The following is a 57671-nucleotide window of genomic DNA, read 5'->3' on the forward strand; positions in this document are numbered from 1 at the left end:
AGGTAACAGAGGAGTCGTCTCTGAGCCCAAAATCAAGCAAAAGCGCCCTTCAAGGTAACAGAGGAGTCGTCTCTGAGCCCAAAATCAAGCAAAAGCGCCCTTCGAGGTAACAGAGGAGTCGTCTCTGAGCCCGAAATCAAGCAAAAGCCGTCTTCGAGGTAACAGAGGAATCGTCTCTGAGCCCAAAATCAAGCAAAAGCGCCCTTCAAGGTAACAGAGGAGTCGTCTCTGAGCCCGAAATCAAGCAAAAGCCGCCTTCGAGGTAACAGAGGAGTCGTCTCAGAGCCCAAAATCAAGCAAAAGCGCCCTTCAAGGTAACAGAGGAGTCGTCTCTAAGCCCAACAACATAAAAAATCCAACCTCTAGGTAACAGAGACACTTCCCCCATTTAAACTTAAGCCAATTCAATCCCACCGGTAATACCATATATTTGAGCAGTAACATAGCTAGATTCATCAGATGCCAGAAATACATAAGTACTTGATAATTCAACTGGCTGTCCAGCACGTTTCAAAGGTGCTTGCTGGCCGAATGAAGGAATAGCTTCACTTGGCTGTCCACCTGTAATTTGTAAGGCTGTCCAAATAGGGCCTGGTGCAACAGAATTTACTCGGATTCCTTTAGAAGCCAATTGTTTGGCAAGGCCTCGAGTAAAGCCGTTAATGGCGAATTTGGATGGGGCATAATCTAATAAGTTTGGACTTGGATTATAGCCTTGAACAGAGGAGGTTGTGATAATAGAAGCTCCCTTTGGCAAGTATGGAAGTGCCGCTTTCACTACCCAATATAAAGAAAATACGTTTACTTCAAAGGTTTTTCGGAGCTGCTCTGTTGATAAATCTAGAATATCATCAACAGCCTGTTGTTTTCCGGCTACTAAAGCTAATACGTCTAGTCCACCTAATTCCTGATAAGCTTTATCCACTAATTCTTTACAGAAGCTCTCATCACTTAAGTCTCCAGGTATCAGCACTGCCTTTTGTCCCTCTGCTTCGATTAATTTCTTTACTTCATCAGCATCTTCTTGTTCAGCTGGTAAGTAATTAATGGCTACATCAGCACCTTCACGGGCATAAGCAATGGCAGCTGCACGACCAATGCCAGAATCGCCACCAGTTACTAATGATTTTCGTCCTTTTAATCTTCCAGAGCCCTTATAGCTTGTTTCCCCACAATCAGGCTGGGGATCCATTTTAGCTTGTACACCAGGAGGCTCCTGATATTGTTTTGGAAATTCATCATTATAATATAGATCCAATGGATTTTTTGGATTTGCCATTTTATCAACTCCTTCGTTCATTTTATGTTATTGCATTTACCACCTTAAGGCATTCCTAAACATAAACAAGATAAAGGCCATCCGATATATTGGATAGCCCATAGCAATGTTTTATTTTTTCATATCGTCTGGAGAAAATATTTTCTCTGGACTAAACTGTTCCATCATTTCTGCAACTCCATGAGAGGAAGAAGAATCTTTTGCCTCGGAATCGTGGGAAGATGGTGATGGACTGTGAGAGCTTTGATTTTGCGTGTGTTTGTGCTGGAATTTAGGCATCATTTCATCCTTTTTTCCATAAAGCGCAACTAATGGACAATAACGGACGATACCTTCTGCGATTTTCATCCCAGCTAGCAATGCAATTAGAAAATATGATTGTCGATAAGGCTTCTTCGTCATTTTTGCCGTGCTCCATGCAAGGAATGCACAACCACAAGTAATACGAATAAGCGCATTAATTAAACTTATATTTTGTTTTGGATTCATAAGTTTCGTTCCTCCTACATAAATTTAACAAAACAGTAATATGAATTAATATTTTATATGGTAAAATAATGTTAATCTTAGGAAATTACATAGCAATTCCTAATATATTCAAAGAGAAATCGTTCCATTTTTTATATACATGAGACAGACCATGAAAAGGGAGGAAGCGTAGTGTTAGCTCAGCGATATCGATGGAAAAACAAAGTTTTGCGTGACCATGTATCCATTTTGAATGGTGAAAAATCCCCCACAATCATTCTAAAAAATGCAACTTATTTAAATCAGATATTACGCAAGTGGCTTATAGCAAATATCTGGATATATCAAGATAGAATCATTTATGTGGGCAATGACATGCCCATCCGAATAGATCAAGCAGAAATTGTTGATTGCACAGAACTTTTTTTAGTTCCAGGATATATAGAACCACATGCTCATCCTTTTCAAATATATAATCCCCTAACCTTAGCCCAATATACATCACAATTTGGTACAACTACATATGTGAATGATAACCTTGTTTTGGCTATGCAGTTAGAAAAAAAGAAAGCGTTTACTTTTTTGAACTTTATGAAGGACATTCCATCTACGATATTATGGTGGAGTAGATATGATGCACAAACAGAGCTACAAGATGAAGAGCAAGTTTTTTCCCATGGAAATGTAAAAAGTTGGATAGAGAATGATGCAGTAATTCAAGGTGGAGAATTAACAGGCTGGCCGAAACTTTTAGACGGTGATGATATGATGCTTCACTGGATGCAGGAGACAAAGCGTCTGAGAAAGCGAATCGAGGGACATTTTCCGGGAGCATCTGAGAAAACGCTCGCAAAATTAATGCTTCTGGGAGTAGATAGTGATCATGAAGCAATGACAGGGAAAGAGGTGCTGAATCGTTTGCTTCAAGGGTATAAAGTAAGTCTTAGGTACTCTTCTATCCGACCAGATTTGCCTAAATTGCTAAAGGAAATGAAAGAATTGGGAATTGATCAGTATGATCGTTTAATGTTAACTACAGACGGATCTCCGTCCTCTTTTTACGAAAATGGGCATATTGATCAGCTCATTCGAATAGCAATGGATCATGGTGTACCATTAATAGATGCTTATAATATGGCAACCATTAATATCGCTAACTTTCATGGGATTGAACATTTACATGGCAACATTGCAACAGGGAGAGTTGCGAATATCAACTTACTGAAGGCGAAAGATAATCCAACGCCTGTCTCTGTGTTAGCCAAAGGAATTTGGGTGAAGAAAGATCGTAAAGAAATAAAGGAAGCCTATCCATCGGTTGAGTGGGAGCAATTTAATTTAACCCCCCTTGATATAAAATGGAATGTAAATAGCCTTGACATGCAATTTTCGATGCCCTTTGGAATAAGATTAGAGAATGCAGTAATTACCAAACCATATTCCATCTCGATTAACGTTTCTGATGCAATTCTCACAGAGGAACACGATGAATGTTATTTTATGCTCTTAGATCGAGAGGGAGAATGGCGAATCAACACTTTATTGAAGGGATTTACAAAGGAAATTGGCGGAATGGCTAGCTCTTATACAGGAGATGGAGATATAGTTTTATTAGGAAAAAGCCATGCTGATATGATAACCGCATTTAATCGCTTAAAGGAGATAGGTGGAGGCATTGTTCTGGTGAAAAACGGAAAGGTAGACATTGAAATTCCATTGCCATTAAGAGGAATGATGGCTGCTATGCCAATGGAGGAGCTTATTAAAAAAGAGAAGGAATTACTGCAGTATATTAAAGATAGAGGTTACCAGTATGAGGATCCTATCTATACCATTGTGTTTTTCACCTCCACCCATTTGCCATATATTCGGATTACGCAAAAAGGTTTATTTGATGTTATGAATAAAAGTGTACTCTTTCCAGCGATAATGCGTTAAAATATAAAAGAGTTCTATTGTTTAATTAGAATATTCTGATATATTAAATAAGTAAGGATTTACTCCCATAAAGGGAGTAGATGTTATAAACGACACAGACCATTTAACATCATGTTGATGGATTACTAGGAGGGGACTATGAAGAAAAGATGGTTTGTTTTTCTATTTCTGCTTCTTACCTTAACGGCCTGCAACAGCGAACCGAAGGATGTAGGAAAACATAATGGTAATCAAACCGGCAATGGTGCTAAGGAAGAAGAGGGATTAACAGACCTTGCTACTTTATATCCATTAACTGGTTTGCCTAGCAATACAGAAAGTACAGACCGTGCAGTTACTGTTATGGTTAATAATCATCCTGATGCAAGACCACAAACAGGACTGACAGATGCAGATATTGTGTATGAAGTATTAGCAGAAGGTGAAGTTACTCGGTTTCTAGCGGTTTTTCAAAGTACAAAGCCTACAGTAGTTGGGCCTGTCCGTAGTTCACGAGACTATTATATCGAGCTTGCAAAGGGTTATAATAGTTTGTATATTGCACATGGCTATAGTCCAGAAGCAAAAAAACTGCTTACAAACGGTTATATTGATAATTTAAACGGCATGGAGTATGATGGAACCCTCTTTAAAAGGTCCTCTGATCGAGTTGCTCCGCATAATTCTTACATAAGCTTTGCCAACATTGAGAAGGGTGCAAAGGAGAATAATTATTCGTTATCAGGAGCACCAGAACCATTACAATTTTTAAAAACAAAAGAACTAGAGGAAATAGAGGGCGAAGAGGCAACCTCTGTCACTATTAATTATGGTACGAATCCAAGCTTTAATTCACAGTTTTTATATGAAGATGATATCCAGAAATATATTCGATTCTCTAATGGGGAACAAACAGTTGATTATGAAACAAATGCATCCGTGGCAGTAGATAATGTGTTTATAATTGAAACTAGTCATAAGGTTATTGATAATAAAGGAAGAAAAGAAATTGATTTAACATCTGGCGGCAACGCCTATTTGTTGCAGCAAGGAAAATGGCAGGAAGTTCATTGGGAAAATGTTGAAGGAAGACTTCTCCCATTTAAAGGAGATAAACAGGTAGGTTTTGTACCTGGGAAAACGTGGATTAATATAATCCCTTCGACTCCTGGACTAAAGAGCGCCGTAACGTTGAAATAATGATTGACTATTGGTAAGGCTGATTATTAAAAATGTTGCCTTTGATAAAAATAATGGATAAAAAATGGAGGTTTCCTATGCAAATTGATAAATTAAGAGGAAGAGAGTTGGATCAATTATTTGAATCCATTCTCTCCCTTGAATCATTGGAAGAATGCTATCAGTTTTTTGATGACTTATGTACAGTCAATGAAATTCAATCCCTTTCCCAACGGTTAGAAGTAGCAAGAATGCTAAGGGAAGGAAATACGTATCATACAATTGAAAAAGAAACAGGTGCAAGCACTGCAACTATATCCCGCGTTAAACGCTGCCTGAATTATGGAAATGATGCATATGAATTAGCGTTAGCACGAATTAAGAAAGAAGATCCAACTAAAATAGAAGAATAAGATTGCGAAAGGGATTGTCCCAAAAAAGACTAAATCTGAACGATTTTCTTTTTCGGGACAACCCTTTTATTTTTGAATTCTAGACAGTTTTTGATGAAAACAATGATTAATTTACTATGTGAGAAATGAAACAATTGCTTCCTCCTTTTCGTCCAATAGAAAAGAGAGGGGTTTCCTCCATTCCTTTTAAGAGTTAAGAAAGCATAAGTTTATGAAGTTGATTTGGTGTCCAGCTCCGGGCACCTAGGATTGATGGGCTTCACAACCTTTCCTTACGATAAGTTAACATCGGTTCACTAGAGTTGACCATGTTTTTTCCTATATCTCAGGAAAGGTTGGTCCACCTCACACGCTCCTAAATGGGTGTCCTCCGCTTTTCTAATCACCAAGAAATATTTACAAGCAGTTAATCGGAAGGATTTCTTTTTTGATGGAATATCTAATGCTATAATGAAATGATGTAAAGGTTAGAATGGAGGAAGTTTGCATGTATGATGTGCGCGAATGGCGTCATGTATTTAAATTAGACCCGAATAAGGAAATTTCAGATGAAGCGCTAGATCGTTTATGTGAATCTGGTACAGATGCAATCATCATTGGAGGAACGGATGGCATAACATTAGATAATGTCCTAAATCTAATGGCGCGTGTTCGTCGCTATACTGTTCCTTGTATATTAGAAGTGTCAACAATAGATTCGGTTTCACCCGGATTTGATTTATATTTTATTCCAACTGTTTTAAATAGCAGGGATACAAAATGGATAACTGGTCTTCACCATGAAGCAGTGAAGGAATATGGCGAGCTTATGGATTGGGATGAATTTTTGATTCAAGGCTACTGTGTGTTAAATAAAGACTGTAAAGTAGCGGAATTAACAAATGCCCAGACAGAATTATCCGAAGAAGATATCGCAGCATATGCCTTAATGGCAGAAAAGATGTTTCATTTGCCCATTTTTTATTTGGAATATAGCGGAGCATATGGAGAACCTTCGATTGTAAAAGCTGCAAAGAGTCAATTAAGTAAAACCATTCTGTTCTATGGTGGAGGTATTGAAACAGTCGAACAGGCTGAGGAAATGGCAAATTATGCAGATGTAATTGTTGTCGGAAATATAATTTACACAGACATATCTGCCGCATTGCGAACGGTCGAAATAAAAAAGAGTTATCGTTGAATAACCAATGAAGCTAGGTTAAAATAGAATATATGTTCTTATGGTGGTGAAAAGATGCAATTTTTAACAGATAAAATACTAAATGGATTAAATCCAGAACAGAAGGAAGCTGTTAAAGCGACAGAGGGTCCTTTATTAATTATGGCAGGTGCAGGAAGTGGGAAAACCCGAGTTTTAACACAGAGAATTGCCTATCTTATGGTGGAAAAGGGGGTTAATCCATACAATATCTTAGCAATTACGTTTACAAATAAAGCGGCGAAGGAAATGCGTCAGAGAATAGCAGCTGTTTTAGGCGGAGCAAGTGAGGATATATGGATATCAACCTTTCACTCGATGTGTGTGCGGATATTAAGAAAAGATATTGATCGAATTGGCTATAACCGAAACTTTACGATATTGGATACAACAGATCAGCAGTCTGTTATTAAAGGCATCCTGAAAGACCGAAACATTGATCCGAAGAAATATGATCCCCGTGCTATTCTAGCAAGTATTAGTTCTTCAAAGAATGAGCTTGTTACTCCAGAAGAATTTGCGAAGACTGCAGGCGATTACTTTTCACAAATTGTTAGTGATGTATATACAGAGTATCAAAGACGCTTGCGCAAAAACCAAGCCTTGGATTTCGATGATTTAATCATGCAGACAATCCATCTATTTCAAAGAGTACCAGAAGTTTTAGAATACTATCAACGTAAGTTTCAATATATTCATGTAGATGAGTATCAGGATAGTGCGACACGTTTCTAACTGAAAAGGTTAGACACTAGCGTAATGCTAGGAGAACTAAGAATCTGAAGAGTCGAATGATGGGGTAACGCCCTGAAAGGCTCGCCTAATCCTCCGAATAGCGTTCAGGTGGTGCAAAACACTTGAGGGTTATAAGCTCGGTGAAGTCGGTTGAAGGTCATCCTAACGAGAAAGACGAGGAAAGCTCTCTGGAGGCAGGGGGTATGGCTGATAGACCGGGGTTCTACAAGACAATCTATGGTGAGAAATTAGATGTCACAGCCATCTATTGACGAAATTCCGAATGTACGGCTCTAGAGATATAGCTATTCGAAACGGATAGTCCCGCATGTCGGGGTTAGTGAGGTAGAGTAAAATTTGTCTTTATGAAATACCTTATGATGTTACAGGCATCATCCAGCTAACAGGGCTAGAGGAATCACCTACGGATTGTGAATGAACAGATAGGATTCTTGGAACGTGGTAAGCCGATAACGTGGAGAGTTTGCATTCTATGAAGCGGTAGCAGGGAAAGCATATATGTCGAAAGTGTATATGTATAACCTCTTTTATGTCGGTGAAGGTAATGGCACAGTACCAAAGAAACTGTTATAACAAACAGTGGAGGGATAGCCATTAGTCAACTGTTAGAAGACGACATTATTAAAACAGAAATTTCAGGTTCGAGTATGACTAAGAGAAATGAAAGCTGAAATTACAAACCCAATTTGGGAATGTAAAGAGGTGAGTAATTGACTGAAACCCATGCGAAGCCGAAGAAGTTAAAAAGTCAAAAGCTGAGAAACAATGAGTATTACAACACACAAGACATGTTTGACCAGTTATATCAGCTAAGTTCGGAAGGAAAAACTTTTAATAAGTTATATGAATTAGTTCTACACCCTGCAAATGTTAAACTTGCTTTTCGTAACATCAAGAAAAACAAGGGAAGTAAGACAGCGGGAGTGAATCAAAACACTATATTCGAAATCGGACTTAGAAGCCCTGATATGCTTGTACAATATGTTAAAAAACGCCTAGATGATTATAAACCTCATAAAGTGAAACGTAAGGAAATCCAAAAGCCAAATGGCGGCATTCGTCCTTTAGGAATTCCTACTATTGAAGATAGACTTATTCAACAATGCTTATTACAAGTTCTTGAACCTATATGCGAGGCTCGCTTTCATAAACATAGCTATGGATTCAGACCTCATCGGAGTCAAATCCACGCATATTCAAGGGCTGTAACATTAGCAAACAAAAACAAACTACATTATGTAGTAGATGTTGATATTAAAGGTTTCTTCGATAACGTTGATCATGGGAAGTTGCTTAAACAACTATGGACGATTGGAATTAGGGATAAACGTATTCTTTCGATTATAAGTAAGATGCTCAAAGCTGAGGTTAAAGGAATTGGGAAACCTACTAAGGGAACTCCACAGGGAGGAATTCTTTCTCCGTTACTTTCAAATGTAGTATTGAATGAATTCGACTGGTGGATAAGTAATCAGTGGGAAACAATTAAGACGAGAAAGGATTACACAAAGATACGTGTAATTGGTGGAAAACAGCGGTTTGACCAAACGGTGAAATACGCCACCCTTAAAAGGTATACCAAGTTAAAGGAAATGTTTATTGTAAGATATGCAGATGACTTTAAAATCTTTTGTCGAGACCACAAAACCGCATTTATTATATTTGAATCTTCTAAGCAGTGGTTAAAGGAAAGATTAGGCCTTGAAATCAGCAATGAGAAATCGAGAGTAGTCAATTTACGTAAGAACTATTCGGAGTTTCTAGGGTTTAAGTTCAAAGTAGTTCCAAAAGGCAAAAAGCGTGTTGTTAAATCGCATATGACAGATAAATCACGACGCAAGGTAATTGAGAAAATAAAAACAAAAGCTGAATTTATTCGAAGAAAACCGAATAAGGCTGAAGTAACTAAATTTAACTCAACTATCTTGGGAATTCACAATTATTATCGGTATGCGACACATACGACAAAGGATTTCAGTGAAATTTCTTACTCAGTCAAACGAATCCTGTATAACAAGCTTAAAAAAGCAAAGAGTTCAAAGGGAGTTATCACACCATTCTTTCAAAAAGCATATAAAGATTATCTTAATAAAAAGAAATTCTTTGCGTGTGGCATGATGTTATTCCCGATAGATGGGGTGAAACACAAAAGCCCTTTGAACTTTACTCAGGAGAAAAACTCTTATACCGAAAGTGGACGAATCTTGGTTCACAATAGCCAAGAGGCTGTATCGCCATTCATGGTACATTATTTGATGGAAAACCCAATAAAATCGGAGAGTATGGAATACAATGACAATCGACTCTCAAAATATATTGCTCAATTAGGTAAATGTGCAATAACACGTAAAGATTTAATCATTGGGGAAATGGAACTCCATCATAAAAAGCCTAGAAATAAAGGTGGAACGGACGCTTATCAAAACCTTATATTTATATGTAAGGAAGTCCATAAGTTAATCCATGCGGTAAAGGAAAACACCATTAATAAGTACCTTAATGTACTGAATCTTAATGAAGAACAACTGAGTAAAGTTAACGCTCTTCGTAAAAAAGTGGGCAACTGTGTAATTGATAATGTAACGAGCTAGTAGTTGATGGGGCGCCGTATGAGGTGAAAGTCTCACGTACGGTGCTAAGCGGGGGAAAAGATGGAGATTACTTCAAAGTCTTACCTATCGCAACCGAATAGATCACAATATATGCTAGTAAAACTTTTAGCAAGCCGATTCCGCAATCTCTGTGTAGTTGGGGACTCTGATCAGTCTATTTATGCATGGCGTGGTGCAGATATATCCAACATCCTTTCTTTTGAAAAGGATTATCCAAATGCAAAAGTAGTAATGCTGGAACAAAACTATCGTTCCACAAAACGAATTCTGCAAGCCGCGAATCAGGTCATTGCCAATAATTCTGGTCGTAAAGATAAAAATTTATGGACAGAAAATGAAGATGGCAACAAGATATACTATTACCGAGCTGATAGTGAGCAAGGGGAAGCGCAATTTGTTATTGGGAAAATTCAAGAATTAAGAAGAGAAACATCTCTTAACTTATCGGATATAGCTATCCTTTATCGAACAAACGCACAATCACGTGTAATGGAGGAAATGCTTCTTAAGTCAAATATTGAATATTCGATTGTTGGAGGTATAAAGTTCTACGATCGAAAGGAAATTAAAGATACACTTGCTTATCTTCGTCTGATTGCAAATCCGGATGACGATATTAGCTTCCAACGGGTCATTAACGTTCCAAAGCGTGGAATTGGCTCTAGTTCAGTTGATAAAATCGCTAATTTCGCAGCAATGCATGATATGTCCATGTATCAAGCATTAGAGGCCGTTGAATTAATTGGCTTAAGTCCAAAGATTACGAAGGCTGCAAGTGAATTCCGTGATTTAATTCAAAATTATACAAGAATGCAGGAATATTTATCTGTGACAGAACTTGTCGAAGAAGTTATTGATAAATCCGGCTATGTAGACATGTTAAAAGCGGAAAAGTCCATTGAAGCTCAAAGTAGATTAGAAAACATAGAAGAATTTATGTCTGTGTCGAAAAACTTTGAAGATGCTAATGACGATAAATCATTAATTGCTTTCCTAACAGATTTAGCATTGGTTGCCGACATTGATAAATTGGATGATGATGGAAAACAAGCAGATTCTGTTGTTTTAATGACATTGCACTCTGCAAAAGGTTTAGAATTCCCAATTGTTTTCTTAATTGGTTTGGAAGAAGGAGTTTTCCCACATTCTCGTTCATTAATGGAAGAAGGAGAGATGGAAGAGGAACGCCGTCTTGCATACGTAGGAATTACACGGGCAGAGAAGCAATTGTATTTAACAAATGCCCAGATGAGAACTTTATTTGGACGTACCAATATGAATCCACCTTCTCGGTTTGTAAAAGAAATTCCGGAAGATTTGCTTGAAGGTGTGAATCCTGTTTCGAATAGACAAAGAATGTCACCAGCACAAAGCGGCTCTCGAACTTCTTATTCCCAACAGCAGCCAACGAGAAAGGCAGTTATCCGTCCTGCTACAGTCGCAACAGGTGGAGAAGGAATCGGATGGAGTGTAGGCGATAAAGCAGTCCATGGTAAATGGGGTACTGGGACGGTTGTTAGTGTTAAAGGGGAAGGCGATTCAAAAGAGCTAGACATTGCTTTTCCAAGCCCAGTAGGCATTAAACGACTATTAGCTAAATTTGCACCGATTCAAAAAGGATAAGGAAAGGAAAAGGATATATGGAACAAACTCTTGCAGAGAAGCGAGTTAAAGAACTGCATAATTTATTAAATCAGTATGGGTATGAATATTATGTTCTGGACAATCCTTCTGTTCCTGATGCGGAATATGACGCATTATTAAATGAATTAATCCGTTTGGAAGAACAATTTCCGAGCTTAAGAACAAATGATTCTCCATCACAGCGAATTGGCGGAGAAATACTGGATATGTTCTCAAAGGTTCAGCATCAAAAACCGATGCTGAGCTTAGGGAATGCATTTAATGAGGCGGATTTACGCGATTTTGATCGAAAGGTTCGTGCGGCTATTGGGGAAGACTTTTCATACGTCTGTGAATTAAAGATAGATGGGCTTGCTGTTTCCCTTCGATATGAGAATGGCTTATTTGAACAAGGAGCAACGCGAGGAGATGGAACAACTGGAGAGGATATTACGGCGAATCTGAAAACGATTCGTTCTATTCCCCTACGTTTAAATCAACCGATCAGTTTAGAGGTTCGTGGCGAAGCATTTATGCCGAAAAAATCCTTCGAGGCACTTAATAAAATAAAGGATGAAAATGGGGAAGAGCCATTTGCCAATCCTAGAAATGCTGCAGCTGGTTCTTTACGTCAATTAGATCCGCGCATTGCGGCATCTCGAAACTTGGATATCTTCCTTTATGCCATTGGGGATGTTGGTCAGACTGGTGTTCAATCCCATAGTGAAGGACTGGATTTACTCGATACACTTGGATTCAAAACAAACAAAGAAAGAAAAAAATGTCAAACAATTGAGGATGTTTTACAGTATATTGAAGGCTGGCAGGAAAAACGTCCACACTTGCCCTATGAAATAGATGGTATTGTAATAAAAGTAGACGGTTTAGCTCAGCAAGAGCAGCTTGGAACAACTGCAAAAAGTCCGAGATGGGCGATAGCATACAAATTTCCCGCAGAGGAAGTAATGACAAAGCTTCTTGCCATTGAACTGAATGTGGGGAGAACAGGTGTTGTGACGCCAACTGCTGTATTAGAACCCGTAAAGGTTGCTGGAACAACGGTGAAAAGAGCATCACTACATAATGAGGACTTAATACGGGAAAAAGATATTAGACTCGGCGATATGGTTGTTGTCAAAAAAGCTGGTGATATTATTCCAGAAGTAGTGAATGTTTTAGTGGAAAAAAGAACCGGTGAAGAAGAAGAATTTCTAATGCCTACTCATTGTCCTGAATGTAATAGTGAACTTGTTCGATTAGAGGAAGAAGTAGCATTGCGCTGTATTAATCCAAAATGTCCTGCGCAAATTAGGGAAGGCTTAATTCACTTTGTTTCTAGAAATGCTATGAATATTGACGGGCTTGGTGAGCGAGTAGTGAGCCAATTATTTTCTGAAAAACTAATTGAAGATGTTGCGGACTTATACACATTAGATTATGAGCAACTCATTCAATTAGAAAGAATGGGCGAAAAGTCTGTGAATAATTTATTGCAAGCAATAGAAGCTTCAAAGCAAAATTCCCTTGAGAGGCTGTTGTTTGGCTTAGGAATTAGACATGTGGGAGCAAAAGCAGCGAAAACAATTGCAATGGAATTCAAACATATGGACCAGCTTGTTAAAGCATCAAAAGAAGAGTTAACGGCTATTAATGAAATTGGCGAAAAAATGGCTGACTCCATTGTCACTTTTTTTGAACAGGAAGAAGTGCTGGAATTAATCAATGAACTTAAAACCTATGGTGTTAACATGGAATATACGGGTCCATTACCAGTAACGACAGAAGATGCTGATTCCGTATTTGCTGGAAAAACCATTGTTTTAACAGGAAAGTTAGAACAACTTTCTCGTAATGAAGCTAAAGAACAAATTGAATTATTAGGTGGTAAAATAACAGGAAGTGTCAGTAAGAAAACAGATTTAGTCATTGCAGGAAATGATGCAGGAAGTAAATTAACAAAAGCGGAACAGTTAGGTCTTGAAGTATGGGATGAGGAAAAACTTATGGAAGAATTGAAGAACAAAGGTGTGTTTGGTGAATGAAAAAACACGTAATGATGGTGCTTGGACTAATATTAGTCCTATCAGCTTGTGCACCTAACTTTAATAAAGAAGAAGAAGTAAAGACAGAAGACGTAGATAGTAATACAACAGAAACAGCGATTATACCAAATTATAAAATCTCTGACGATTATTATAAGGTAGTTGTTCCATTCAAAGCTTCTGAAGCAAGGGGATTGGTTGTAAATAATTTAAATACCCGCTATGACATTGCTGAATTTGAAACAGGATTAATGCGAATTGCACAAAATGCATATGATCCAGAACAATACTTTTTCCAAGAAGGCCAGTATTTAGATAGCAGTTTAATCACCAATTGGCTTGGGAGAAAGTCTAGCAAGAATGCAAAGGGGTTAAATCCAGCTGGCGAGGAAAATGGCAAAGAGCCCATTTATTTAGCTCATATCCTCGAACATGATTATTTAGTGAAAACCGATGATAATAGTTTAAAGCTTGGTGGAATTTCAATTGGTTTGGCTATGAATTCAGTCTATTCCTATGTAGAAAAGGGAGCGGCAAAAGAACTGAAAATAGATCGAACAAAGCTTGAAAAAGAAGGGAAAAAAATTGCAATAGAGGTAGTAAAAAGAATTAGAGAAGTGGAAGGACTTGAAAAGGTTCCAATCATTATTTCTCTTTTTGAGCAGAAGGAAAGCTCCTCTGTTGTTCCTGGAAACTTTATTTCATATGCTAAGGTTGCAGGTGATAGCAAAAGTATAGGGGATTGGGAAGAGATTAATGAAAAATATATTTTATTCCCAAGCTCAGATACGCAATATAAGTCAGAAGCGGATGCATTTTCTTATTTTAAGCAGGACATTGAAAATTATTTTCCTAACTTTAATGGAGTTGTCGGAAGAGCTTTCTATGTGAATGATGAAATGCAGAATTTAAGTATTGAGATTCCGATTCAGTTTTATGGAGAAGCAGAAGCACTCGGCTTCACTCAATTTGTTGCAGGGAAGGTTATGGAACATTTTCCGCCAAATAATACCTCTTCTGTGCAGGTTAGCATTACCTCCGTATATGGCCCTGAAGCATTAATTGTTCGTGATGTTGATGCAGAAGAACCATTTATTCATATTTATCAATAAAGGGATACTTCCATAAATGGGAACTCTTGATCTCTCGTTTATGGTTAGTTGAACACCTTCTTCCTCGAATTTTATAAGCTAACGGTGTACTTACTGAAGGTTAAGAGGATAATGTCAGAGAGTTAATCATCATGCTTCCCTTGAAAAGTGGAATAACTGATGCCTAACTCTCTCTTTTTGTATCATGACAAAAAAATTTCAAAAAGGTACAAGGTTTTTTATCAGCAGAGTAGAGTATAGTATGAGAAAAGGAATCTATTTGAAGGAGTTGTGAACATGTCATCAAACCCTAACTTAGATGATTATATGCAAAAGGGAATGTATGGGGCAAAGGAAACAAAGCCAGAGGAACGAAGAAAATTTCTTGGTACTCTAAGAGAAAGAGTTGTGATTGCACTAAATCAATCCCAAGTAATTGAACCATCGCCCTACAAAGAAATACTTGATGCGATGAAAAAGAATACAGGTGCGAAGTTATATTTAAATGGTCATTTAGACTATTCATACTTATCGAAATATATTAAGGAAGCTAATCAAGCCAAAATGGAATACACGATTGTAACCAATAAAGAGGCAGATAGTGAAATTGGCTTATTAATTGCTTATGATCATGCGATTAATAAAGAAGATATTTATATCGGGGAACAAACAAACGATACAGTAGAAGAGGAATCTTCGCAAGATAGTCAGAAAAAGGGATTATTTACGACTATTGGAAAATGGTTTAGTAAGTAAGAAAAGGGCTCAAAAGGAGAAATCTTTTTGGGCCTTTTTGTTTAAAATAATTGTTGTAGGCATGTTTACTTTTTTTGAAAAGGGTAAATATGAAAAGAAAGTGCAAAATATTTGTTTTGTGAAATTATATTGTGTACAATGTATATGCGGAAAATAATAAATTATTGGAGGAATAATCATGAGCGATACAATTCTTACAACATCTGTTACAGCAACTGGTGGAAGAGAAGGTCGAGTAGAGTCAGAAGACTATGTTATTCAATTTGATACAGCGATGCCAGGAACTCAAAGAGCAAAGGAATTGGAGGATGCGACAAACCCTGAGCAATTATTTGCAGCTGGATATTCGGCATGTTTTGATGGTGCATTACAATTAATGGCGCAGAGAGAAAAAGTAAACTTTGACTCTGAAACAACAGCTAGTGTTAGCTTACTAAAGGATGAAACAGATCAAGGCTTTAAATTAGCTGTAAAATTATCTGTAAAAGGAACTGGAATTGAAAAGGATGTTTTAGAGGAGCTTGTACACAAAGCGCATAACTTCTGCCCCTACTCTAAAGCAACTAGAGGAAATATTGATGTTCAATTAGAAGTGGTTACAGCTTAATAGAAGCATAAAAAGAGAGCAGATGAAAGTACCTAAACTTTTATCTGCTCTCTTTATGTCTATCCTATTTTAAATCATGGTGCATTACGTGAGGTTTTGCAAAAGCTTTAATAGTGATTGCTTTAATTCAGTGATTTCTTCGTCTGATTTTCCAAAAAGCTTGAAAACTTCGGTTGGAATACATGCTGCTTTTTGCTGTAGAGAAGCTCCTTTGTCCGTTAAGGTAATGAGTACGGAACGCTCATCCTCAAGGGATCGCTTACGTTGGAGTAATTGTTGCTGTTCCATTCTCTTAAGCATTGGCGTTAGTGTACCAGAATCGAGGTATAAGTAATTTCCCATTTCCTTCACACTAAGACTTTTATGCTCCCATAGAAGTAAAAGAACTAGGTATTGTGGATAGGTTACATCTAGCTCCTCTAACAAGGGCTTATATTTTTTCGTTAATTCCCGTGAACTTGCATATAAAAGAAAACAAAGTTGGTTTTCTAATTTTAAAGAGTCTAATTCATTCATTGTTCGTCACCTAGCTTTTTAGTCTTCTAAATATTAACTATTGTATCGGATTTTGCGTGAATTTCCTATCTATTTGCCAAGAATGAGAAAAATAAAGCAATTTCTGTCTCGGGTATAAGGGATTTTTACTGCTTAACAACCCTCTTAGAAAAAAGAAGGATTTACGAAATAGTTAGCGAAATAAAGGAGAAAAGGGAAAAAATGGAGAGCGTATTTATGAATATTACAGCGTTAAGACCCAAAAAAAGGTCAGCCCTACGTCTTTATTTCGGGAAAAAATATTATACCACAAAGAGATATATGCAATGGATGAAAGCGAGAAAACACTATGCAAAGAAAAAGCAAAAGGCATTACTACCCCATTCTTATTTTACCCATAAAACAATGCTACTAAGAGAATTAAAGGATGTTGATATGAGGCTGCAGTATAACAAAATTATTAATTTAAAAGTGGCGGTTTCAAAAATAAATTTGATAGTCATAGAACCAGGAGAAACCTTTTCTTATTGGAGAACAATAGGCAAGCCCACTTATAAAAAGGGTTTTGTAGACGGGATGGTTCTGTATTCTGGGAGCTATCGTACTGGAGTTGGAGGAGGGCTGTGCCAGCTTTCTAATCTGATTTATTGGATGACATTACATACTCCGTTAACAGTGGTGGAAAGGCATCGCCATAGTTATGATGTTTTCCCTGATTCCAACCGAACACAGCCATTCGGTAGTGGCGCGACTTGTTCCTACAATTATTTAGACCTACAAATCAAAAATGAAACAGATACTACTTTTCAATTATGCTTAGAAGTAACAAATACCCATTTAAGTGGGGAATGGCTAGGGGCAGCACCTAGTTTATCTCATTATGAAGTGTTTGAAAAAGAGCATCAAATCACACCAGCCTATTTCGGCGGCTATATTCGCCATAATCAAATTTATCGAAAAAAATTTAATAGAAGAGGTGTATTATTGGAGGAAGAGTATATTACAGAAAATCATGCGTTAATGATGTATGAGCCACTCCTTTCCTCGCTGGAAAATAACCGATAAAAAGAGGGAGGTCCCTCTATTTTTACTTTAAAATAGAAATGAACGGAGCGACCAACTAAATCAAAATGGTATAATTGTAAAGACTATGTACATTTAATATGGATAAACATTTTTCAAGGAAAACAATCATTTATAAAGAAACGGCTTTCTTACAAGATATAATCTTACTTTCGGTTGCTTTCCTAATGATTTGTTTGCTATTATCAGATTATTGTATTGTACGTATAATGATGGAGGTGACATATATATGTCAAGAATTACAAAGGAAGAAGTAAAGCATGTTGCGAATCTAGCTAGACTTGCGATATCGGATGAGGAAGCAGAGCATTTTCAAAAGCAATTGGATGCTATTATTTCTTTTGCAGAAGAACTAAATGAATTAGACACAGAGGGAATTGAACCAACTTCCCATGTATTAGATATGAAAAATGTATTACGTGAAGATGTACCAACAAAGGGCTTACCTGTTGAGGAAGTTTTACGCAATGCGCCAGACCATCAGGATGGACAAATTAAAGTGCCATCTATCATTGAGTAAGGAGGGGAAATCATATGAGTCTTTTTGATCAAAAGATGACGGATTTACAGGAACTATTACATAAGAAAGAGATATCTGTTACAGATTTAGTAAAAGAATCGTATAATCGCATAAAAGACGTAGATGGGAAAGTACAAGCATTTTTAACATTAGATGAAGAAAATGCTTTATCACAAGCTAGCGTACTAGATAGCAAGCTTGTAAATGGGGAACATTCCGGGAGCCTATTCGGAATGCCGATTGGGATAAAGGATAATATTGTTACGAAGGATTTAAGAACAACTTGTTCGAGTAAAATCTTAGAGAATTTCCAACCGATTTATAATGCAACAGTTATGGACAAGCTGCAAGCAGCTGGAGCTATAACAATCGGAAAGCTAAACATGGATGAGTTTGCTATGGGATCTTCCACGGAAAATTCCTATTACCAAAAAACGAAAAATCCATGGAATCTTGAAACAGTTCCTGGTGGATCATCAGGTGGATCTGCTGCATCGGTTGCAGCGGGTGAAGTACTATTTTCCCTTGGATCAGATACTGGTGGCTCCATTCGTCAACCAGCAGCTTTCTGTGGGGTTGTCGGCTTAAAACCTACATATGGAAGAATTTCTCGCTTTGGTCTCGTTGCGTTCGCATCCTCACTTGATCAAATTGGACCAATTACACGTACGGTAGAAGACAATGCTTTCTTGCTTAATGCTATTTCTGGTTTAGATCCAATGGATTCTACTTCGGCAAATGTAGAGGTTCCTGATTTTACGAAAGGCCTAACGGGAGATATTAAGGGCATGAAAATAGCTGTGCCGAAAGAGTATCTAGCAGAAGGAGTAAACGAAACAGTTCGCCAATCTGTTTTAGATGCATTAAAGGTATTAGAAAAATTAGGCGCAACATGGGAAGAAGTTTCCTTGCCACATAGTAAATATGCCCTTGCTACATATTATTTATTATCTTCTTCAGAAGCATCTGCAAACCTTTCTCGTTTTGATGGGGTACGATATGGTTATCGTGCGGATAATGTGGAAACATTAATCGATCTGTATAAGCGTTCACGTGCAGAAGGATTTGGCGATGAAGTGAAGCGCAGAATTATGCTTGGAACCTTTGCTTTAAGCTCTGGCTATTATGATGCTTATTATAAAAAAGCACAAAAAGTACGTACATTAATTAAAAAAGATTTCGAAGATGTATTTGAAAAGTATGATGTTATTATTGGACCAACTACTCCAACACCAGCCTTTAAGTTAGGAGAAAATGTGGATGATCCATTAACGATGTATGCAAACGATATATTAACGATTCCAGTGAACTTAGCTGGCGTACCAGGTATATCGGTTCCTTGCGGCTTCTCTAACGGTTTGCCACTTGGTTTACAAATTATCGGTAAACACTTTGATGAAGCATCTGTATATAAAGTGGCTTATGCGTTTGAACAAGCTACAGATTATCATAAACAAAAACCAACGCTGTAAGGGGTGAAAAAGATGGAATTTGAAACAGTCATTGGGCTAGAGGTCCATGTAGAGTTAAAAACACAATCAAAAATATTCTCAGCAAGTCCCAATCACTTCGGTGCTGAGCCGAATACAAATACGACAGTAGTCGATTTAGGCTATCCTGGCGTACTACCTGTTTTAAATAAAAAAGCTGTAGAATATGGCATGAAAGCGTCTATGGCATTAAACTGTGAAATAGCGACGGAGACGAAATTTGACCGTAAAAACTATTTTTATCCAGATAATCCAAAAGCTTATCAAATCTCACAATTCGATAAACCGATTGGAGAGCATGGCTGGATTGAAATTGAAGTAGATGGCTATAAGAAAAAAATTGGGATTACCCGTGTGCATTTAGAAGAGGATGCAGGAAAACTGAATCATGAGAAAGGATATTCATTAGTGGACTTCAACCGTCAAGGAACGCCATTAATTGAAATCGTTTCTGAGCCAGATATTCGTACACCAAATGAAGCATATGCTTACTTGGAAAAATTGAAATCCATCATTCAATATACAGGCGTATCTGATTGTAAAATGGAAGAAGGTTCTTTGCGCTGTGATGCCAACATTTCGATTCGTCCTGTAGGACAAGAGGAATTTGGAACAAAAACGGAGCTGAAAAACTTAAACTCCTTTAACTTTGTTCGCAAAGGATTAGAGTATGAAGAACAACGACAAAGAGAGGTTGTTTCTTCAGGTGGTGTCATTAATCAAGAAACACGCCGCTTTGATGAAGCAACAAGTACAACATTGCTAATGCGTGTTAAAGAAGGTTCAGATGATTATCGTTATTTCCCCGAACCAGATTTAACAGATTTGTATATCGACGAAGATTGGAAAGCAAGAATTCGTGCGGAAATTCCAGAATTACCAGATGCAAGACAAAAGCGTTATATGGAAGAATGGGGCTTACCAGAGTACGATGCGAAAGTATTAACCGTTACGAAGGAAATGGCTGATTTCTTTGAAGGCACTGTTGCAAATGGAGCGGAGCCAAAGCTTGCTTCTAACTGGGTAATGGGCGATGTTTCTGCCTATTTAAACGCAGAGCAAAAGGAGCTAGCAGAAGTAAAGCTAACTCCAGAAAATCTTGCTGGTATGATAAAGCTCATTGGAAATGGAACAATCTCCAGTAAGATTGCAAAACAAGTTTTTAAAGAGTTGATTGAAAATGGCGGAGATGCGGAAGCGATTGTTAAAGAGAAAGGGCTAGTGCAAATCTCTGATGAAGGTGCATTGCTGAAAATCATCGGCGAAGTATTGGATAACAATCCTCAATCCATTGAAGACTTTAAAAATGGAAAACAAAAAGCAATTGGGTTTCTTGTTGGTCAATTGATGAAAGCGACAAAGGGACAAGCAAATCCACAAATGGTTAATAAATTATTAGTCGAAGAAATGAATAAAAGATAAGAAGGGAATCTATCTCCCCTTTAGCTGTCAGCAAATGTTGAAAACGACTTTGCTGGCAGCTTTTTTAATGGGAAAAGAGGGGGAGGATGGCAAAACTAGCTTGGATAGTGGTATATATTCTAGTCGAACGTGGAAATCAGCCAACCCAACGATAAATCAGCCAAAGTAGGAGGGAAATCAGCCAAACCAGCGATAAATCAGCCAAAGTAGGAAGGGAATCAGCCGAACTAGCGATAAATCAGCCAAACCACCATCCCCATCCCAGCACTTCCCTCCACAACCTCCAAAATCAAAATAAAGGAGCAACTCTTAAAAGAGCAACTTCTTTATTTTGATTTCCATTCATTCGACAGTATTTCCCAGGAAAAGTCCGTAATCAACAATTTCCTGAAAAGCTTGTCCAATTAAGGGGAATCAGCCTATTTTCTTCGGGTTAATTCGATCCTTTTTTATGTTTTTATCATTAATTTTAGGTTCTTGATGATGAATAAAATTAAGAATATTAGAGCGATGTAAAAAGATTAATAGTATTAAAAACAAGAAAAAGAGCCAGTCATGTTGGATGGTAGGAGATAATAGCGCATATAAAAAAATGATTATTCCTACTGAAATACTACCCAAGAATACATATTTTGTTATAAAAATAACAGCGAAGAATGCAAAATAGGTAATGAAAAACAAAGCTGGATTGGCAACGAGAAGGGTCCCTGCTGTAGTTGCAATTGCTTTTCCACCACGGAATCTAGCGAAAATTGGAAAGCAATGACCAATGACAGCGACTAATCCAGTGTATAACGGATTTATATCTACCATTAGCAAGTATGGTAAGCATGTGGCTAGCGCTCCTTTTCCGACATCAAGTAGTAAAACGGCAATCCCAGCTTTTTTGCCTAACACGCGAATAGAATTAGTAGCTCCTGGGTTAAAACTGCCATGTTTACGAATGTCTATACCATAAAAAACCTTGCCGATAATTAAGGCAGTTGGAAAAGAACCGATTAAGTAAGAAGCTAGGATAATAATAATCAAGTGCATTTCTCCTTTGACATAATCTTAAGTTTACTAGAATTAAACAATATTTTTTTTCTTCTTTTATTCTATGCAGCAAAAGGGAGAAGATTGTTTCCTTCTCCCTATATTATAAATAAAAGATGCTGTTTTTTATTTAATTTTTAAAAGTCTATTTTATAAATAAATGTTATGGATTTAAATCTTGTTCTTTTACTACCAATTTTTCAACCGTAACAATCACTTCTTCTGTATCCACATAATCTATAGTTAACTGCATCCCTTTTTCTAGGAAAATACTATAAGGAAAATCATTTGATGAAACTTGGAAAATGGTTTTATTTCCATCTAACATGAATTTTACAATCGTGCTATTTTCTACTTCAGATTTATATACATAGCTGACCGTTCCCGTTACTGTCTTTTGTTCGGCAATATTATTAGGGACAGTTTTATCATTTTTTAAAAGGGTGACAAGAGCATATTTATAATCATTAAAAAGCTTTGTTTTTTCAGTATGATAACTATACACCTTTTCATCCTTTGCATTAATCAACATAATTTCTCTTAATACATGATTGCTGTCCATAAGCGGGACAACCCATGTGAATTGCCCATAAATTGTATAAAGCAGCGGAGTGCCAGCTTCGTATTTTTGGGCGCGGAAGGTTTTTTCCGCTACATTGATAGCAGATTTACCATTTAAAGAGCCGTTTGCTTCGGTGTAAAAAGTAAGAGCACCAGTGCGAGCATTAATCATAGAATAACCAACCATACTACCACTGTCTGATTTCGGACGAGTGAAGTCAGTAAACCAATGCAATTGTAAGTCTTCATTAAATACACCATTTACTTCGTCTACATTTTCCCAAGCAGTTGGCAATTTCATGTCTTCTTTTGCAAAAAGAGTGTTCCAGAAACCATGAATATATTTTCCATACCACTCATTCCAGTCCTCAGCAACACTTGTAGGAATGACATGGTCAATGAAATCAGGAATATTGTTCATAGCATAGTCCTCTATTTTTCCAGTAGCTGGATCAATGATATAAATCCCTTTAATATCAATAATTTCTCGGAATTTATTATATTGACCATACGGAATAACATAATAAGGTTTATCGTTATCATCGGGTTCAAAGCTTGCCTCAAGCAGAATCATATCTTTATGCTTATTTCTGACTAGCCTTTTTAAATCCTCGTTAAAGTATGCAGACGGAACATACTTCATGGATGATTGAACTAAGATGGCATCCTCATTTTCATCCTCTGCACTCATTTTAATAAAGCCAGGAACATCACTTCCTTTTACCCATTTGAAAAATCCTGTGTATTCAATCGGCGTTACCCAATAGAGATGATCATCGATCTTTTGTAGAGTGGAATTTCCTAAATCATAATAAGAAGGATGGGCAAGCTCCCCAAGTTTTTTCTCACTTCGATAACGTGCATAGCTTTCCGGTACAACGACGATATGCTTCTCATTTGTAGATACAGCTTCTTTGTCGATAACAGTTGCTTTTTCTTGTACAAATCGATATTTATCGCCGGTAATAGTTAATGGATAGATAAATTGGACGTAAAGACTAAATAAGACAAAGTATAAAAATAGAATTCCGGTTATTTTATATCCCTTTACTTTTCCAAAAAGTAAATCTAAAAATAAGAAGAAAGCAATATAAATAGCACCATATTTAAATAGAGCCTGTAAGGAATGATCGATTAGCTGAAAATAATCAAGACAAAAAATAATTAAAAGCCCAGCAAGCAATCGTATAACTTGAAAAATGAGAAATCTTTGTTTTTTTAGATGGCTTTTCCATAGGAATGGATTTAGTGTTAAAGCCAGTAACGCAAATAAATAATGCATACACATTCTCCTTTAATAATTTGCTATAGAGTAAATACGAAAGAAGTGGTAAAAAGTTTCAAGTAATAATGGTACTATTACAAAGGAGAGCAATCCAAATAAAAGGAAGAAGCAAGCAAAAATAATAAAAAGAGTGTAGGGGGATGACAATCCGTTTACGTCTATTATTATAGAATGGCTAAGAAAGGGGGGAGAGGCCATTAGTGATCAAGTATTAATTGATAAAGTAAAGGCAGGAAATGATCACGCATTTCGACTGTTAGTAGAAAAGCATCGAGACTATTTGTTTCGTTCCATATACAGTGTTTTGAAGGATCAGAAAGAAGCGGAAGATGCGGCGCAGGAAGTGTTTATTAAAATCTATACCTCTCTCCCCAAATATGAGAATCAAGGTTTTAAAACATGGATTACAAGAATTGCTGTCAATCATGCCATTGATATGAGAAGAAAGAAGCAAAGAAGAAAAGAAGAGATGGCAGAAGAATTGGAATCTCACATAGGAGGCTCACTTGCTGATGATGTAGAATTAGAAGTGATAAAGCGGGAAAGACAAAAGCTTGTCCAACAAAGGCTTAAGGAAGTACCTGCTAATTATAGGGATGTCATTTACGGTTTTTATATTCAAGAAAAAAGCTATCAAGAAATGGCTTCTGAACAAAATGTGCAAGTGAAAACGATTGAAACGAAGCTATATCGCGCAAGGCTTTGGATCAAAACGCATTGGAAGGAGGAAGACTTTTTATGACAACACATTATTCTAAAGACTATTGGATGAAGTATGTAAGGGATGAATTAAAGGAGACAGAAAGAATTCTACTTGAAGATCATTTGTATACATGCGATCAATGCTTAGAATTATATATAGATGCAGTAGACATGAAAGAGGAGAAACTTCCTTCAATTTCAGATGAAGTAGCCTTTATGAATGATATTATGGAGCAAATAACCAATGAAAATATGGATAGGAAAAAAGACGCGAAAAAGAAACGTCCTTTTTATCAATCATCCATATTCCATTATGCCATTGCCGCGAGTCTCACATTGATACTGATGTCGGCAGGATTCTTTCAATCGATTATAAAACATACAGAAACAATCCAAAAAGCGGAAGTATCTTTGAAAGAAGAGCCAAAATCCGGCGGTTTAGTGGATAAGACATTTGCTTGGATGGATTCATTCGATGGTAGTAAAAAGGAGGATTTTAAGAAATGAAAAACCCGATTGTTGCAACAATCTTAGCATTTTTTCCAGGCGGAGGTCTTTTCTACATTGGGAAAAAGCTACGAGGCTTTTTATATGGGCTTGCTGTATTTGGACTAGCATTTATGTCCATCATCATTCAAAGTTCATGGTATTACGGCCAGTGGACATTTATTGTAATTGTTATTGGCTTTATTATCTATTGTATTAGTTTTCTCGATACATTAATAACGACCAGTAGCTATTTAAAAGAGCGGGTGAATTTTTCTAATCATACGGAAGCTGGAGAGGCAGCACCTGTATTAGTAAAAACAACCGAGTCCGAGCGTTTTTATACGATTGTTTTATCGTTTATTCCTGGTTTAGGGCATATTCAATTAGGATTAGTATACCGTGGAATAACTTTATTGACGGCGTTTCTAGGTCTAGGAATTATGATTTTATTTATCACATTTCTAACCTATACGAATGAATTTCTATTATTCTTGGCAATTTTACCGGTTATTTGGATTTACGGATTTTATGATGTTTCCCAGCAGTTTAATAAGAAACTGAAAGGGGAAAAGCTTGAGGACATTACTATTTTTCAAGATTTTGAAAAGAATCAGGAAGAAGGGAAGAAAAGTAAATTTATCGCCACCTTCTTATCTGTATTTCCAGGTGCGGGTCATTTATATTTAGGTCTGCAGCAAAGAGGGATTCAGCTAATGGCAGCTTTCTTGTTCTCTATCTTTATTCTCAATGAACTACGATTAGGTCTCTTCTTATTCGTTATCCCGATTATTTGGTTCTATAGTTTCTTTGATGGATTGCAAAAAGCGTCAAAGATAGGAGAAGAAGAGCTAGAGGATGTACCTGTCATTGCCTATCTAATTAACTACCAGAAATGGTTTGGAATTGGACTACTCGTTATTGGTCTCTATTATTTATTGATTAATATTATCTTACCAATATTTTCGCCTATCATTAGAGAAACAATAAATATTGATATACGTTTCTTTTTTTACCAATATTTTCAGACAGGAATTGTTTGTCTTGTTCTTATATTAGGTGGAATTCATTTATTAAAGGGTACAAAAAAGAAAAAAATGTAAAAATCTCGTGAAAATAAAAAGATAGATTATGCTATTGGCATTTGATTATTCCAATCAAATGGCCAATGGCTACATAAGGAGAGAATAGAATGAGACAATGGCGGGTCGGCACTTTTTCAATGGGCCTATCTTTAGTATTTCTAGGAGTTTTTCTATTACTTACACAGTTTTTTGATTGGCAGATTATCACTGTATTAAAAGTTTGGTGGCCAATTATTTTAGTTATTCTTGGAATGGAAATTTTATTATACTTGTTTTCCTCCAAGCAAGAAAAACCTTATTTAAGCTTTGATCTATTCAGTATTATTATCGTTGGTATCATTGGTACTGCAGGAATATCGATGGTCTTCCTGCAATCTACAGGTATTTTGGATATTGTAGAACAAGGGTTAAAAAGAGAAGAAGTAACAAAAGATTTGCCAGAATTTAATTATGCAATGAAGGATAACATCAAAAGAATTGTTATAGAATCAGAAAGTCAACAAAATCCGATTACAATAGAAGGAACAAATGAAAATGTTCTATCATTATTCGGAACTTTTCGTACCGTAGAATCGAAGGAAATGGAAGTTTCGAAGCCAGAGGATTATCTAAATGTGTCTCAAAAGGGAGATACTCTATTTGTACGTATAAAACAACTGCCTTATCGAATGTCTGAATTTTATACAGACTATTCTTCTATACATACCACGATACTTGTGCCAACAAATAAGAAGTTAGATATTATTGATTTGAATAATGATATTACCTTAAATCCCCGTGAATTAAAAAGCAATTGGACAGTCAACAATGTTTCGCAAATTGATTTAATATTAGATGAAACAGCAAATGTTAAAGTTTCTGTCAATGATACAATCATTAACAATCGAGATCGAGAGAAATGGGAATATACAAGTACAGAGGATGAAAAGGCGGAAAGTGAGACAACTGCGATTTTACAAAAGGGAAAAGGAAGTCCTGCTATCCATGTTTTTAACAGTGGATCATTAGATTTAACAAATCATTAACAAGGTAAAACATCTATCCATGTTTGCTTTTACCATTAAAGAAGATAAAAGGGATAGATTTGCCTCAAAGAATAAAGCATTTCTGAGGAAAATCATCCTTTTATGGAACCTTAGTTAAACTTATCGAACCATGTCCCATTTTGTTGCAGATTTTCCCAATAGTCATAAAATATTGACTCATGCTGTCGGAAAAAAGTTAATCAAACGTTTGATTAATAGAAAAAATCAAGCAATAGTGGAAAGGAAAGTATGGTGAACGAATAGATTGGGTTATAATGTGGGAAGAAATGCTAATCTTGGACACTTACTCTAAGTTGTCACATAACATGGTAGTAGCTAGAGTTAAAAATTGCCTAAGCAAGTGCTATCGTATATGATGTTAGTGGCTATGGAAAAAATGAATTTTGATTATAGGATGATGAAAAATGAAAAGGGCAAGGATAATATATAATCCTACTTCAGGTCGAGAAGCTTTTAAAAGACATTTGCCAGAGGTGCTAAAAAGATTAGAAGAGGCAGGATATGAAACTTCCTGTCATGCCACAACTGGTCCGGAAGATGCGACCTATGCAGCAAGAGTCGCGGTAGAAAGACGATATGATCTTGTTATTGCTGCTGGTGGGGATGGAACCATCAATGAAGTGGTAAATGGGATGGCTGAGCAGGAATATCGCCCCAAGCTTGGGATTATTCCAGTAGGAACGACAAATGATTTCGCAAGAGCGCTGCATATTCCAAGAGATATTATGGGAGCGGTGGAAGTCATCGCAAAGGGCGATACAATTCCAATTGATATTGGAAGAATGAATGATAAATATTTCATCAACATAAGTGGTGGTGGACATTTAACGGAAATCTCTTATGAGGTTCCGAGTAAACTGAAGACGATGTTAGGACAACTTGCATACTATTTAAAAGGTGTGGAAATGCTGCCTTTCATTAAAGCAACGCATGTCAAAATCGAATATGATGGGAAGCTATTTGAAGGGGAAGCTATGTTATTTCTAGTTGGCCTTACCAATTCAGTTGGTGGATTTGAAAAGTTAGCTCCTGGAGCTTCGATTAATGATGGTCTTTTCTCCTTGCTAATATTAAAAAAGGCAAACCTTGCAGATTTCATTCGAATCGCTACACTTGCTCTTCGCGGGGAACATATAAATGACCCGAACGTCATTTATACGAATGCGAATCATATTAAAGTTAGCTCTGACGATAAGGTACAATTAAATCTTGATGGAGAATTTGGCGGCTTATTACCAGCAGAATTTATAAATTTATATCGCCATTTTGAGTTGTTTGTGCCAATTGAAGAAATTCGAGAGGAAGACCGACCTGAACTGAAGGATTATAAAGAAGCATCACAAACAGACAATATCGAGGAGTGAGAGGAAGAAGAAATCCCCTCACTTTTTGTTTTTTAGTTCCTTTAATTTTTCCATAGTGAAGAAGCTTGCGCTTTCCTGATAATATGGTACAATTACCACGCTTATTTTTTTCGGAAATATCGATGTAAAGGAAGACGATAATGAGTAAAACATTACCCGTTCAAAAGAACGATATAATAGATATAGTTTTTGAAGATTTAACACACGATGGTTCAGGTGTAGCAAAAGTAGATGGTTATCCACTATTTATCCCCAATGGATTGCCAGGTGAAAAAGCAAAAGTAAAAGTAATTAAGACAAATAAGAATTATGGTTTCGGCCGTTTAATGGAGATAACAGAAAGAAGTCCCTATCGTGTAGAAGCTCCATGCCTTATTTACAAGGAATGTGGGGGCTGTCAACTACAGCATTTAAGCTATGAAGGGCAATTGAAAACGAAGCATAAGCATGTGAAAGATGTTCTTGAGCGGATTGGCAAAATTGATACGACTGTTCATCCAACCCTAGGCATGGAAAATCCTTGGCGTTACCGTAACAAGTCACAGGTTCCAATCGGTGAGCAGGAGGGTGGCCTTATTGGCGGATTCTATCAACAGCGCTCCCACCAAATCATTAATATGGAACAGTGCATGATTCAGCAAGAGGAAAATGATTATGTCGTCAATACAGTAAAAGCTATTTGCTCGAAATATGGAGTTCGCGCCTATGACGAAGCACGCCATAAAGGAGAGTTACGTCATATTATGGCGAGAAGAGGGCTCGTTACGAAGGAAGTAATGGTTGTATTAATCACTCGTACACAGGATATCCCCAATCGCAAAGCAATTGTTGATGAAATTGTGCAAAAAGTGCCAAATATCAAATCAATTATCCACAATGTGAATAACAAAAAAACGAATGTAATAATGGGAGATATAACGCGTACGATTTGGGGAGAAGAAACCATTACCGATTATATTGGCGATGTGAAATTCGCTATTTCTGCCCGCTCTTTTTACCAAGTAAATCCAGAACAAACAAAAGTGCTTTATGAGAAGGCATTGGAGTATGCAAATTTGAATGGGGAAGAGAAAGTAATAGACGCTTACTGTGGAATTGGAACCATTTCATTATTTTTAGCAAAAAAAGCTAGCCAAGTATTCGGTGTTGAAATTGTTCCACAAGCGATTGAAGATGCTAGAAACAATGCACGCCTAAATGATATCCACAATGTGGAATTCGCAGTAGGAGAGGCAGAAGTAGTTATCCCCAACTGGTATAAAGAAGGAAATGAAGCAGACGTTTTAGTAGTAGATCCACCACGAAAAGGCTGTGATGAAGCATTACTACAGACTATTCTTGATATGAAGCCGAAAAAAGTTGTCTATGTGTCCTGTAATCCAGCAACTTTAGCTCGCGATTTGCGGATATTAGAAGACGGGGGCTACAAAACAGAAGAAGTGCAGCCTGTGGATATGTTTCCGCAGACAATGCATGTTGAGTGCTGTGTGTTGCTCGTAAAAAAATAGAAGATATATAAGGGTCCGAGAATCGGTAATGGATTCTCGGACTCCCATCTTCTTTTATTTCAATTCTTTCTATTAGTTTGTGAAGTATTTCTTCGTCAAGAACAGGGTTTTGAACAAACTGTTCAATTTGTTGGATTAGTTTTGTAAAATCAATTGTTTGTTTTTGTTGAAGTAATCCCTTTTCTAATTTTAACTTTTCCTCATTTAGTTTAGCGAGTTGGATACCATTATCCTCAATGAGCAATCTGTATTCCTCATCTTGGATTTCACCACGTATTTTCATGCGAAGTGCAGTTGTTTTATCTTTCTTTATGTTTTCTATCTCCTTGAGAATGTTAGTGAGTTGTTTTTGATCCCGCTGAATGAAGTTTGCAACCTTTTTCTCAATGTCTTTTTGAATAGATTTTGTAGAGAGTGCTGAAAACATTTGCTTTATATCATTTGAAATTGCTTCAATCAGTTCATTCTCTCTTACATGGTGTTCTGAACATTTTGTATGACCATACTTATTGTATGCCCCACAAATATATCCCTTACGATTGGCTTTATAGTGCATACTCTTACCACAATCAGCACAAAAGGAAATATTTGTGAAGAGGTGTTTTTTAGCATATGGTCGTTTACGTTTTCTTTCAGAGATTAACTGTTGAGCAACATGAAAATCATCTTTGGAGATAATAGGCTCATGTGTGTTTTCGATGACAACATAATTTGCAGGATCAATTTTTTTGCGTTTTTCCGTTGTTACACTAATGGAAGTTTCCTTTTGTTGAACTAGATTACCGATGTAATGTTGATTTTCTAGTATTTTTCTAACTGTAGACCCATGCCATAGTGAACTTGAATTTCTCTTCCCTGCAATTTCAGAAGGAGTTGCTATACCTTCCTCTAATAGCTCCCTCGCAATTCTGTCAAATCCTTTACCTGAAAGATAAGAGTTGAATATTCGACGCACGACATCAGGAGTAGAATCAACTCTGATTTTTAAAACTCCATTTTCAACATAGTATCCATAGGGCGGTATGGAACCCTTAAATTTACCAATCTTTGCTCTGATTTGTAGAGCAGTCTTCACACGTTCACTTGTTCTTTGGGATTCTTGTTCATACATCCAAGCGTATAGTCCAAACATCTGAGTATTTCCCGATAGTGTGTCAATAGCACCATCCATGGTGAGGATGTGTATACCTTGAATTTCTGCTAGATTTTTAATTTCATAAGATAATTGTCCATTTCTGGCTAATCTGGATAATTCCTTTGCCAAAATAATGTCGAACTTCTTCATTCTTGCATCTTCAATCATCCGTTTTAGGGCAGGGCGTTTCTTTGATTTCGTTCCAGACTCAATGTCTAAATATATATCAAATAAGTCCCATCCTTTCTCAGATAATAGATTCATAAACAGTTCTTTTTGGTTTTCAAGGGACTGTTTTTGTTCTTCTTTGTTTGTTGAGACACGAATGTAAATTGCTGATCTCATGCCACATCCTCTCCTTTCTCATTAGAAGAGTCAGTGGAATTCACCTTAGTATTATCATAGAATTCCTTAATGAGTGCGTCAATTCTTTCATTCAAAATGGATTGGAAAATGTCTTCGAGGGTAATGGGAGATTGATTATTGAAGAATCTTTCGAGGGTCATGATGTTTTCCTCCTGTTGTATTTTTTTGTAATTCTCATTTTAAAACAATCGAGTGAGAGAATTCAAAGTCATATGGTTTGAGGGTGTTCGAGTGGAATGATAATTGGTGATTTACTTTTCGAGATAAATTCACTTCCAATCATTGTGAAAATCTTATTATGTTTATATCATAATTGGGATCATGATATAAATCAAAATTATTAAGTTCGAGGTTGTATCAATAGTACATAGAATAACAACCCCTACCCAAAAGGCTGTATATGGAATGAGATAGCCAATAAACGAAACCGTAAGCATACAGCTTTTACGGTTTTTTCTTGTAAACATATACTTGTAATCTACTAGACAAAAGGAAAATACTGAACCTTTACTATTATGTACATGCTGTAATGTTGTTGAATGAGTTTGTGAGGACATTGATGAATATTTTCTTTACAACTTCAGTAGGATGCTTTACTTAACAATCACATTGGTACTTATCAATGTGTTGGGAAGTCATATAAATTAGTTAGGGACGGGAAAAACAAAACTAAGTGAACCCTTGATAACAAAGGCTTTCTTTGCTCCCATGAACTAAAAAAAAGGAGATGGTTTTACAATGATACACACATTTGAAATGATGTTGCTCGTAGAATATTCCGATATTCAACACCTATTTTCCATGTACGGGGTTAACCTCAACAAGTATGATTACTTTGGGGCTGCGGTTACAAAACTAAAGGGTGAAGTAAATAAGAAATTCCCTGCCTATTCAGTTACCTGGATTAGTTGTCGTGCGGATGGAAACTGGAATCTACACTTGAAAGTAGATGTTGTTAAAATGTTGGACAAAGGAGAGATTTTAGAGGAAGATTACGATTTGGTAGAATCAGATCTTCGAAAATTTCTTATCCGCCACTTTGGGCATTCCATGTACTTTGACTCCCATACACTCAAGAGAATAGACTACAAAATGGATGTTGTAGTGCCGAATCCAAAGGACAGGGAGCTGTTATTTCATCTACTTGAAAAATACACAGCTAAATATGCTTACAAGAGAAAAATTAAATGGGGTAAGGATGAAAATGGCAACCCTATTAAATACGAAACTTCGCAATACCACAAATGTAATAGTGTTGAGTTGAACATTTATGACAAAGAAGTAGAACGGATTGCAAATGGTGAAGAAATTCAATCATACGAAGAAAATGTGGTAAGATACGAACTGAGACTGAAGAATAGCCACCTAAATAGCATGAAAAGAAAAGACAAAGGTAAAGGCAGACCAAAGGAATTAAGGAGCTACTTTTCGTACCAATTATGGAAAGCCTACATGGAAAAGCATGTTTTGCCAATTGTTCACCGAGGTGATTATTATAAGATCACCGAGGGGGAAAAAATCATTGATAACAGTCATTTCTCTAAAAATAAAAAAGATGACCTTCGTGCATTCCTCGTTCAAATCTCCAAGGGCAGTATTGATACGCCAAAGAAACACATGTCTAAACCCACCTATCGAAAATATCTTCGTGATATTGAAAGTATCGGAATTAACCCCATTCTCATTCCGAAAAATCGCACCGATTTCCCCAATTGCTTGAAAAATCCATTCAAAGTCTAAAAATAACATTGAAGGTGTCTAAAATGTGTTGTACCCAACGCAATAGACACATTTTTTATGAAAAAATACCACAAAAAGACGAGAGCATTTTATTACTCTCGTCCGTTTTCTGCTTTATACCTAGTCATTGCATCAATTAGTGCTTGTGCGATGACGTCTTGAGTTTTTAGGTGAGGATAATATTCTTCACAAAATCCGCTAAAAGCCTCGTAAATTGCATTATTCATTCGGACACTCTTATTGACGAACTCTGCATCTTTACTGTAGATGCGTTTATCAAGAAGTAAAAGCCCATGTTCTTCAAACTGCTGAATCACCTTTTTCAAGGTATCTACATGATTTTTGATGAAGGCTATTTCATCACTTTCTCCATTTTGTGGGTTCTTCACCCTTTCCTCCTCGGAACGAACAAATGGATAGTATTGTTTGTCTGCTTGATGATACAGGTAATCGCCCTCTCTCATGAGTTTACTAAATGCTCCAGATGGGATTTCGAGGAGTTCATATAGTTCCGCTAGAGTATGACGTTTTAACATCTTATTGACTTCCTGAACTCTTTTTGCTGGTGTCATTGTAATGATTGTGTCTTTATCCATATACACAACCCCTTTCTTTTAATCAAGTTAATATATTATAGATAAAAATTCTTTCGATATAACTGTACCTAAGTGCTTTGACGGTTCGGGAAGGTTAGTTTCATCAATATTTATTCCTTGTTTTAGCTATGAGTTTAATGAAGAGTTAGGATATATACATAATGATTTTTTGTAGATATTAAATCTCAATTAAAATAAAAGAATTTTTTGGGGAGGGTAGAGCATAAGAATTTTGATTTGGATAATTATAAGTTGTAAGATTACTATACAGAAAGAAACAAACCACTTCTTTTCATACTATAAAACCTTCATTCTTCTTCAAGATGCAACCCTTTCTGAGTATGTTTATGAATAACTTACCTCTTAAACAAAGTCATACCACAAAAATCATTTTCATTAAAGGCGATTGCATAAAATGGAGTTGAATTCGGGAGGAATAGGACGAGTTGCTTTCTATATTCCACATTTAAAGGAGAAAGAAAAATGAAAAAACAGTATGGTAGACAACTAGAAGAAACAATTGATTTGGCAATGAGATTATATCAACTACCTTCAATCGTTAAGGAGGGTCATGAAAGATTTGAGCACGTTAATGAATGTGATTACTTTAAAAAAGCAGCCGGAACATATTTAAGAGGCTATCTGGTCTTTTCAACAACGTATCTCATTGAAAAGGGAGCAGAAAGTGAGTTAACTTTCAGTAAAGCAATATACTTAACTGAAAATGGGACTTTACAAAAGTATTATTCCTATGCCGAATGGCCATATTGTGAAAACTGTAAGAAATCCCATCCCTACATTCATCGAGAAGAAGCAAAGGATCAGACCTTAACTGAAAATGAACTTGAAAAAATCGAGGAATTTATCACTAATTCATTTTCCCTCATCAAATAATCCACATGAAAATCCTTCCTTATGAATAACCACATAGTCTTCAAAAATTTCCAAGAGTTAACTTGTTTTGCAATTATAAGAAGAATCTCAGTGTATGCTAAGCCGTTCTCTTTTGGAGTACCCACATAGGAAAAAGCATATATAGAAACAAGTAAAAGCAGTGAATTTCACACCCGAAATCGCACTGCTTTTAGTATTATCAAGACGGTTTGTATGGTAAAATTAGTAAAGAGACTAATTGCACTAACGGTGCAGGATTGTTGAGGAAACTCAGATGTTTGTTAGTATGTTTTTAAATATGATGTAAACATGAATAAAGGGAGAAGGAAATGTTTGCACAATTATTTTTAGGGATTTATTTTGTAGTAAAAGGCATTGTAGAACACTACGCAAGAAAACCCAATTTGTTTCTTTCGGAAGGCACTATACAGAGTATTTCTAAAGAGAACTTGCCAAGCAATTTGAAAAGAGTTGGAAAAACGCATATCTTTCTTGGTATTTTCATTGCAATAATGGGACAAATAGAGCACTGGTATAACCCAGATCTATGGATTTTTATTATGACATACATTATTTTGGGATTTGCTTGTATAGGGATATTAGCTTACTTAAATAAAAAATACTCAGGTGACTATATATTACGATGATAAAAAAATACCATTTATGGCTTTTAAGCTAAAGGGTGCGTTAAGTAAAATATGAAAGTCGCTATTTCACTAACGAATCAGTTTAACGTGAAAGTGAGAAATAAGCGTATCCGTAAGTAGATACGCTTATTTCATTTTGTACTTATTAACATAAACCTACAAGATAAAAAATTTTAGAAATACAAACTTATTAAGAAGTGCATCGTCTATTTATTTAAAGGGAGGTTTATTTGTGGAAGAATTGACAGCTGAAGTAATTGAAATCGAAGATAAAACAGAACTTATTGATAATATTATGACTATGTATGGACAAGAGATATTACAACTGGTTTATTCCTATGTAAATAACAAAGAGATTGCGGAGGAATTAACTCAAGATATTTTTGTGAAATGTTATAACTCATTACATACATTTAAAGGAAAATCGACAATTAGAACTTGGTTGTGGAGAATTGCAATTAACCATAGTAAGGACTATTTGAAGAGCTGGTATAACAAAAATGTAATAAATGTTAAAAATGAAAATGTATTTGATTTGAAAAAAAGAGAAAGTGTAGAAGTGATGGTAATTCGTAAAGATGATGAAGATCGATTAGTGTCTTCAGTAATGAATTTACCGATTATTTATCGTGAAGTTATCTATTTGTTTTATTTTGAAGAGTTAACTATTAAGGAAATTTCAAATATCATTCAAGTAAAGCAAAATACTGTTAAAACACGTCTTAGAAGAGCGAAAGAACTTCTAAAGCAAGAATTGGAGGATAGTGTACATGGAGGATAGACTAAAAGAGTTACGTCAGAAAATGAATAATACAACTTTTGAACAAATAAATTTTTCTAACCGACTTCGAAATCAAGTTCACGAAAAGATAAAAAAACAAAACGAAAGAGAAGATATCACCCTTATTGCAGTCTTACAACTTCTCTTAAATAAAAGAACAGGATATGATTTAACTCAATTATTACGAGCAAGAGGAATTGAATCGTATGAAGATAAAGAAGGCTGCTTATACACTTTTTTACATAATTTAGAAAAGAACGGCTTCTTAACGTCCAAATGGGATGGAACAGATGTGAAATATTATCAAACAAGTAAAAAGGGAAGAAAAGTGTTACAACATGCAGAGAAAAACGGGACTCAAAAAGGATTTATATTAAAACATTTATTTGAGGGGTGATAATGTGAAAAGAGATGCCTTTTTAAATGAGGTTATGAAGCAAATAAAATCAAAAAAAGCTAAAAGAGATGTTAGAACTGAATTGGAATATCATTTGAATAATAGCAAAAGTAAGTGGATGGAAAAAGGTATTAGTGAGGTGGAGGCAGAGGAAAAAGCTGTTGAACAAATGGGGAATCCAATAATCCTTGGTACCGAACTTAATAAACTTCATACACCAAATTATATTTATTTTATAAAATTAAATGTTATTAGTTTACTTTATGCATTGTTAATAACTTTTCCTATTGAGATCATGTTTAATGTATATCGAATCAGTAGGCTAACAGGTCTAAATCTCGGTACAGTAAACACATTTGTCATAATTACAACTGTTGGTGTATTACTGTTAGGTACAGTATTGCTATACACTTTAACAAAGCGATGGTTGAAGTACCGAAAGTCAAACTTTTGGACAATTATTCTTTGGTTTCCGTATTTTATTCTTTTGTTTTGTTTAGTAGCAGCGTTTTTCCCAATATCTAATGAGATGGATAATCCAGGCTACGGTGCTGGTATATTAGCAATTGGTGGAATTTTATATTTCCCTATTTATATACTAATCCTCAATATCGTAGGTTACTCAATAAATAACAAATTAAATATAAATAAATAGAAGCTCTTTTCTTAATGAATTAACTGGCTTTTTTTGAATAGGCTGTTTTCTCAAAGATTGTTGTTTTTTGAGTTAAATTTGCCATAAAGGAATAAGTATATAACTTAATAGTCAGATTTCTAAATCAATACAGAGGGAGGTAATAAAATGAAATTAAAATTGTTTATTTTGCTTTTATGTTCATATCTAATTGCTTTTTCAACAAATTTAGTCCCGTCATTGAAACATCCAGATTCAACTATGAGTATTTTTAATTTACTTGCTACGGCTTTGTTTCTAATCGCTTTGCTAATATTCATTAAAAAAGCGTCTAATAGTGGTAAATCTAATAAAGGGTTAAAAGCATTCTTAATATTTGGCTTCAATCTGGCTTAGTTGTATATGTCATTAAAATGTTTGAAGGAACTATGATGGAATACGCTATTTTGGATATGATAGCATCAATTCAGTATCCGTTTTATTTGATGTTCACAACACCGTTATTTGGAGTGAATTCCCTATTTGACATAAATTATGAGACTTTCTCATTGTTAATGTCAGCAGTGTATATCCTTGCATTCATTTTAGTAATGAGTTTTAAAAAAGTAGATACACAAAATGTTTAAGCAGACCTCTTTGTAGAGGTCTTTCTTTATGCACTACGTAACATCTCAACCGTTGTGTAATTGGATTTTTGACACGCTGAAATGAGTATTTGCTCCACTCGTTTATCAAATGCTAAATCCTTGCCTAATTCGAGCCAACGGAACCACAGGAAAAGGGGTATTTCTAACCTGGAAAATAAAAGACTTGCAATCTTATATGCTGAATATAGGTGGATTCCACTGCTCTGAAGTATTGATTATGATGATTTGTCTACACCTAGCACTCTACGCACGTGGAGGCAGTGGCACTGCTGGAGTCGATCTGATTTCTGATATTTGTATATCTATGAAAGCTGTGGATTTTCTCAAGATGTCAGAGAAAATAAGTAATCGTATCGAAGTAGCTATGAACAAAAAAGAACATGAACTTTACATGGGTGTCGACCATAGTGTTCGCCATCTAGGTTACTAAGAATTGTTTTGGGATGAAACCAATTGGCAACCGTTATGTAAGTCGTGCCAAGATAGAAAGACAATGACTGAGGACAGATTCCAAGAGTTCAAATACTGAAAACACTTCCCCATCACGAAAAAAGATATTATGAAGAGTCAAACCTTGTTTCAAGGTAGATTATGAATGCTTTATGAGGAAATAAATAGAAACCCTTTCAAGTTAGCGTTGAAAGGGTTTTTTATATTCACTTTATTCCATATCCATTTGTGAAAGCTGACGAATCAGATCACGTTTTCCGTAAACAACAGCGGTTACCTGAACAATTAAATGATCCTCGTCTAGCCAGAAATAGACTAGAAAATTTTTAACAGGCATTTTACGAATTCCGTAGTTGTGCCATGGTTCTTCTTCAGTGAGGGCAATTCGCTGTGGAAATTCGGAGAGAGAGGAAATCGCATCCTCTAACGTATCCAATAGATGCAGTGCTGTATCTGGGGCTTTTAGTTCAGAAGCAATGTAGTGTGTAATTTGATGTAGCTGTTCTTGTGCCTGTGTTGTGATTTTTACAACGTAGGTTTCAGCCATCGATTATAATTCCCGTCTTAAGTCATTAAATACATCGGCTACAGGACGAGAACGGTTCGCTTTTGCATCTTCAAACCCAGCATGCATCATGGCATTGAATTCTTTTGCATCCATTTCATCGAGAGCAATAGGTGCAGTGGGAATGGAGAGAGAGAATGGGATGCTCTTTGTCATGATGATTTGTTTGTAAAGCATATTGATGACAACAGAAGCAGGCACTCCTAATTGTGACATGATTGCTTCAGCTTTTTCTTTTATTTCTGGTTCAACACGAGCGAGGACATTTGCAGTTTTAGCTGCCATAAATCATTCCACCTTTCTTTTTTCTTTATTGTATGCTTTTGTATAACGGTTAGCAATACAAAACCAAAACTTCCACAAGAAAGAGTAGGGGCGGTCTGAATCTCTACAAGCCAAAACCCCAAAGACCGGCGCCCCATTTCGTGCGGAAAATTGCAGAAATAAAAGGGGCATACCCAAAAAACAAAAATTAGAATGAAAAAAGTAACGAAAGTAGTATTGGATTGGGAAGTTTACCTTTCACTTCTAACAGTACTTTTGCCGAATGATTGCAGAAAAGACTGTAAAAACCTTGCTCAAATACAGGAGTTTGCAGTCTTTTTTCTTGGCTGTTTTCGTAAAGTTTGTTGCTATGACCCGCAGCCAGAATACACTTCGCTGTCTAATTAGACTAATCGTTTTTTGGTAGACTTTGCATTCAAGGAATGTCTACAAAATCTAGTTTCAAACAACCATACTATTAAAGAATTAATCAAATGCTGAATCAAAAGAATGGAAGGCAATGATTAAATATAAATAGCAAGAAAGGATGAAAAAAATGATTAAATCGTTTTTAATGATAGGACAGTCGGATTTGCAGAAGTTTTTCTAAAACAAAAAGGGGATATACCAGATTCTGTTTTTAATGTATTAAAAGGTTGTTTTTCTGAGAAGGAAATAAGCGAGTTAGTTGCGTTTATTTGTTTTACGACCTCACAACAGTATTATGGTGCGATGATGAAGTTAGAAGTAGAGGGATAATAACATTTATTTTATTTTTTCTTCAGCTAACTGGTGCGTTAATTCTAGAAGGTTTAACGCTATTTTTTATGTAGAAGTTATTGAACTAAATGGGCAGGTTAGTACAAGGTTAAAAATAAACATTGGTAAGTACATTATAATCTTGCAAGAAAATCTAGCAAGATTAGTAAAGAAATCACCTCAAATAAAAAGTACACTCAGGGAAGAGGTGATTTAATGTGTATTTAAAAATTATAAAAAATAATAGAAATGTATTATTTTACTTGTTAGGAGCTGGGACTTCTAGTTTGGGGGATGTTATATCTGGGTTAGCCTTCCTATTTTTAACTTATCAGATGACAGAATCAAGTATACATACAACTGGTGTTGCAATCTCACAAGTAGTCCCTTATCTTTTATTTGGATTAATCGGGGGAGTAATTGCTGATTGGGTAGATAAAAAAAGGATATTAATAATAATCGATCTTATAAGAGTACCTCTAATATTATCATTAGTGCTATTTCAACAATTAGAGTTGCTGAACTATTGGCATTTAATAATAGTGAGTTTTCTTATTCAGTGTCTAGGCTGTTTTTTTAATCCTGCTCATAGGGCTATATTACCCATTATTACAAGGGAAGAGGAAAGATCTTCTGTTAACAGTTTGCTTGACATAGTTACAAGGGGCATTACTGTATTAGGACCTATTGTTAGTGTAGGCTTAATGAATACCATTAACATTATCCACTTTTTTACTTTCGATGCACTAACATATCTTATAAGTGCTATTCTTATTTATAAAATTCAATTTACAGAAAAAAATATAACAGGCGAAAGTCCAAATCAAAGAAAAATAAGTGATATATTTATCTCAATAAAGGATTTTTCAATTTGGGTGAAAAAACAAACGACAATTCGAACCATATTTATAGTTACAGTAATCATTGTGTTTTTCAATACCTGGGTATGGCAAGTCGGTTTATTACTGCAACTAATCGAAACAACCCCAAATGGAGAGGAATTATACAGCTTACTTTTAGGATGGTATGGTGCTGCTGTAATTGCAGTTAACCTGCTTATCCCATTAATTTGGAAAAAGTTAAGTGTGAAAATTTATCTTTTTGGCTCACTGATTTGGGGTATAGGCATTCTCCTTTTAGGATTTGCGTATAGCCTTCCAATGTTTTTTATAGGGATATTAGTTGCAGCAATAGGCTTACCTATATCTGGCTTATCACGAGTATATTTGTTACAGAAATATCTTCCCGTAGAAAAACTAGGTAGGGGCTTTAGTTTTAATGCATTTCTTCTATATTTATCAAATGCTGTTTCTCTTGGAGTATTCGGATTCATCTCTTCATTCTTGTCTACAAGAATCTTGTTTTTAATATGCGGAATTATGATGGTTATTTGTTCAGGTATTTACTTATTAACCATTTCTCGAAAAGCGCCAGGAGTAATACCATATAATCGCTTAAATAATTGATTGTAAACAGTAACAGATGAAAAACCACAGTCCATTGCAATTTCTAATACAGTGTTATATTTTTTTTTTAGCATTTCCTGACTTTTGACGACTCGGTAAGTTTGTAACCAAGAGTATGGGGAAATCCCTAAGATGTCTTTAAAGTAATGGGCAAATTGAAATTTACTTAAATTCGCTACTTTTGCCATCTCATTCAAGGTCCAAGAATGCTGATAATCTTCTTTTAAAGCTAATATTGTTTTATAAATTTGTGGATCTATTGTTTTATAGGTATTTAAATTTATATCTTGTGTATGGGTTCCAACAGCACTTTTCAGTAACATTAAAGCCAATTGAGTGAAACTGTGTTCCAAAAATATTTCCATAGATTTTGTGTCATCTTTTTCAAGTTGTACGAAATCTAATACAAATCTAACCCAATTTGAAATTTGAGAGTTCTTCTGGATATGTGTAGCAAACTGGATATCATTGTGAACAGGATAGAGAGCTTGAGAAACCTCATTAAGAAAAGAAGGGTTTAATTCAATTAAAAATTTCCTATCGTCTATTGCTAATTGTTTATGTTCATCTAGTGGGTTGAATAAAATAAAATGTTGATTATGAAGGGTAAGCTGACTTCTGTTCGTTTGGTAATCTATCGTTCCCATTAAAGAGTAAATAAATTTATAATAATTATCTGAACGCCAGTTGCTTTCTTGGCCGAAATCTTTTTTATATAAGAAAACTCCATTATTGTTTTCTAGTAATAGTTTTGTTGAACTCACATAATCACCTTCTTAGTTATTATAAAAATTGTATCATAATGGGGAGGAAAATTAATGAAGCATGCATTAGTAGTTGGTGGAACAGGTATGTTATCAGGGGTATCACTCTGGTTATTAGAACAAGGGTATCATGTTTCAATCATCGCTAGGAATTCTGATCGGATGAAGGATTTAATAGAACAAACAGACTTAGATAGTCATGTCACACCACTATTTGTTGATTATAGTAATCATGATGAATTACAAAAGAAAGTGCATGCAACAATAAATAAAAATGGTGCTATTGATATTGTAGTAGCATGGATTCACTCTACTGCTCCAAATGCACTTAATATAATAGCGAAAGAGGTTTTAATTAGTAAAAGTGAATGGGAGTTATTCCATGTTTTAGGCAGTAGTTCAGATCTAAATAAAATTAAGAGAGAAGTTACAATGCCTACGGGTTGTTCATATTATCAAGTTCAATTGGGATTTGTAACAGAGGGTTCCCGTTCAAGGTGGTTAACAAATAAGGAAATTTCAGATGGAATCATTGAAGCGATTAAGAAAAAGAAGAAGATACTAACCATTGGCCAAATTGAACCTTGGGATAAGCACCCGTAAGTCATCAAAACGGAGATTCATTAGGCTTTTGAAGAATTGTACTTAAAGTAAAGGGTGGTTAATCCAATAAGAAGAGTTAACCACCTTATTTTAGAAATTATTGTATTAACATGGCAGGTGAGTTTATGAAAAATAATGTGAAAATAATAAGGATGAAATTGTCAATTACTCAAGAACAGTTAGCTAAAGGAGTAGGAGTCGCTCGACAGACAATCGGATTGATCGAAAATGGAAAACATAGTCCCAGTCTTCAACTTTGTATAGCAATAGCAAATGAACTTAATAAAACACTGGATGATCTCTTTTGGGAGGTGGAGTTGTAATGAAATCTTGGATATCGTTTTTATTGCCAGATGATGAGTATCGGGAGGAAAAGATTTTATATTATTTATCAGAAGGATCATTATCCCATTTTCAAATCTCCTTAGAATTCCCATTATTCTTGACTATCTGGCTTTTAGTTTAGTACCCTCTCTACTTGTTAATTTTTTTGGAGCAGTGCTTGCAGATCGTTTTAATAAAAAGAATATTATTCTATGATGGAACCTATTTTAGGGAGAAAGAGGGGGGAGGGAACTTATCAAATAAATTATGCATTATTCGCTACACCGTCGTGGTTAGTCCTCTCAAACATTTGACAAACAGTCTAATTAGACTATAATATTCTAAGAGTGATTAGTCTAATTAGACTAAATGTGAAATGGATAGACCTTGCTTTCGAGGATAATCTACTAAGATATTGTTTCAAACAACCCAACTATTAAAAAATTGATCAGTAGCTATATTCAAAAAGTATCGAAGGCAATAATTAAAATATGTTCTAAAAGAAAGGATGAAAAAAATGATTAAATCGTTTTTAATGATAGGACAGTCGAATATGGCGGGACGAGGATTTATCCATGAAGTTCCTCCGATTTATAATGAGAGAATACAAATGTTGCGTAATGGAAGATGGCAAATGATGACGGAGCCTGTCAATTATGACCGTCCTGTTTCAGGAATTAGTCTAGTTGGTTCCTTTGCAGAAGCATGGAGTCGCGAAAATCAAGATGATAAGATTGGCCTTATTCCCTGTGCAGAAGGTGGAAGCACGCTAGATGAATGGGCAGTTGATCAACCGCTTTTTCGACATGCAATTACCGAAGCCAAATTTGCTATGGAGAATAGTGAGTTAACAGGAATTCTATGGCATCAAGGAGAAAGCGATAGTATGAATGGGAATTACAAAGTCTATTATAATAAATTATTTTCCATTGTTGAGGCTCTTAGAGTGGAGTTAAATGCTCCAGATATTCCTTTTATTATTGGTGGTTTGGGAGATTTTCTAGGAAAAGAGGGATTTGGGAAATATTCTGCTGAATATAATTTTATTAATCAAGAGCTGCAAAAATTTGCTTTTGAACAAGACAATTGCTATTTTGTCACTGCAGAAGGCTTAACTTCTAATCCAGATGGTATTCATATTGATGCAATTTCTCAAAGAAAATTTGGTTTGCGGTATTTTGAAGCCTTTTCTAAAAAACAACATGTATTGGAACCGTTAAATAATGAAAATGAGTTGATAAACCTTATTCATACTAGAGTAAATACCAAATCAGAAAAGATATATAGGAAGACGCTAGAATTAGCGGTAGGGAAAATTTCATATGACGAATTTGAATCTCAGCTCATACAAATAAACAAGAAGTAAACGATAAAAAAATGCAATAACTATTCCAATACTTTTAAGGAAGAATAAAAGAAGGTGTTTTTTTGATACCATTACTCATTTTAGGCTTATTAAAACAAAAACCAGGTTCTTACGGATACGAATTGTTGGCACTAATGGAAGAGAGACATTATCAATATATAGTGAATTTTACTAAGGGATCCTTCTATTATAATCTTCAACAATTAGAAGAAAAGCAATATATTCAACAAGTGGACCAATTAGATAATACTAGAGAAAAGCGTAATTATATTATCACAGAACTAGGTGATAAAGAATTCGAAAAATTGATGTTTAAGTATGGTTCTAAGACAGATTATATAAATTTATCTTTTTATGCAGCAATGTTATTTGCAGATGAATATACAAAAGAGGAACTAACAAAACTAATAAATATACAAATCGAACAAACGCAAAAGAAAATTTTTTTATTAGAACAAACGCTTCAGCATAATGAAACGATTCCTACTTATTTCAAAAAGATGTTGGAAAATTCACGTTCACATCATTTAGTAAATGTTCAATGGTTTGAAGGATTGCTAAAAGATATAAGTAATGAAAAAAGATAAGAGGCATTGAAATAAAAGTTTGGTTGTGCGAAAGATGGAGATCCTTTCATAGTATACAAGCAAATTCTGTTACATGGTTTGCGACAAAGATAATGAGGCTGGGAAATAAGCATTTCAACTAACAATAAAAACTAACGATTATGTAATTGATTCACGTGAATATTCGTATTTGTTATTTGGATAAAGGTTTAAAAACAAAGTGGAATGGAGTGGAGGACGTTCGACTCCTGCGGGAAGTAGAGGAAAGGCTGAGACCCCGCAGCGCAGCGAGGAGGGCACTAAAAAGTCTAGTTCTCCAAATAAAATGAGGTTTTATTTATTTGAAAGTGAATAATAAGTTGGTTTGGAGAGGCGTCCGCTCGACTCCTACGGGAGATGCGAGAAAGTCCGAGACCCTGCAGGAGCGTAGCGACGAAGCGGCTCGGCGCTCGCCCCGTGGAAAGCGAGCGGTAAGCCTCGGAAAACAAAAACCTACACTAAGTTAGAATGGTTTGGTAACTACCGATTCACCAGGTAATTCACTTTTTCAGTGGCCACGCAGCGAGGAGGCTTAACTTCCTCCCCGGCGCATCGTGCGTCTGTAACGCAATGGAACGACTTAGTTTTTACACTTGACTATATTTAAAAACATAGATAACCATCATGAGAAAGCAGCTTTATTTAAGAGCTAAATTAGAGATAGTTCGTCTTTAAAGTTTGGTTATTTAGTTTTGTCCATGCCTCATTATTATTTTATAATAAAAACACAAAAACTTTCTCCAGGAAGTAAACTATTACCCGTTATTCATAAAATTTTGTTTTTCCAAGTAATTTAATACAGTTTGTGAAAATTCGTGATGAGATTCTTTCGTATATTTTGCAATGGTGTAGATTTGAGCTAGATTTTTTAATCCTAATTGTTCTGTCATTTCTTTCAGTCGAGGGACATCCATATAGCGATTCCAGCCCTTTTCATCCCGTTCTTTATATATTTCAAGAATATCTTGGTCTGAATAATCCTGATAGGTATCATAGTGAACAAGCCCATGCTTTGGCAGTCGATCACGTGGAGCTGGATTTTCTGCAGGATACCCTAAAGAATAGCCTACAATAGGTACAACATTCTCTGGTAAATTTAGAAGTTTGCCGATTTGATCACAATTTGCAAGAGTAGAGCCCATATAGCAAATGCCAAGGCCAGCATTTTCTGCTGCTAAAGCACAGTTTTGTGATACTAATGTTGCATCAATCGCACCTATCATAAAGCTCATATAATTATCAAAATGTACTGGCGCATCATTAAGCTCCAGCCACTTTCTCATTCGATTGAAATCTGCACAAAATGTAAGGAGAATAGGTGCATCCACAACCATGGATTGGTCCATATGTGCACTGTATAATTGATTTTTAAGCTCCTTATCCTTCGTAACAATGATAGAATAAGACTGCATATTACCACTTGATGAGGCGCGGATTCCTGCTTCTAAGATTTGATCCAATAGCTCTTGACTAACTTCCTTATCTTCATATTGTCTTATCGATCTATGGCCATGTATAACATCATTTAATTCCAAACAATCACTCCTAATTTAATATTTGCCTTTTCGCTAAACTATCACTTTCCATTTATTCTATGAGACATCCTCTTAAAATACAGTTTATTTTAAATACTTATAAAATTCCAGTAATTTTTATAGGTGCTTTACGAATTAAATGGTATTCTTTAAGCATATGAATAGCTGAAAAAAGGAACTTAAATTTTGAAGAAGGGGAATAAAGCATGACAAAAATATCTATTGAAAAACCAAAAAAGGAACATGCGGAAATGATTCGAAAAATTTGTTCAACTGGTTGGCGGCAAACGGTAGAAGGCAAGCTGAGTGAAGAATGTCAGAACCAAACGGTTGATTTTTGGTACAAGCTTAATCGAATAGAAAAAGATATAGAGAATGGGAGCTATTCCTATGTTGCTCTTTTTGATTCTGAAGTAGTTGGCGTAATTGGAGGAGGAATAACGGGAGATAATGTCTCGGAGGTTTTTGTTCTTTATATAGATGAAAAATACCGCTATCAAGGGATTGGAAGACTTTTGCTTGAAGCATTGACGAAAGACCAGGTAGCCCTTGGCGCAACAAGGCAATGGGTTTCTGTACAAGAGGGAAATCACAGGGGAATCCCGTTTTATGAAGCAAGAGGATATATTTTTCAAGAGAAAAAGATAACCGTTATAGAAACAGGAGAAGAGCAGGTATCATTACGATATGCTAGAGCTATTTCTTAATTAATCATTTGGTTTGTTAAAAAGTAGGGAGGGAGTAGAGTGAATTTAGGAGAACCAATAGCTACTGGAAATACAGCAAAGATTTACTTAAATGATCATAAAATTTTCAAAATATATAAAGACTATCTTCCACCAACGGAATCGGCAATGGAAGCAGCGAAACAAAGGTTTGCTCATTCTTGTGGTTTACCTGTTCCAAAAGTGATAGAAATAACGAAAGTGAACAACAATCAAGTTTTAATAATGGAATACATAAAAGGAAAAACGTTAGGAGATCTCTTGTTTGAGAATCTTGAGATGGCTGAATATTATATGAGCAAGTCTATCGATATCCAACAACAAATTCATCATCATGAAGGAAACGATCTACAACCAATCACGGCAAAGTGGCGTAGACAAATTGAAGGCTCGCATATTTTAGAGGTTGAAACAAAATCACTGATTTTAGCTAAGTTAAAGTTAATGCCGAATGAGACAAGACTCTGCCATGGGGACTATCACCTTTTTAATCTCGTGCAAGCAGATGACAAAGTATGGATAATCGATTGGGTAGATGCTGGAGCAGGAGATGTTCGGGCAGATATATGTAGAAGCTATCTCCTCTATTTGGAAAATCATCAGGAACTAGCTGATTTATATTTGAATATCTATTGTAGCAAGACCGGGGATACAAAAGAGGCGATATTAGAATGGATGCCCATCATTGCAGCCGCAAGATTAAGCGAAAATGATTCTCCAGAAAATAAAGACAAGCTTTTGAAGATTATTAATCGTTATATAGGATAACGAAAGTGAAACTTAAACCATTTTCATACGTAAAGATATAGGAAGATAACAAATTAAAGAAGTATTATGGGATTTGCCGAGGTTTTCAACGTAAGGTTATATATTTAAGAATAAGGAGTGGTTGAATATGGAAAGTAAAGGCTGTGTGAAATGCGGTGGAACGGAAGTAGGTACAAAAGATGTAGCAATGACAGGAACAGGCTTATCCAAGCTAATGGATATTCAGCATAATACATTTACTGTTGTTTTTTGCAAAAAATGTGGGTATTCAGAGTTCTATAATAAACAAACATCAAAAGGTTCTAATATTCTAGATTTGTTCTTGGGGTAAGTCCCCAAGCTAATAGACGGAAAAATCCTAACGTAATGAAGATGAAAAGAGACCAGTTGTGTAATGGTCTCTTTCATTTTGTCTACATATTTGAAAACGAAAATATGGAAAGCCTTATAGGGAATAATTATAATAAAGATATTCATAAAAATCTAAACATAGTGAGTGAAAAATGAAACAATCAAATGAGAAATTGAAAAGCATGGAGAGAACAAATTACCTAGTTGCTGCCTTTTTTATGGTGGCATTAGGACTTTTCTCCAGACGATTTAGTAATCTACTTCCGGACTTTATTAGTCAACATGCAGGAGACATGTTGTGGTCAATGATGATTTATTTTGGCTTTCGTTTTCTTCTTGGGGGGAAAAAAATCCTGCTTGCTATGGTAGGTAGTATCCTATTTTGTTTTGGAATAGAATTCAGTCAATTATATCAAGCAGATTGGATAAATGAGCTCAGAAATTCGACAATGGGTGCGTTGATATTAGGAAGGGGATTCCTTGTCGTTGATCTAGTCCGCTATTTATCTGGGATAGCAATAGCATGTCTGGTGGATAAATTATTAATTTGCAGAAAAAGATGATAGGTAAGCTAGAGTCCATTTTTTTAAAATGATACGCTTGTAAAGTCATTATAAGATATAACTTACTTCATTTAATGGAGCCATAGATTTAGAATAGGAGTCGCTTGCAAAATGAATAAAACGATTGGAATATTAGCACATGTCGATGCAGGAAAAACTACTTTTTCCGAACAGCTTCTTTATCACACAAATAGTATAAAAAAACGAGGGCGTGTGGATCATCAAAGTGCATTTTTAGATAGTCATCTAATTGAAAAACAACGAGGTATCACCGTTTTTGCTGACCAAGGCATGATTGAACATGGAAATTCAACGTATTATTTAATCGATACCCCAGGACATGTTGATTTCTCTCCAGAAATGGAAAGAGCGATTCAAGTAATGGATTTTGCGATTGTCATTATTAGTGCAGTAGAGGGCATCGAGGGCCATACGGAAACAGTTTGGAGTCTTTTAAAAATACATCAGATTCCGACGTTTTTCTTTATCAATAAAGTGGACCGAACTGGAGCGGATGTAGAGCGTGTTCTCACAGAAATACGTTCACAATTTACGAACGAGGTATGTGATATATCCTCATTTGATGGCAGTAATATGTCCGAAGAGCTTATTGAATTTATGGCTGAACGAGACGAAGAGCTTCTTGATTACTATATGGATAAAGGCTATCAACCAACACTTTGGATCGACAAAATGCAGGAAATGATTCGTTCTTCTCGTCTTTATCCTTGTGGCTATGGATCTGCCTTACAAGATATCGGGGTAAAGGAATTTTTCCATTGTTTTGATCATTTGACGACAACATTGTACAAAAAGGATGAGCCGTTTTCAGGAAGGGTTTATAAAATTCGCTATGATGATTCTGGAACGAGGATTACCTTTATGAAAGCGAAAAGTGGAACGTTGTGTGTGAGAGAGGAGCTTATGTATGGAAATGGTGACATGGAGAAAGTCACACAAATACGTAAATATAATGGGACTCAATTTCAGCAAGTAAATGAAGTCAATGCTGGAGAGCTTTTTGCTGTAACAGGCCTTACAAATGCAGCTGTAGGCGATGGAGTCGGAGAACTTCTGGAGAAAGCAGAGTATGAATTAGTGCCAACCCTTCGTTCGAAGGTTGTTCTTGAGCCAGGTATTAATAAAAAGGATGCACTAAAATTTTTTAAACTATTAGAAGCAGAGGATCCATCCCTTCATGTGACATGGGAAGAAAAGCTGCAAGACATCCATTTACATGTTATGGGGAAAATACAGCTAGAGGTTCTTCAGGAAATCATATTTGAAAGATTTGCTTTACAGGTTCAGTTTGACCGGCCGGAAATTTTGTATAAAGAAACGATTGAGACAGAGGCTATAGGTTATGGACACTTTGAGCCATTGCGCCATTATGCGGAAGTACATCTTCAATTAGAGCCAGGTAAAAGGAATTGCGGGATTGTATTTGAGAGCAATTGTCATACAGATGATTTGTCTATTGCTATCCAAAATCTCATTTGCCAGCATCTCTTTGAGAGGGAGCATCATGGGATATTAACAGGATCACCGTTAACAGATATAAAAGTCACCCTGTTAACGGGAAGAGCACATAATAAACATACACATGGAGGAGATTTCAGAGAAGCTACCTTTCGAGCATTAAGACAGGGTTTGGAGAAAGCTCGTAACCGCTTATTAGAACCGTATTATTCCTTTAAAATAAAAGTAGATATAGAACAAATGGGCAGGGTTTTGTCTGACATTCAAACAGCATATGGGGAATTTAATACGCCTGAAACATTAGAAGACAAGGCTATTCTTACAGGTAAGGTTCCTGTTGCTACCTTTATGGAATATAGTACGACACTTGCATCATTCACACAAGGAAAAGGGCAGCTTTCCTTAACATTTGCAGGTTATTATCCTTGTCATAATGAAGAGGAAGTAATCGACAGGCTAGGCTATGATAAAAATGCTGATCCGGAATATACATCCTCCTCCATTTTTTGTGCAAAAGGAGCAGGATATACCGTTCCTTGGGAGAAGGCAGAAGCAATGATGCATTGTCCATAGAAGGGGAAATGAATCCATGATCATTCGAAAGCTAACACAAGAGGAAAGTCCGCCCATTAAGTTATTATTAACAGCAGATCCATCTGAATTTCTAGTAAATGAATATCTTAAAAAGGGTTTATGTTATATTGCGGAAGAAAAGGGGCAATTGATCGGTGTTTATGTTTTGTTACCTATAAAAGAAGAATCAATCGAGTTAATAAATCTAGCGGTTGGTGAAATCTATCAAGGAAAAGGATTAGGGAAAAAATTAGTGATGCATGCGGTGAAGGAAGCGAAAAAGCTAGGATATAAAGTGATAGAGGTAGGTACTGGAAATAGTAGTATTGGTCAGCTTGCACTCTATCAAAAATGTGGGTTTCGAATCAATCGAATAGATAAAGATTTTTTTCTAATAAACTATGAGGAAGAAATCTATGAAAATGGAATCCAGTGTGTGGATATGATAAGGCTGATACAGGATATATAATCCATTTTAGAAAAAGATAAATATTAGTAATTGACAGAAATATTACAAAGGTAACAAACTGTAATATTCCCTTCTAGCCCTACGGAATGCTAGAGAATATTCAAAAATTACTAGCTTGCTTGTAAACTAATTTTAAAAAGAATGACTTACTATTTTAATAGAATTGTAATTTAGAAACCTCTTTCATGTGTTATAACAATAGAGAAAGGGGTTTTTAGATGCGTTCCTTAAAAAAACTAATGGCCATTTCGCTAAGCAGTGTCATCTTTTTATCATCAGCGATTATGGTACAAGCAGAAACGAGTCAAGAAACACTTAACAAAGCGAAAAATCAATTGAACCAAAATGAGCAATTGATTAACGAAAAAGAAGCAGAAAAGCAAAAAACTTTAAAAGAGTTGGAAACTGTTCAAGAAGACTTAAAAGCCGTTGAAACAGTAATGCAGCAAAATAAAGAAAAAATAGCGAATCTGCAAGCAAAAATTGAAGAAACGAAACAACAGATAGAAAAAAAGAAAGAAGAGATTGTTGTTTTAGAAGATAAAGTACTAGCACGTAAAGACGTTATGAAAGAGCGTCTAGTATCCTTGCAGAATACAGACCAAACGAACGTCGTTTTAGAAGTACTATTGAATGCAAAGGACTTCGCTGACTTTATTAGTAGAGCAACAGCTATTTCGCTTATTTTTGATGGTGATAAAGTTATATTAGAGCAGCAGCAAGCAGATCTTGAGAAAATTGAAGAAGAGAAACTAGCAATTGATCTGAAAGAAGAAGAACTAACAGGCCAATATGATCAACTAGCTGCTTCTCAAAATGATCTGCAACAAAATCTAGCTAAGAGACAAGAAGCACTTTCAGCTGTGCAGAAAAAGTTTGCGGCAGTTTCAAAAGAAGTGGAACTAGCTGAAAGCGAAAAAAATGCCGTGCTTGCACAAATTAATGAAGCGGAGTCTGCATTAAAGCAAGAACAAAAAGAAGCAAAGAAAAATAATGCAGGGAAGGCAGCTTCAACAAGTAAAGTGGCAAGTGTATCAAGTAAAGCATCTTCTAGTAAATCGACTAGCAAGTCTTCTAGTAATAAAGATGTTATTTATGTAACGGCTACTGCTTATAGTCATCAAGATACAAAATCTGATTATACAGCACTTGGATATAATATAAAAAAGAATAAGAATATGAAGTTAATTGCAGTCGATCCATCTGTCATCCCATTAGGCTCGAAAGTTTGGGTAGAAGGATATGGAGAAGCCATTGCAGGAGATACTGGTGGGGCTATTAAGGGACATAAAATAGATGTTTTAATGCCTTCAACCAAAAAAGCAAAGGCTTGGGGACGCAAAACTGTGAAAATAAAAATATTGAACTAATTTACTATTACTTTTTATCTTAATATGCAAGACTCTTTATTATGAAGAGTCTTTTTTTATTTTGGCGGAGAATTTATATGCAAAAAAGGAGGAGTGCTATTAGGCACTCCTTAAATCTATCAATTTCAAGGGGGGACTTGAAAAAGCTATTAATGACTATATAATTATCATACCCATATATTATGAATAATATATGACGAAATTATCAATAAATTATAAATAAATTGTTAAGATTAACTGGATATGGAATAACTTACGATAGTGTTTAGTATTTCTCTCTTATTAGTCTATTTTTTAAGTTTTTCCCACGTATCATCTAATGCTTTCATTGTTTCCTCACGTGATTTTTGATTTCCTACATATGCTTGAAGACTAGCTCCAAACTCTTGACCAGCACCATCAGGATATTTCATAAACTGCCATGTATAGGTTTTTCCTTCTTGTGAATACTTTTGGATTTCAGCCCCTAATGGACCAATGTCATCTGCGGTTGCTTGGATTGATTCAAATGCTGGAACATATTTGAAATCTTTTACAATCGATTCTTTTGCAAAATCGGAAGTTACCATCCAGTTTAAGAAATCTAATGCTGCTTCTTTGTCTTTTTCAGGGGCATCTTTATGAACGACCCAGTTTGTAGGTACATCAACCATTAGCTTATCTGATTTTGCTTCATCATCACTTAATGGCATTGGAATAAAACCTACTTCTAAGTTAGGAGTAATTTTATCTATCATTGGTTGAATCCAGTTACCTTGTTGAATCATTGCTGTTTCACCAGTTGCAAACAAAGTTACTTGTGTATTATAGTCTGTTGTTAACGGGTTTTTATTACCGTAGTCTATAGTTAAATCTAGTAAATCAAAAAAATTATTAAAGTGCTCATTGCCTGCGATTTTTGTAGAGCCATCATTTAATCCTTTGATAAATGCATCTGCATCATCTTGATAAGCAAAGGGTACATTCAGTCCATGATTAGCTAATACCCACCATTCTCCATACCCAATTGAAAAAGGAGTAATGCCAGCAGCTTTTAATTTTTCTGCAGCAGTTTCTAACTCAGAAAAAGTAGTTGGTAATTCGGTAATTCCTGCTTTTTTAAATAACTCTTTATTGTAGGCAAAACCGTATCCCTCTAGATTCACAGGCTGGCCATAGATTTTTCCATCAACCGTCATTGGCACTAACGCACTTTCATAAGCGTCATCTACCCATGGCTGATCCGACAAATCTTCTAATTTATCTAGCCAAGTCACCGCCTCTTGATATCCACCATTTCCAAAAATATCAGGAGCAGTATTAGACGCGAATTTCGCCTTTAAGGCTGCTGTCCCATCTGCACCTCCACCGACTGTTTCAATATTAAATGTTACATTTGGATGTTCTTTTGTATATTGGTCTGTTAGTGCTTTTAATTGATCAGCTATTTCTACTTTCCCATTAAATAAGTCAACGACAACTTTATCATCTTTACTAGATTCATTATTACTTGAAGCCCCTTCATTGGAACAAGCACTTGCAAAAAGAAGGGAAGCAGTTAAGATACCAGTTAGTAGGGAATACCTTTTCATTTTTTTGAACTTCATGTGATTTCCTCCTGTTTATAGAAAATATCGTATTTATATGGAAGAGGCAGTTTTATAATAAAAAAATTATTAATGAAGACAACCTCTTTGTTCCTTATTTAATAGACCCGCTAGTAATTCCTTGGATAATGTGTTTTTGCATAGAAAAGAAGAAAATTAATAATGGGATGATTCCTATCATAAGTGCAGCTAATGCAAGATCCCATTGTTTAGTATATTGACCAAAGAAAAAGAATGTAGCAAGTGGAATCGTCCGCAATTCTGGATTTTGTAATACTAGTGATGGTAATAAATAGTCATTCCATATCCATAAGCTATTTAAGATAATGATTGTTACCGTAATGGGCTTTAATAATGGAAAAACAATCCTCCAAAAAACTCCAAATCGGGAGCAACCATCTATAATAGCCGCTTCTTCTAATTCCACTGGAATTCCTTTAATAAAACCATGGTATAAAAAGATTGTCATCCCAGACCCAAATCCTAGATACATGAACACTAGACCCCAAATACTGTTAAGTAAGTGTAAGCTAGATGCTGTTTTAATAAGTGGAATCATAATCGATTGGAAAGGAATAATCATTGCGGCAACAAAGGCCATAAAGATGATATTACTTATTTTCTTTTTTGTTCTGACAAGCATGTAAGCGGCCATCGAACAGAACACTACTAATACAAGATTGCTTGCAATAGTTACAAGAAGAGAGTTGCTAAATACTTTAAGAAAATTTAACTTTTCAAAAGCATTTAGATAATTTTCAAAATGAAGTGAACTTGGTAATGCAGATGTATTGGTTAATATTTCGGCAAAAGATTTTAGTGAATTCGAAATAACATAATAAAATGGAATTAAAAATAGCAAGCCTAATATTATACCGAAGATTTCCACCAATAAAGTTTTGCTAGTGTATTTATTCTCCATCAAGATTCCACCTCTTTTTTCTTTGTAATCATAACCTGTATAATGGAGATGGTTGCTACGACAATAAAGAAGATAAGTGCTTTTGCTTCCCCGATTCCGTAGCGATTATTTACAAATGCCTCTGTATAAATATTAAGCGCTAACATTTCTGTTGATTTAAACGGCCCTCCATTTGTTAAGGAAAGATTCGCATCAAATATTTTAAATGAAGATGCAGTTGTTAAGAATAAACAGATGGTGACTGCCGGTGCTACGAGCGGGATTTTAATATTTCGTAAGACTTGAAAATGGTTCGCTCCATCGATTTTTGCTGCTTCGATTAGTTCTTTCGGAATATTTTGTAAGGCTGCAATATAAATGAGCATAATATATCCTGCACCCTGCCATACGCTGACAATTACAATTCCCCAAAAGGCAGTATTTTTATCTCCTAACCAAGCGAGCTCAAATAGTGGAATTCCAGTTAGTTCCCCAATAGAGGCAAACCCTCTAATGAATATAAATTGCCAGATAAATCCGAGTAAGAGGCCGCCAAGTAGATTAGGCATAAAAAACACCGTACGTAATAAATTACTAGATTTTAGTTTTTGAGTTACAAGCAAGGCTAGACCAAAGCCAATTGTGTTTGTCAAAATAATTGCCACAATGGTATACAGAGCAGTGAGTTTGAAAGATTGGAGAAACTGAGTATCTTCTGTGAATATGTACTGAAAGTTTTCCAATCCTACCCATTTGATTTCTCCTGTAATTCCATTCCAATCAGTAAATGAGTAATAAATACCAGAAAAGAATGGAACGAGAACAACTATTGTAAACGCAATAAAGACTGGACCTACAAAAAGGGAAAACAACCCTACTTCCTTCCATTTTTTCTTTCTCTTTGTAGAGAGTGAATGTTTTCTGCTCACATTTGACTGTTGAACAAGGGGGGGGATTATTTTTTCTACATTATTTTGATTATTCACTTTCTGCACCTCCTGTATTTATAATATAATGAGATTAATAAAACAAGTAACCGTTTACATTGACGAGTAAGGTGTAATATATTGACCAATCCTTATGTATTATTTTTATATGGATACAATTTTGAGAGGGGGAAGAGAATTTATAGAATGACTTCTTTTAGTGCTGTGTATTGGAACGATGAAGTTGTTTGAAATTTCTCGATCATAAATGAAATGGGGTATACGGAAAAAACTGATGATTTTCTTACTTCTTGCTACTATTCTTCCTTTTGGTACCGGCATACTCCTTACTTATTATCAGACGATAAAGAATATTAACAAAGAGTCCCTTTCTTATAACACAGAGTTAATGGTAAAAGGAAGGGAAGAACTAACTACTTACTTAGAGGATATTGCATTAATATCCACTGTATTATATCGTTATACTCCTTTCATGAATGTGTTGACTCAAGGGGTCGGAGAGAATAACAAAGATAATATGGAGGAGGTACGTCGTGTATTAGCATATGTATATAATTCTCGTTCTGAGATTGAACAGATGCATTTATATATTAATAAAGGAAGAGACTCTTTTACAAATTATCACTCTCGAATAAGTGGAAGAGGGAAAAATCAAACAATCTATTTGCATCCTTATTATCGTAAATTAGAGCAGGGAAAAACAAACTATTCATTAATAGAACCACCACATACGATATATAGTTATAATGGATTGTCCATTATCCCTAACTCAGAGAAATCAACTGTCCTATCTTTTCACAATAAAATTAGAAATGTGCCATCTAATGAGATTCTAGGGTTTATGTCTATTGATATAAATCTTTCCAAAATAGGTGGAATAGTGAATAGGTTAGTTAAAGAAAGTGAAGATATTTCTATTATAAACGAGAACGGAACGATTATTTATTCTTCTAACAATGCTTTAATAGGGGAGAAAAGTAAGGATGAATGGATTGACGCAGTCCAGAACAGTCCACATCAAAATAACATGAATTGGGAAAGTAAGGACTTTTCAGGGGTAATATTTTATGAAAACATTTCTGTTCAGGATAACAGTTGGTATATGATAAAAAGTATTCCTTATTCTAGTCTTTACAAAAGTGCAAAGGAAACAGCATATATGAATACGATTATTGCTTTATTGGCTTTAATCATTGTTTTAGTCATAACGATAATCATCTCTTTTAAAATTACAGCTCCCATTAAGGTTTTAATCGATAACATGAAAAAGGTAGAGCAAGGCATTTTTGAGGCGGATTTTAAGATTAGAGGAAATGATGAAATCAGCATACTTGGCAGACGGTTTAAATCAATGGTTTTACAAATCAATAGATTAATT

54 protein-coding genes and 5 pseudogenes (1 of these 59 running past the window's edge) are annotated in these 57671 nt (G+C 35.6%); 43 read left to right on the forward strand and 16 right to left on the reverse strand.

Going from position 1 to position 57671, the window contains the following annotated elements; genetic code table 11:
* Positions 1-394: 394 nt before the first annotated feature.
* The gene (locus ACTQ5K_RS01215; RefSeq protein ID WP_441131836.1) at positions 395-1279 is read right to left on the reverse strand and encodes an SDR family oxidoreductase; all 885 of its coding nucleotides are present in this window, start codon (positions 1277-1279) and stop codon (positions 395-397) included.
* Between the two features lie 111 nt (positions 1280-1390).
* Positions 1391-1768, reverse strand: coding sequence for a YgaP-like transmembrane domain (locus ACTQ5K_RS01220; RefSeq protein ID WP_065429138.1), 378 nt, complete (start codon positions 1766-1768; stop codon positions 1391-1393).
* A 171-nt stretch (positions 1769-1939) separates the two neighbouring features.
* Between ACTQ5K_RS01220 and ACTQ5K_RS01225 the strand changes: the two genes are divergently transcribed.
* The 11 genes and pseudogenes from ACTQ5K_RS01225 to ACTQ5K_RS01275 all read left to right on the forward strand — a co-directional run bounded on the left by ACTQ5K_RS01225 (position 1940) and on the right by ACTQ5K_RS01275 (position 15941).
* Positions 1940-3685 (forward strand): adenine deaminase C-terminal domain-containing protein, encoded by a 1746-nt coding sequence (locus ACTQ5K_RS01225; protein ID WP_441131835.1) that lies wholly within the window; start codon positions 1940-1942, stop codon positions 3683-3685.
* A gap of 138 nt (positions 3686-3823) precedes the next feature.
* Entirely contained in the window at positions 3824-4864 is a 1041-nt protein-coding gene (locus ACTQ5K_RS01230) for a DUF3048 domain-containing protein (RefSeq protein WP_235252050.1), read from the forward strand.
* 77 nt (positions 4865-4941) lie between these two features.
* A complete protein-coding gene (locus tag ACTQ5K_RS01235) occupies positions 4942-5256 on the forward strand; it encodes a YerC/YecD family TrpR-related protein (protein ID WP_031540068.1) in 315 nt (104 codons plus the stop codon).
* Between the two features lie 487 nt (positions 5257-5743).
* Positions 5744-6436, forward strand: a complete 693-nt coding sequence (locus ACTQ5K_RS01240; protein WP_031540067.1) for a heptaprenylglyceryl phosphate synthase — start codon at positions 5744-5746, stop codon at positions 6434-6436.
* Positions 6437-6490: 54 nt separating this feature from the next.
* Positions 6491-7174, forward strand: a pseudogene (locus ACTQ5K_RS01245) (UvrD-helicase domain-containing protein); the annotation flags it as partial.
* Between the two features lie 746 nt (positions 7175-7920).
* Positions 7921-9801 carry a group II intron reverse transcriptase/maturase gene (gene ltrA / locus ACTQ5K_RS01250; RefSeq protein ID WP_441993292.1) on the forward strand — a complete coding sequence of 627 codons (1881 nt, stop codon included), beginning with the start codon at positions 7921-7923 and terminating at the stop codon, positions 9799-9801.
* Between the two features lie 96 nt (positions 9802-9897).
* A pseudogene (locus ACTQ5K_RS01255) lies at positions 9898-11445 on the forward strand (3'-5' exonuclease); the annotation flags it as partial.
* 17 nt (positions 11446-11462) lie between these two features.
* Positions 11463-13487 carry an NAD-dependent DNA ligase LigA gene (ligA, locus tag ACTQ5K_RS01260; RefSeq protein WP_441993294.1) on the forward strand — a complete coding sequence of 675 codons (2025 nt, stop codon included), beginning with the start codon at positions 11463-11465 and terminating at the stop codon, positions 13485-13487.
* On the forward strand, positions 13484-14599 hold the full coding sequence (locus ACTQ5K_RS01265; protein ID WP_031538086.1) for a CamS family sex pheromone protein: 1116 nt from the start codon (positions 13484-13486) through the stop codon (positions 14597-14599). The genes ligA and ACTQ5K_RS01265 overlap by 4 nt, the downstream gene beginning before the upstream one ends.
* Positions 14600-14875: 276 nt before the next feature.
* Positions 14876-15334, forward strand: coding sequence for a YueI family protein (locus tag ACTQ5K_RS01270; RefSeq protein WP_031538084.1), 459 nt, complete (start codon positions 14876-14878; stop codon positions 15332-15334).
* A gap of 178 nt (positions 15335-15512) precedes the next feature.
* On the forward strand, positions 15513-15941 hold the full coding sequence (locus ACTQ5K_RS01275; RefSeq protein WP_031538082.1) for an organic hydroperoxide resistance protein: 429 nt from the start codon (positions 15513-15515) through the stop codon (positions 15939-15941).
* Between the two features lie 84 nt (positions 15942-16025).
* Here ACTQ5K_RS01275 and ACTQ5K_RS01280 read toward each other — a convergent pair whose 3' ends face one another.
* Complete coding sequence (locus tag ACTQ5K_RS01280; RefSeq protein WP_031538081.1) at positions 16026-16457, reverse strand: MarR family winged helix-turn-helix transcriptional regulator; 432 nt, start codon at positions 16455-16457, stop codon at positions 16026-16028.
* A gap of 216 nt (positions 16458-16673) precedes the next feature.
* Here ACTQ5K_RS01280 and ACTQ5K_RS01285 point away from each other — a divergent pair, with 216 nt between their 5' ends.
* The 4 genes from ACTQ5K_RS01285 to gatB all read left to right on the forward strand — a co-directional run bounded on the left by ACTQ5K_RS01285 (position 16674) and on the right by gatB (position 20951).
* On the forward strand, positions 16674-17501 hold the full coding sequence (locus ACTQ5K_RS01285; protein ID WP_441993467.1) for a VanW family protein: 828 nt from the start codon (positions 16674-16676) through the stop codon (positions 17499-17501).
* Positions 17502-17748: 247 nt separating this feature from the next.
* Positions 17749-18039 (forward strand): Asp-tRNA(Asn)/Glu-tRNA(Gln) amidotransferase subunit GatC, encoded by a 291-nt coding sequence (gene gatC / locus ACTQ5K_RS01290; protein WP_031538078.1) that lies wholly within the window; start codon positions 17749-17751, stop codon positions 18037-18039.
* Positions 18040-18053: 14 nt separating this feature from the next.
* Positions 18054-19511, forward strand: coding sequence for an Asp-tRNA(Asn)/Glu-tRNA(Gln) amidotransferase subunit GatA (gatA, locus tag ACTQ5K_RS01295; RefSeq protein WP_031538076.1), 1458 nt, complete (start codon positions 18054-18056; stop codon positions 19509-19511).
* A gap of 12 nt (positions 19512-19523) precedes the next feature.
* Complete coding sequence (gene gatB / locus ACTQ5K_RS01300; protein WP_031538074.1) at positions 19524-20951, forward strand: Asp-tRNA(Asn)/Glu-tRNA(Gln) amidotransferase subunit GatB; 1428 nt, start codon at positions 19524-19526, stop codon at positions 20949-20951.
* 414 nt (positions 20952-21365) lie between these two features.
* Here the strand turns inward: gatB and plsY are convergent, their stop codons facing one another.
* Together plsY and ACTQ5K_RS01310 are read right to left on the reverse strand one after the other, a co-directional pair.
* On the reverse strand, positions 21366-21986 hold the full coding sequence (plsY, locus tag ACTQ5K_RS01305) for a glycerol-3-phosphate 1-O-acyltransferase PlsY (RefSeq protein WP_031538072.1): 621 nt from the start codon (positions 21984-21986) through the stop codon (positions 21366-21368).
* 163 nt (positions 21987-22149) lie between these two features.
* Positions 22150-23829, reverse strand: coding sequence for a hypothetical protein (locus tag ACTQ5K_RS01310; protein WP_031538071.1), 1680 nt, complete (start codon positions 23827-23829; stop codon positions 22150-22152).
* Between the two features lie 256 nt (positions 23830-24085).
* On the opposite strand from ACTQ5K_RS01310, the gene ACTQ5K_RS01315 reads away from it, so the two are divergent.
* The 6 genes from ACTQ5K_RS01315 (at position 24086) to rlmD (ending at position 30023) form a co-directional block, all read left to right on the forward strand.
* Complete coding sequence (locus ACTQ5K_RS01315; protein ID WP_342585617.1) at positions 24086-24574, forward strand: sigma-70 family RNA polymerase sigma factor; 489 nt, start codon at positions 24086-24088, stop codon at positions 24572-24574.
* Complete coding sequence (locus ACTQ5K_RS01320; RefSeq protein ID WP_031538068.1) at positions 24571-25041, forward strand: hypothetical protein; 471 nt, start codon at positions 24571-24573, stop codon at positions 25039-25041. The genes ACTQ5K_RS01315 and ACTQ5K_RS01320 overlap by 4 nt, the downstream gene beginning before the upstream one ends.
* The gene (locus ACTQ5K_RS01325; RefSeq protein ID WP_031538067.1) at positions 25038-26123 is read left to right on the forward strand and encodes a hypothetical protein; all 1086 of its coding nucleotides are present in this window, start codon (positions 25038-25040) and stop codon (positions 26121-26123) included. The genes ACTQ5K_RS01320 and ACTQ5K_RS01325 overlap by 4 nt, the downstream gene beginning before the upstream one ends.
* 89 nt (positions 26124-26212) lie before the next feature.
* Complete coding sequence (locus ACTQ5K_RS01330; protein WP_051640972.1) at positions 26213-27130, forward strand: hypothetical protein; 918 nt, start codon at positions 26213-26215, stop codon at positions 27128-27130.
* Between the two features lie 425 nt (positions 27131-27555).
* A complete protein-coding gene (locus ACTQ5K_RS01335; protein ID WP_048718937.1) occupies positions 27556-28515 on the forward strand; it encodes a diacylglycerol kinase in 960 nt (319 codons plus the stop codon).
* A 140-nt stretch (positions 28516-28655) separates the two neighbouring features.
* Positions 28656-30023 carry a 23S rRNA (uracil(1939)-C(5))-methyltransferase RlmD gene (gene rlmD, locus ACTQ5K_RS01340; RefSeq protein WP_441993301.1) on the forward strand — a complete coding sequence of 456 codons (1368 nt, stop codon included), beginning with the start codon at positions 28656-28658 and terminating at the stop codon, positions 30021-30023.
* Positions 30024-30129: 106 nt separating this feature from the next.
* Here the strand turns inward: rlmD and ACTQ5K_RS01345 are convergent.
* Together ACTQ5K_RS01345 and ACTQ5K_RS01350 are read right to left on the reverse strand one after the other, a co-directional pair.
* Positions 30130-31503: pseudogene (locus tag ACTQ5K_RS01345) on the reverse strand (recombinase family protein); the annotation flags it as partial.
* Positions 31500-31664 (reverse strand): hypothetical protein, encoded by a 165-nt coding sequence (locus ACTQ5K_RS01350; protein WP_441993303.1) that lies wholly within the window; start codon positions 31662-31664, stop codon positions 31500-31502. The pseudogene ACTQ5K_RS01345 and the gene ACTQ5K_RS01350, both read right to left, overlap by 4 nt.
* 598 nt (positions 31665-32262) lie before the next feature.
* Here ACTQ5K_RS01350 and ACTQ5K_RS01355 point away from each other — a divergent pair.
* Positions 32263-33264, forward strand: a complete 1002-nt coding sequence (locus tag ACTQ5K_RS01355; protein ID WP_441993305.1) for a hypothetical protein — start codon at positions 32263-32265, stop codon at positions 33262-33264.
* A gap of 92 nt (positions 33265-33356) precedes the next feature.
* Here ACTQ5K_RS01355 and ACTQ5K_RS01360 read toward each other — a convergent pair whose 3' ends face one another.
* Positions 33357-33860: a hypothetical protein gene (locus ACTQ5K_RS01360; protein ID WP_441993307.1), complete on the reverse strand. Its 504-nt coding sequence runs from the start codon at positions 33858-33860 to the stop codon at positions 33357-33359.
* Positions 33861-34343: 483 nt separating this feature from the next.
* On the opposite strand from ACTQ5K_RS01360, the gene ACTQ5K_RS01365 reads away from it, so the two are divergent.
* The 6 genes from ACTQ5K_RS01365 (at position 34344) to ACTQ5K_RS01390 (ending at position 37609) form a co-directional block, all read left to right on the forward strand.
* Complete coding sequence (locus ACTQ5K_RS01365; RefSeq protein WP_441993309.1) at positions 34344-34754, forward strand: hypothetical protein; 411 nt, start codon at positions 34344-34346, stop codon at positions 34752-34754.
* Positions 34755-35083: 329 nt separating this feature from the next.
* Positions 35084-35401: a hypothetical protein gene (locus tag ACTQ5K_RS01370; protein WP_441993311.1), complete on the forward strand. Its 318-nt coding sequence runs from the start codon at positions 35084-35086 to the stop codon at positions 35399-35401.
* Between the two features lie 232 nt (positions 35402-35633).
* Positions 35634-36182 (forward strand): sigma-70 family RNA polymerase sigma factor, encoded by a 549-nt coding sequence (locus ACTQ5K_RS01375; RefSeq protein ID WP_441993313.1) that lies wholly within the window; start codon positions 35634-35636, stop codon positions 36180-36182.
* Entirely contained in the window at positions 36172-36579 is a 408-nt protein-coding gene (locus ACTQ5K_RS01380) for a PadR family transcriptional regulator (RefSeq protein WP_441993315.1), read from the forward strand. The genes ACTQ5K_RS01375 and ACTQ5K_RS01380 overlap by 11 nt, the downstream gene beginning before the upstream one ends.
* A 4-nt stretch (positions 36580-36583) precedes the next feature.
* Positions 36584-37234 carry a permease prefix domain 1-containing protein gene (locus ACTQ5K_RS01385; RefSeq protein ID WP_441993317.1) on the forward strand — a complete coding sequence of 217 codons (651 nt, stop codon included), beginning with the start codon at positions 36584-36586 and terminating at the stop codon, positions 37232-37234.
* Between the two features lie 147 nt (positions 37235-37381).
* Complete coding sequence (locus ACTQ5K_RS01390; protein WP_441993319.1) at positions 37382-37609, forward strand: hypothetical protein; 228 nt, start codon at positions 37382-37384, stop codon at positions 37607-37609.
* Between the two features lie 256 nt (positions 37610-37865).
* On the opposite strand, the pseudogene ACTQ5K_RS01395 reads toward ACTQ5K_RS01390, so the two are convergent.
* The 3 genes and pseudogenes from ACTQ5K_RS01395 to ACTQ5K_RS01405 form a co-directional block, all read right to left on the reverse strand.
* A pseudogene (locus ACTQ5K_RS01395) lies at positions 37866-37985 on the reverse strand (IS1595 family transposase); the annotation flags it as partial.
* Positions 37986-38521: 536 nt separating this feature from the next.
* Positions 38522-38857 (reverse strand): type II toxin-antitoxin system RelE/ParE family toxin, encoded by a 336-nt coding sequence (locus ACTQ5K_RS01400; RefSeq protein WP_048718977.1) that lies wholly within the window; start codon positions 38855-38857, stop codon positions 38522-38524.
* A 3-nt stretch (positions 38858-38860) separates the two neighbouring features.
* Positions 38861-39160 carry a type II toxin-antitoxin system RelB/DinJ family antitoxin gene (locus tag ACTQ5K_RS01405; protein ID WP_031537205.1) on the reverse strand — a complete coding sequence of 100 codons (300 nt, stop codon included), beginning with the start codon at positions 39158-39160 and terminating at the stop codon, positions 38861-38863.
* A 564-nt stretch (positions 39161-39724) separates the two neighbouring features.
* Here ACTQ5K_RS01405 and ACTQ5K_RS01410 point away from each other — a divergent pair.
* A pseudogene (locus tag ACTQ5K_RS01410) lies at positions 39725-39898 on the forward strand (carboxymuconolactone decarboxylase family protein); the annotation flags it as partial.
* A gap of 218 nt (positions 39899-40116) precedes the next feature.
* Entirely contained in the window at positions 40117-41364 is a 1248-nt protein-coding gene (locus tag ACTQ5K_RS01415; RefSeq protein WP_441993322.1) for an MFS transporter, read from the forward strand.
* Here the strand turns inward: ACTQ5K_RS01415 and ACTQ5K_RS01420 are convergent.
* Positions 41301-42128 carry an AraC family transcriptional regulator gene (locus ACTQ5K_RS01420; protein ID WP_231512540.1) on the reverse strand — a complete coding sequence of 276 codons (828 nt, stop codon included), beginning with the start codon at positions 42126-42128 and terminating at the stop codon, positions 41301-41303. The two genes, ACTQ5K_RS01415 and ACTQ5K_RS01420, sit on opposite strands and share 64 nt — an antisense overlap.
* A 54-nt stretch (positions 42129-42182) precedes the next feature.
* On the opposite strand from ACTQ5K_RS01420, the gene ACTQ5K_RS01425 reads away from it, so the two are divergent.
* The 5 genes from ACTQ5K_RS01425 to ACTQ5K_RS01445 all read left to right on the forward strand — a co-directional run bounded on the left by ACTQ5K_RS01425 (position 42183) and on the right by ACTQ5K_RS01445 (position 45008).
* Entirely contained in the window at positions 42183-42731 is a 549-nt protein-coding gene (locus ACTQ5K_RS01425) for a short-chain dehydrogenase (protein ID WP_031537202.1), read from the forward strand.
* A gap of 125 nt (positions 42732-42856) precedes the next feature.
* Positions 42857-43054: a helix-turn-helix transcriptional regulator gene (locus ACTQ5K_RS01430; RefSeq protein ID WP_048717678.1), complete on the forward strand. Its 198-nt coding sequence runs from the start codon at positions 42857-42859 to the stop codon at positions 43052-43054.
* Positions 43054-43197, forward strand: a complete 144-nt coding sequence (locus ACTQ5K_RS01435) for a hypothetical protein (RefSeq protein ID WP_155986742.1) — start codon at positions 43054-43056, stop codon at positions 43195-43197. The genes ACTQ5K_RS01430 and ACTQ5K_RS01435 overlap by 1 nt, the downstream gene beginning before the upstream one ends.
* A 375-nt stretch (positions 43198-43572) precedes the next feature.
* Positions 43573-44421 (forward strand): sialate O-acetylesterase, encoded by an 849-nt coding sequence (locus tag ACTQ5K_RS01440; RefSeq protein ID WP_031537200.1) that lies wholly within the window; start codon positions 43573-43575, stop codon positions 44419-44421.
* A gap of 62 nt (positions 44422-44483) precedes the next feature.
* A complete protein-coding gene (locus ACTQ5K_RS01445) occupies positions 44484-45008 on the forward strand; it encodes a PadR family transcriptional regulator (protein ID WP_048717677.1) in 525 nt (174 codons plus the stop codon).
* Positions 45009-45781: 773 nt separating this feature from the next.
* On the opposite strand, the gene ACTQ5K_RS01450 is transcribed toward ACTQ5K_RS01445, so the two are convergent.
* Positions 45782-46561, reverse strand: coding sequence for a nitroreductase family protein (locus tag ACTQ5K_RS01450; protein ID WP_031537198.1), 780 nt, complete (start codon positions 46559-46561; stop codon positions 45782-45784).
* A 206-nt stretch (positions 46562-46767) separates the two neighbouring features.
* Between ACTQ5K_RS01450 and ACTQ5K_RS01455 the strand changes: the two genes are divergently transcribed.
* The 7 genes from ACTQ5K_RS01455 to ACTQ5K_RS01485 all read left to right on the forward strand — a co-directional run bounded on the left by ACTQ5K_RS01455 (position 46768) and on the right by ACTQ5K_RS01485 (position 52859).
* A complete protein-coding gene (locus ACTQ5K_RS01455; RefSeq protein WP_441993326.1) occupies positions 46768-47268 on the forward strand; it encodes a GNAT family N-acetyltransferase in 501 nt (166 codons plus the stop codon).
* 39 nt (positions 47269-47307) lie between these two features.
* Positions 47308-48054: a phosphotransferase family protein gene (locus tag ACTQ5K_RS01460; RefSeq protein WP_441993328.1), complete on the forward strand. Its 747-nt coding sequence runs from the start codon at positions 47308-47310 to the stop codon at positions 48052-48054.
* Between the two features lie 127 nt (positions 48055-48181).
* Positions 48182-48385 (forward strand): zinc ribbon domain-containing protein, encoded by a 204-nt coding sequence (locus tag ACTQ5K_RS01465; protein WP_031537193.1) that lies wholly within the window; start codon positions 48182-48184, stop codon positions 48383-48385.
* Between the two features lie 172 nt (positions 48386-48557).
* Positions 48558-48968: a ribosomal maturation YjgA family protein gene (locus tag ACTQ5K_RS01470; RefSeq protein ID WP_048716427.1), complete on the forward strand. Its 411-nt coding sequence runs from the start codon at positions 48558-48560 to the stop codon at positions 48966-48968.
* Between the two features lie 111 nt (positions 48969-49079).
* Complete coding sequence (locus ACTQ5K_RS01475) at positions 49080-51020, forward strand: GTP-binding protein (RefSeq protein WP_441993331.1); 1941 nt, start codon at positions 49080-49082, stop codon at positions 51018-51020.
* A gap of 16 nt (positions 51021-51036) precedes the next feature.
* Positions 51037-51489, forward strand: coding sequence for a GNAT family N-acetyltransferase (locus ACTQ5K_RS01480; protein WP_441993333.1), 453 nt, complete (start codon positions 51037-51039; stop codon positions 51487-51489).
* Between the two features lie 218 nt (positions 51490-51707).
* Complete coding sequence (locus ACTQ5K_RS01485) at positions 51708-52859, forward strand: 3D domain-containing protein (protein WP_441993335.1); 1152 nt, start codon at positions 51708-51710, stop codon at positions 52857-52859.
* Positions 52860-53146: 287 nt separating this feature from the next.
* On the opposite strand, the gene ACTQ5K_RS01490 is transcribed toward ACTQ5K_RS01485, so the two are convergent.
* The 3 genes from ACTQ5K_RS01490 to ACTQ5K_RS01500 all read right to left on the reverse strand — a co-directional run bounded on the left by ACTQ5K_RS01490 (position 53147) and on the right by ACTQ5K_RS01500 (position 56275).
* Positions 53147-54445, reverse strand: a complete 1299-nt coding sequence (locus ACTQ5K_RS01490; protein WP_031537185.1) for an ABC transporter substrate-binding protein — start codon at positions 54443-54445, stop codon at positions 53147-53149.
* Positions 54446-54539: 94 nt separating this feature from the next.
* Positions 54540-55367 carry a carbohydrate ABC transporter permease gene (locus ACTQ5K_RS01495; protein ID WP_031537182.1) on the reverse strand — a complete coding sequence of 276 codons (828 nt, stop codon included), beginning with the start codon at positions 55365-55367 and terminating at the stop codon, positions 54540-54542.
* Entirely contained in the window at positions 55367-56275 is a 909-nt protein-coding gene (locus ACTQ5K_RS01500; RefSeq protein WP_396953867.1) for a carbohydrate ABC transporter permease, read from the reverse strand. The genes ACTQ5K_RS01495 and ACTQ5K_RS01500 overlap by 1 nt, the downstream gene beginning before the upstream one ends.
* A gap of 292 nt (positions 56276-56567) precedes the next feature.
* On the opposite strand from ACTQ5K_RS01500, the gene ACTQ5K_RS01505 reads away from it, so the two are divergent.
* On the forward strand, positions 56568-57671 hold the 5' portion of the coding sequence (locus ACTQ5K_RS01505) for a sensor histidine kinase (protein WP_441993338.1). The gene runs 702 nt beyond the window's last position; the window shows 1104 of its 1806 coding nt (coding positions 1-1104); the start codon lies at positions 56568-56570; its stop codon lies beyond the right edge, outside the window.

The sequence above is a fragment of the Niallia sp. Sow4_A1 genome, assembly GCF_052116745.1.
In the GTDB taxonomy this organism is placed as follows: Bacteria; Bacillota; Bacilli; order Bacillales; family Cytobacillaceae; genus Niallia; species Niallia hominis.

Bases quoted from the DNA above. Each gene is read 5' to 3' on its own strand.
- ACTQ5K_RS01215 (WP_441131836.1), bottom strand. From the start codon at position 1,279: ATGGCAAATCCAAAAAATCCATTGGATCTATATTATAATGATGAATTT.
- ACTQ5K_RS01220 (WP_065429138.1), bottom strand. From the start codon at position 1,768: ATGAATCCAAAACAAAATATAAGTTTAATTAATGCGCTTATTCGTATT.
- ACTQ5K_RS01230 (WP_235252050.1), top strand. From the start codon at position 3,824: ATGAAGAAAAGATGGTTTGTTTTTCTATTTCTGCTTCTTACCTTAACG.
- ACTQ5K_RS01235 (WP_031540068.1), top strand. From the start codon at position 4,942: ATGCAAATTGATAAATTAAGAGGAAGAGAGTTGGATCAATTATTTGAA.
- ACTQ5K_RS01240 (WP_031540067.1), top strand. From the start codon at position 5,744: ATGTATGATGTGCGCGAATGGCGTCATGTATTTAAATTAGACCCGAAT.
- ligA (WP_441993294.1), top strand. From the start codon at position 11,463: ATGGAACAAACTCTTGCAGAGAAGCGAGTTAAAGAACTGCATAATTTA.
- ACTQ5K_RS01265 (WP_031538086.1), top strand. From the start codon at position 13,484: ATGAAAAAACACGTAATGATGGTGCTTGGACTAATATTAGTCCTATCA.
- ACTQ5K_RS01270 (WP_031538084.1), top strand. From the start codon at position 14,876: ATGTCATCAAACCCTAACTTAGATGATTATATGCAAAAGGGAATGTAT.
- ACTQ5K_RS01275 (WP_031538082.1), top strand. From the start codon at position 15,513: ATGAGCGATACAATTCTTACAACATCTGTTACAGCAACTGGTGGAAGA.
- ACTQ5K_RS01280 (WP_031538081.1), bottom strand. From the start codon at position 16,457: ATGAATGAATTAGACTCTTTAAAATTAGAAAACCAACTTTGTTTTCTT.
- ACTQ5K_RS01285 (WP_441993467.1), top strand. From the start codon at position 16,674: ATGAATATTACAGCGTTAAGACCCAAAAAAAGGTCAGCCCTACGTCTT.
- gatC (WP_031538078.1), top strand. From the start codon at position 17,749: ATGTCAAGAATTACAAAGGAAGAAGTAAAGCATGTTGCGAATCTAGCT.
- gatA (WP_031538076.1), top strand. From the start codon at position 18,054: ATGAGTCTTTTTGATCAAAAGATGACGGATTTACAGGAACTATTACAT.
- gatB (WP_031538074.1), top strand. From the start codon at position 19,524: ATGGAATTTGAAACAGTCATTGGGCTAGAGGTCCATGTAGAGTTAAAA.
- plsY (WP_031538072.1), bottom strand. From the start codon at position 21,986: ATGCACTTGATTATTATTATCCTAGCTTCTTACTTAATCGGTTCTTTT.
- ACTQ5K_RS01310 (WP_031538071.1), bottom strand. From the start codon at position 23,829: ATGCATTATTTATTTGCGTTACTGGCTTTAACACTAAATCCATTCCTA.
- ACTQ5K_RS01320 (WP_031538068.1), top strand. From the start codon at position 24,571: ATGACAACACATTATTCTAAAGACTATTGGATGAAGTATGTAAGGGAT.
- ACTQ5K_RS01325 (WP_031538067.1), top strand. From the start codon at position 25,038: ATGAAAAACCCGATTGTTGCAACAATCTTAGCATTTTTTCCAGGCGGA.
- ACTQ5K_RS01330 (WP_051640972.1), top strand. From the start codon at position 26,213: ATGAGACAATGGCGGGTCGGCACTTTTTCAATGGGCCTATCTTTAGTA.
- ACTQ5K_RS01335 (WP_048718937.1), top strand. From the start codon at position 27,556: ATGAAAAGGGCAAGGATAATATATAATCCTACTTCAGGTCGAGAAGCT.
- rlmD (WP_441993301.1), top strand. From the start codon at position 28,656: ATGAGTAAAACATTACCCGTTCAAAAGAACGATATAATAGATATAGTT.
- ACTQ5K_RS01350 (WP_441993303.1), bottom strand. From the start codon at position 31,664: ATGACCCTCGAAAGATTCTTCAATAATCAATCTCCCATTACCCTCGAA.
- ACTQ5K_RS01355 (WP_441993305.1), top strand. From the start codon at position 32,263: ATGATACACACATTTGAAATGATGTTGCTCGTAGAATATTCCGATATT.
- ACTQ5K_RS01360 (WP_441993307.1), bottom strand. From the start codon at position 33,860: ATGGATAAAGACACAATCATTACAATGACACCAGCAAAAAGAGTTCAG.
- ACTQ5K_RS01365 (WP_441993309.1), top strand. From the start codon at position 34,344: ATGAAAAAACAGTATGGTAGACAACTAGAAGAAACAATTGATTTGGCA.
- ACTQ5K_RS01370 (WP_441993311.1), top strand. From the start codon at position 35,084: ATGTTTGCACAATTATTTTTAGGGATTTATTTTGTAGTAAAAGGCATT.
- ACTQ5K_RS01380 (WP_441993315.1), top strand. From the start codon at position 36,172: ATGGAGGATAGACTAAAAGAGTTACGTCAGAAAATGAATAATACAACT.
- ACTQ5K_RS01390 (WP_441993319.1), top strand. From the start codon at position 37,382: ATGAAATTAAAATTGTTTATTTTGCTTTTATGTTCATATCTAATTGCT.
- ACTQ5K_RS01400 (WP_048718977.1), bottom strand. From the start codon at position 38,857: ATGGCTGAAACCTACGTTGTAAAAATCACAACACAGGCACAAGAACAG.
- ACTQ5K_RS01405 (WP_031537205.1), bottom strand. From the start codon at position 39,160: ATGGCAGCTAAAACTGCAAATGTCCTCGCTCGTGTTGAACCAGAAATA.
- ACTQ5K_RS01425 (WP_031537202.1), top strand. From the start codon at position 42,183: ATGAAGCATGCATTAGTAGTTGGTGGAACAGGTATGTTATCAGGGGTA.
- ACTQ5K_RS01430 (WP_048717678.1), top strand. From the start codon at position 42,857: ATGAAAAATAATGTGAAAATAATAAGGATGAAATTGTCAATTACTCAA.
- ACTQ5K_RS01435 (WP_155986742.1), top strand. From the start codon at position 43,054: ATGAAATCTTGGATATCGTTTTTATTGCCAGATGATGAGTATCGGGAG.
- ACTQ5K_RS01440 (WP_031537200.1), top strand. From the start codon at position 43,573: ATGATTAAATCGTTTTTAATGATAGGACAGTCGAATATGGCGGGACGA.
- ACTQ5K_RS01455 (WP_441993326.1), top strand. From the start codon at position 46,768: ATGACAAAAATATCTATTGAAAAACCAAAAAAGGAACATGCGGAAATG.
- ACTQ5K_RS01465 (WP_031537193.1), top strand. From the start codon at position 48,182: ATGGAAAGTAAAGGCTGTGTGAAATGCGGTGGAACGGAAGTAGGTACA.
- ACTQ5K_RS01470 (WP_048716427.1), top strand. From the start codon at position 48,558: ATGAAACAATCAAATGAGAAATTGAAAAGCATGGAGAGAACAAATTAC.
- ACTQ5K_RS01475 (WP_441993331.1), top strand. From the start codon at position 49,080: ATGAATAAAACGATTGGAATATTAGCACATGTCGATGCAGGAAAAACT.
- ACTQ5K_RS01480 (WP_441993333.1), top strand. From the start codon at position 51,037: ATGATCATTCGAAAGCTAACACAAGAGGAAAGTCCGCCCATTAAGTTA.
- ACTQ5K_RS01485 (WP_441993335.1), top strand. From the start codon at position 51,708: ATGCGTTCCTTAAAAAAACTAATGGCCATTTCGCTAAGCAGTGTCATC.
- ACTQ5K_RS01490 (WP_031537185.1), bottom strand. From the start codon at position 54,445: ATGAAGTTCAAAAAAATGAAAAGGTATTCCCTACTAACTGGTATCTTA.
- ACTQ5K_RS01495 (WP_031537182.1), bottom strand. From the start codon at position 55,367: ATGGAGAATAAATACACTAGCAAAACTTTATTGGTGGAAATCTTCGGT.